The following is a 56,046-nucleotide window of genomic DNA, read 5'->3' on the forward strand; positions in this document are numbered from 1 at the left end:
GCGGCGCAAAATCAAGCGCGCCGGCTGGGACAATGCCTTCCTCATGGCAGCCCTCAGCCATATGCGATAGCCCTGCCCTGGAGGGGGAGGGTCGACTCACATTGAGCGCAGCGAGATGTGAGGCGGGGTGGGGTGAAAGTCTCTCCACGGAAACGGTGCCCGAGCGGAGAGATCACCCTACCCCGCTTCGCATTCCGCGTTGCTCCATGCGAAGCGACCCTCCCCCTCCAGGGGAGGGTGTGCAGCCGAGCTTGCGGCGAAGCCGTTGTGCAAGATCATTGCGCCCCTTCGCGCAGCTTGAAGCGCTGGATCTTTCCGGTCGCGGTTTTCGGCAGCGAGTCCACGACGTCGATCCAGCGCGGGTATTTCCAGGGGCCGATCTTCTGCTTGACGTGCTCCTTCAGCATCTCCTGAAGGTCGTTGGTCTTCACATCCGGGCGCAGCACGACAAAGGCCTTCGGCTTCAACAACCCTTCCGGATCGGCTTCCGGCACGACGGCGGCTTCCAGCACGGCGGGATGGGTGATCAGCGCGCTCTCGACCTCGAAGGGCGAGACCCAGATGCCGGAGACCTTGAACATGTCGTCGGAGCGGCCGCAGAAGGTGTAGCGCCCTTCGGCGTCGCGGACATATTTGTCGCCGGTGCGCGTCCAGCTTCCCTCGAAGGTGCGGCGGGTCTTGCTGCGCTGATTCCAGTAGCCTTCGCCGGCCGACGGTGCGTCGACCACCATTTCGCCGACCTCGCCGTCGGGCACGTCCTCGCCCGCTTCATTCACCAGCCGCACCGCATAGCCCGGCACCGGCTTGCCGGAGGAGCCGTATTTGATGTCGCCCGGCGCATTCGACAGGAAGATGTGCAAGAGCTCGGTCGAACCGACGCCGTCGAGGATGTCGACGCCGAAGCGCTCCTTCCAGTGATTACCGACAGATTCCGGCAGCGCCTCGCCGGCCGAGGTGCAGATGCGCAAGGCGCCGCCGCCGCGCTCGCTCTTTGTGGCTTCGTCGTTGAGCATCGCCGCGAACAGCGTCGGCACGCCGTAGAAGATCGTCGGCTTGTATCTGTTCATGAGGTCGAACATGCGCGCCGGCGTCGGGCGCTCGCTGTTCAAGATCGTGGTGGCGCCGACCGACATCGGGAAGGTCAGGGCATTGCCGAGGCCATAGGCGAAGAACAGTTTTGCCGCGGACAGACAGACGTCGTTCTCGCGGATGCCGAGCACCTGCTTTGCGTAGGTGTCCGCGGTCGCCTGCAAGTTTGAATGCAGATGACGCACGCCCTTGGGCATGCCGGTCGAGCCGGACGAGTAGAGCCAGAAAGCCGGTTCATCCGGATGGGTCGCAGCGGTCGCAAAACTGTCGCTCTCGCCCGCGAGCTCTTCCCGAAGTTGCTTGTGACCGTTCTGCTTGGCGCCGGAGACCACGACATGCTCGAGATCGGGCATGCGGCCGACGACGTCCTTGATGACGGGATAGAGCGCTTCGGAGACGAACAGCACGCGCGCGCGGCAGTCGGCGAGGATGTAGGCGTATTGCTCCGCCGTCAGCAGCGTGTTCAGCGGCACGGGCACGATGCCGGCGCGGATCGCGCCCAGGAACACGACCGGGAAATCGACCGTGTCGAGCATGATCATGGCGACGCGCTCTTCGCGGCGGACGCCGAGACGGCGCAGCATGTTGGCGGCGCGGCAGCTCTGTTGCTGCAGCTCGCCATAGGTGAGCCGTGCGACGGTGTCGTCGAAGACGAGCTTGTTACCCCTGCCCTCCTCGACGTTACGGTCGAGCAGCCAGGTCACCGCGTTGTAGGATCCCTCGCTCACGGACTTCTCCCCTGAATTTTGAATTATAATTCATAGAAAGACACTCCGCTGGCTTGCTGTCAATGCTGTCAGGCATTATGTTTCATTAAAATGCGCCGCCGGACATCCGCTAAAGAAGACATATGACCGAAAGTCCCGACGCCGAGTCCCATTTCCTCGAACAGCTTGGCCAGCGTGTGCGCACCATGCGCGCGCTGCGCGGCATGTCGCGCAAAGTACTCGCCAAGGTATCGGGCATTTCCGAGCGCTACATCGCCCAGCTCGAAAGCGGCAAGGGCAATGTCTCGATCGTGTTGCTCCGTCGCGTGTCGGACGCGATGGGCGCGCATCTGGAAGATCTCCTCCCGACGATCGAGCCCGTGCCGGACTGGCAGATGTTTCGCGATCTCCTGCGCAAGGCGACGCCTGCCCAGATCGCGCAGGCCAAGGACGTGCTCGCAGGCGGCAGCGCCACCGCGCCGCGCCGCGCGCCGTTCTGCGGCATCGCGCTGATCGGCCTGCGCGGCGCCGGCAAATCGACGCTCGGCAGGATGCTGGCGAAGAAGATCGGCTGGAGCTTTGTCGAGCTCAACAAGGAGATCGAGGAGCAGAACGGGCTCTCGGTCGCCGAGATCATCGCGCTCTACGGCCAGGAGGGCTTTCGCCGCATGGAGCAGGCAGCGCTGCAGCAGCTCCTGGCGCGCAACGAACTGATGGTGCTCGCCACCGGCGGCGGCATCGTGTCGGAGCCTTTGACGTTCGACCAGATCCTGTCGTCGTTCTACACGATCTGGCTGAAGGCCGAGCCCGAGGAGCACATGGCGCGCGTGCGGCGCCAGGGCGATCTGCGGCCGATGGCGGACGACCGCTCGGCGATGGCCGAGCTGCGCAACATCCTCTTGAGCCGCGAGCCGCTCTATTCGCGCGCCGCGGCGGTGGTCGATACCGCGGGCCTGAGTGTCGATGCAGCGGCGGCGCGCCTGATCGATGCGGTGCGCCCGGTGCTTCAGAACGAGGCGCGCAGCTTCGGGCTGCGCAGCGTGGCGCTGTAGTTCGCTAGCCACGAGGCGTTTGCTTGCCCCGTCATCCTGAGGTGTACGACCAGCGGCGCGCCGCTGGTCGTGCCTCGAAGGATGAACGGCCGGGACGCAGCCGGGCCGTCGCCCTTCGAGGCCTCCGCTTCGCTCCGGCACCTCAGGGTGACGGTGAGAGATTGACACTCTCTGCCATAGCCCACCGTGTGCAAAACCGAGCAAAGCAGCATGCATCAGGACGAGACATGACCGACAGCGACGTCACGGTTTCCATCTTCGAGCGGATCGGCGGCCGGGCCACGATCGACCGGCTGGTCGATCGCTTTTACGAGCGAATGGATACGCTGCCCGAGGCGCGGACGATTCGCGCCATGCATGCGGCCGATCTCGGCGAGATCAAGGATGTACTGAAACGCTATCTCACCGAATGGACCGGTGGACCAAGACTGTATTCCGTCGAGAAGGGCCATCCGCGGCTGCGGCAGCGGCATATGCACGTCGCGATCGGCGACGCCGAGCGCGACTCGTGGCTATTGTGCATGCGCGGCGCGCTCGGCGAGACCGTGGCTGACACGACCGCGCGGCAGGAACTCGATCAGGCGTTGTCGCGGCTCGCCGACTGGATGCGGAACCGCTAGAACACTTCGGAAGAAGTCCCATTGGTGGGACGCCATCGTAACGCTATGCTGCGCTCGCAACGAGTGAGACGCGCGATGGATGCAAGCGTAGCCCCCGATGTCATCAGCCGGCCGGTCTCGCCGCGCCTTGCGCATCTCGTCTCCAGCATCTCCTTCTACCGCGAGCGCGGGCTTGGCCTGACTGCCTTCCGACATGCCGCGCCATTGGCGCTGCCGCTGCTGGTCAATCTGGGATCGCCGTTCCGCATCGCGCTTGGCCGCCGGCCGGACGATGCGGACGCGCAGCCGAGCTTTGTCGCCGGGCTGTTTCCCGGACCGGTGCTCATCGAATCCGACGGCCGCGCCGCCTGCGTGCAGGTCGATTTCACCCCGCTCGGCGCCTATCGCTTCTACGGCGGCGCCGTGCCCGACCTGACGGCACGGATGGTGGGTCTCGGCGACGTGCTGGGGCAGGACGGCCGGTGCCTCAGCGAGATGGTCGCCGAGGCCGAAGGGTGGCAGCGACGCTTCGAGATCGTGGAGAATTTTGTGCTTCGCCGCGCCGTGCACGAGCCGTCGCCGGCGATCGCCGCGGCGCTCGACAGGCTCTGGCGCAGCGCGGGCACGGTCAGGATCGGCGAGATCGCCGCTGACATCGGCTGGAGCCGCAAGCATCTCGCCCGCCGCTTCCACTACGAGATCGGTGTCGCACCGAAAACATTGGCGCAGATGCTGCGCTTTCATCGCGCCTGCGCGCTCGCGCGCACCAGCGCGGCGGGCGGCTGGGCGGCCATCGCCGTTGAGGCGGGCTATGCCGATCAGGCACATCTCGTCCGCGACTTTCGTGTCTTCAGCGGCGAAACGCCGACTGCATGGGCGGCGCGGCTGGAAGGCACCGATCCGCGTCTGACGCGGGAGGCCGGGGGATAGGGCAAAGTCCCATTTGTTCAAGCCGGCGCGCGCGGGCTGACCTAGGCTCGGTCCAGCAATCGAGCTGGAGAGTTTTATGACCCAACCGAACGGCAACGAGGCGCCGCGCCTCTATCACACCATGCGCTGCAAGGATGCAGACGCAATGATCGCCTGGCTGAAGGACGTGCTCGGCTTCAGCGAGCGCGTGGTCTATCGCCGCGAAGGCACCATCGTCCATGCCGAGCTGGCGTTCGGCTGCTCCATCCTCATGCTCGGCGCGCAGCGGGACGACGGTTACGCCAAGCAGGTCGGCGACCTCGCGGGCCGCCGGACGGATGCGGTCTATCTCGCGGTGGACGATCCCGATGCGCTGTATGCGAAAGTGAAGGCATCAGGCGCTCGAATCGAGATGGAACTCACCAACACCGACTATGGCAGCCGCGATTTCGCGGCGCGTGATCCCGAGGGCGGGCTGTGGAGCTTTGGCACCTACTGGCCCAAGGTCGGCGAAAAACCGCTGCCGGGTTGAGTGCAGGCGAGCGGATTGCGCAGGGCCTGTCATCAGCCCGCGCATGGCGCGGGCCGTTGCCAATCCGCTCCTCTCCACTAAGCTTAGCCGCATGACCGATCATCTGCCCGACACCATCCGCCGGCTCTACACCGATCCCGGCGAGTATATCGACAGCGATCATCCCATCGTGGAGGTCTTCGCAAAGAGCGCGGTGCTCGCTGACGCGAGCGACCGCGAAAAGGCGGGCGTGCTCTACAAGGCGGTGCGCGACGGCATCCGCTACAATCCCTATGTCAGCATGCGCGTGCCCGAGACGTTTCGTGCCTCAAGCGTGCTCGCCGCGGGCCAGGGCTATTGCGTCGGCAAGGCCGCGCTCTATGCCGCCGCCTGCCGCGTCCACGGCATCCCGGCGCGCGTCGGCTTTGCCGACGTGAAGAACCATCTCACCACCGAAAAACTGCGCCAGAGCATGGGCACCGACATCTTCACCTGGCACGGGTTCACGGAAGTGTATGTCGACGGCGCCTGGCGCAAGGCGACGCCGACCTTCAACGACACGCTCTGTGCCAAGGTCGGCGTGGCGCCGCTCGATTTCGACGGCCACAACGACGCGCTGCTGCATCCGTTCGACGGCGCGGGCCGCGCCTACATGCAATACGTCAACGACCGCGGCAGCTATCACGACGTGCCGGCAAAGTTCCTGATGCGCGAGATGGCGCGCGACTACGCCAACATGCAGGGCGAGGACCTTTCCGGCCGCGACATGGAGCGCGAGGCCGCGGAGGGGTGAGCGCGACGCGCCGTCAGATCGACCAATAGTTCGGATGCGCGTAGGGCTGCGAACGATCGCCCCAATCGAATTCGTCGCCGTCGAACTCGCACGGGCCGCTGGCAAGCTCATCCAGCGTCACCTCGACCCGGAACGCCTGTCGCGCGGGATCGTATTTCAGCGCGCTCCACTCAACCGGATAATGGTGGCGGGTACCGAGCAGTCCGCCGGTCTTGATCACGGCATAGGCGACCGTGCCGCTCACCTTGTCGAGCATCAGCCGCTCGATCGTGCCGAGCTTGGTGCCGTCGCGCCCGTAGACGCCGACATGCTCCACGCGATCACTGGGAACCATGGTGTGTTGCATGGCGTCCTCCCTAGGTTCTTGCGTTGCGCTTATTATAGCACAAGCGACGAGAATGTAGGGTGGGTTAGCGGTAGCGTAACCCACCACTTCTGCCGCCGCGGAAACCAAAAGGTGGGTTACGCCAAGCGGACTGCGCTTCGCGCAGCCGCGAGGCTAACCCACCCTACAACAGTTGCGACCGCACCGACTCCGCGCCGTCGCGCAGCAGCGGCAGGAAACGCTCGATCAGCTCCTTCACCGGCACGCGATCGACATGGGCGCCCATGTTGATGGCGGCGACGATGGTGTCGTCGTAGCGGCGGACGGGGACCGACATCGAGCGGAAATGCGGCTCGGCTTCGCGATCGACCAGCGAATAGCCTTGGGCGCGGTCGACGGCGATGGTCTTGAGCAGCGCCTTGGGATCGGTGACGGTCTGCGGCGTCAGTGGGGCGCGCTTCATCGCCTTCAGGCGCAGGCCAAGCGCCGCATCGTCGAACTGGCCGAGCATGGCGCGGCCGACCGAGGTGCAGAAGGCCGGCAGCCGGTAGCCGATCTCGAGGCCGGCCGAAAACACCCGCATCGGACTGCCGCGCGCGATGAACACGACGTCGTCGCCGTCGAGCACCGCGAGCGAGGAGATTTCCTGCGCCGCGGTGGCGATGCGGTCGAGCACCGGCTGGAGGACGGCGACGAGCTGGTTGGAACGCAGGAAGGAGGCCGCCAGCGTCAGCACATGCGGCGTCAGCGAGAACAATTTGCCGTCGCTTGCAACGAAGCCGCCATGCTGGAGCGTGAACAGGATGCGCCGCGCGGTGGCGCGCGGCAGGTCGGCGGCGCGCGCGAGATCGCTGAGCGTCATGGGACCTGAGGTCGTGCCAAAGACCTGCAGCAGGCGCAGGCCGCGGTCGAGGCTCTCGACGAAATCCGTCGCGCGGTCCTCGGTGTCGCTGCGCTTGAGCTTGGGCATGGCGGTAGGGAACTTCCTGCAAAATACTGCTTGCTGCCGGATCAAGGCATGTCATAATTCGCCCATCCGTTCAATAGGCGAACACAAGCCACTCCGAAAAAGGGACGCGACCGCCATGATGAGCCAGGAGCAGAACGACCTGATCACCCGCACCGGGCCGAAGGATCCTTGCGGCAGGCTGATGCGGAGCTACTGGCAGCCGGCGGCGCTGGTGGATGAGCTGGAGGACGCGCGGCCGATCCGTCCTGTGAAACTGCTCGGCGAGAACCTGGTGCTGTTCCGCGACGAACAGGGACGCTACGGCCTGATGGATCGCCAATGCGCCCATCGCGGCGCCGACCTCGCCTTCGGCCGGCTCGAGAACGGCGGACTGCGCTGCGCTTTCCACGGCTGGCTGTTCGACGCATCAGGGCAATGCATCGAGACGCCGGCGGAGCCCAAGGACTCAAAGCTCTGCCAGAACATCAGGCAGCGCTCCTATCCGGTGGTCGAGAAGAGCGGCATCCTCTGGGCCTACCTCGGCGAAGGCGTGCCGCCCGCATTTCCCGAGCTCGACTGTTTTGTGGCGCCCGGCAGCCACACCTTTGCATTCAAGGGCCACATGGCCTGCAACTGGCTGCAGGCGCTCGAGGTCGGCATCGATCCCGCCCACGCCTCCTATTTGCATCGCTTCTTCGAGGACGAAGACACGTCCACGGCCTATGGCAAGCAGTTCCGCGGCGCATCGGCCGGAAGCGACCTGCCGATGACGAAAATCCTGCGCGAATACGACCGGCCGATCATCAATGTCGAGCACACCGAATACGGCCTGCGGCTGATTGCGCTGCGCGAGATCGACGAGGAGCGCACCCATGTGCGCGTCACCAACCAGCTCTTCCCGCACGGTTTCGTCATCCCCATGAGCACGGAGATGACGATCACACAGTGGCACGTGCCTGTCGATGACGAGAACTGCTACTGGTACGCGATCTTCACGAGCTACACGACACCGGTCGACAAGACCAAGATGCGCGATCAGCGCCTCGAGCTTTACACGCTGCCGGACTACAAGTCGCGCAAGAACAGCAGCAACGATTACGGCTTTGATCCGCACGAGCAGCAGACAGCGACCTACACCGGCATGGGCAACGACATCAACGTGCACGACCAGTGGGCGGTGGAATCGATGGGCGCGATCCAGGACCGCACCAAGGAGCATCTCGGCCAATCCGACAAGGCGATCGTGCAGTATCGCCGCCTGCTGCGGCAGGAGATCGAAAAGGTCGCTGGCGGCGAGAAGCCGATGCTGTTCCTCGACGAGAGCAATGCACGCTCGATCCAGGGGCCGTCCACCATGGACGGCATCGGGCCGACCCAGGGCTGGGAGACCTACTGGATGGAGGTCGACGTCAAGCGCCGCCGCGGCGCGCCGTGGATGGCGCCGGTGCCGAAGGAGATCGCGGGCAAGGTGCACCGGCTGACGGCGGCGGAGTGACGCCCGTGGTCTACTGCCGTAGGGTGGGCAAAGGCGCGAAGCGCCGTGCCCACCATCTCTCCACGAATGCGACCAAAGTGGTGGGCACGCTTCACTTTGCCCACCCTACGAGAGCCGCGCATGCGGTGAGTGAAGGAGCAACCGAGTGAGTTTCGTCGCGCGTCACGCGCTGTGGTCGGATGAGCAGAAGGACGCCGCGACGCGGCTCGCCCGGATCGTCGAAGAGAGGAACCTCGAAGTCATCCGCCTCGCCTTCCCGGACCAGCACGGCATCTTGCGCGGCAAGACGATCATCGCATCGGAAGCGGTCGCCTCACTGGAAAGCGGTTGCTCCATCACCACGACGTTGCTCGCCAAGGACACCTCGCACCGCACGGTGTTTCCGGTGTTCACATCAGGCGGCGGCTTTGGCATGAAGGAGATGGAGGGCGCGGCCGACGTGCTGATGGTTGCCGATCCCACGACCTTCCGCGTGCTGCCCTGGGCGCCGACGACCGGCTGGGTGCTGTGCGATCTCTACTTCAACGACGGCCGCCCGGTGCCGTTCGCGACACGTTCCCTCTATCGCAAGGTGCTCGATGAACTCGGAAGCCGCGGCCATGAATTCGTCGCGGGCCTCGAGGTCGAATTCCACATCTTCAAGCTCGATGATGCGCAGATGCGCCCCGAGGACGCCGGCCAGCCTGGCACGCCGCCCGCGGTCAGCCTGTTGTCGCACGGCTATCAATATCTGACCGAGCAGCGCTTCGATCAGATGGAGCCGGTGCTGGAGATCCTTCGCCGCGACATTCTCGCACTCGGTTTGCCGTTGCGTTCGGTCGAGGTCGAGTTCGGACCAAGCCAGTGCGAATTCACCTTCCAGCCGAAGAAGGGCATCGAGCCCGCCGACAACATGGTACTGTTCCGCTCTGCGGTGAAGCAGATCGCGCGGCGCCACGGCTATCACGCCACCTTCATGTGCCGGCCGAAGCTGCCGAACGTGTTCGCCAGCGGCTGGCATCTGCATCAGTCCATCGTCTCGCGTGCTACGGCAGAGAACCTGTTCATGGCGAAGACGGGCAGCGAGCCGCTCAGCGAATTCGGCCGCGCCTGGCTCGCGGGCCTGCTTGATCACGCCCGCGCCTCAACCGTGTTCACGACGCCGACCATCAACGGCTACAAGCGCTACCGCTCCTATTCGCTGGCGCCCGACCGCGCGATCTGGGGCCGCGACAATCGCGGTGTGATGATCCGCGTGCTCGGCGGCGCGGGCGACGCCGCGACCCGGCTGGAGAACCGCATCGGCGAGCCCGCCGCAAACCCCTATCTCTACATGGCCTCGCAGATCCTCTCGGGCCTCGACGGCGTCGATCGCAAGCTCGATCCCGGCCCGTCCGCCGACACGCCCTACGAGACCAAGGCGCCGCTGTTGCCCAAATCCCTGCGCGATGCGGTCGCGGCGCTGAAGGACGATCCGTTCTTCCGCGAAAAACTCGGCGCCGAGTTCGTCGACTACTACACCCACATCAAGAACGCCGAGATCGACCGCTTCCAGGCCGAGGTCAGCGACTGGGAGCATCGCGAATATTTCGAGATGTTTTGAGCCCCCTAGCGGGCAGACAAAGGCAGCGACGTACCTTTCACGGCATCGCCGCCTCACACCCCTGTGAGGCGACTTCGTGCGGCCTGTTCCGACGAAACCCCTGTCTCGCGCGACGAAGCCATTTTCCTGTCCTTACGAAAACCGCCGGAAAGATCGCGGGTCTAGGATGCCGCCATGTGATCAACAGTGGAGTTCGATCATGTGGGTTTATCTGTTCAGCCTGATTTATCGCCTGTCCTGCCGGACCACCCTGATCGAGATCGGCACGCACCGCGTTGCGCGCTGACTGAAGTGGAAGCGATTTAGGTAAGATGAACTGACCGAATAGCGGGGATTTTCCATGCGCAAGCTGATCCTGATCGCCGCAATCTCTGTTCTGGCCACCCATGCCTATGCCGGACAACCGCGCAGCTTGAGTCTCGCGACCGCAAATGCAAGCGAGCCGGCGGCCGAACAGCCCAAGACCCAGACCACGACCATGCCGGCTCCGGCGACCACAACCGCGACGACGACACAGACACCGACCACACCGGCGCTGGCCTCGACCACGCCCACCCAGACCACGGTCGCGCCGACCACAACTGTAGCGCCGCAGACGACCACGGCCGCAACGACATCAGCACCGGTCACGACGCCGGCCGTCACTACGACCACGGCACCGGCCGCAACGACGACCGTGCCGGCCAAGACCGCGGTCTCGACCAAACCGAAGCGCCAGCCGTCCGTCGAAGCCCGCGTCATCCGCGAACTTCATCGCCACGGGATTTATTGGTGATTGGCTAGCGCCGCTGAACCCCCGATGTCGTCCTGGCGAAACAGGCCGTAAAAAAACTCAGCGCGCTCGTTTCGACGTAGAATCTGATTCTCTTGCGCGACAGAAGAGAGAACCAAGTAGTCAGTAAAGAGCTTGAAAGCAGGGGCGTGGAGCATCCTGTTCTATCGAGCTCTCCGAATCTTGAGTTTTTGCACAGCCTGTTTCGCCAGGACGACATTGAATGAGTGGCGCGAACTCGCGCCACATTCTCCGCCCGTTAAATCCCGAGATAGCGGTGCTGCAGATCCGGCTCGGCCGTCAGTTCGCTCGAGGTGCCGCTCCACACCGTCTTGCCGCGTTCGATGATGTAGTGGCGGTCGCAGATGCGAGCGAGGTGGTCGACGTTCTTGTCGACGACCAGGATGGACTGACCGCGCTTCTTCAGCAGCGACAGGCAATTCCAGATCTCTTCGCGGATCAGCGGCGCCAATCCTTCGGTTGCCTCGTCGAGGATCAGGAGCTTTGGATTGGTCATCAGCGCGCGGCCGATCGCGAGCATCTGCTGCTCGCCGCCAGAGAGCTGGTTGCCCATGTTGCCGGCGCGCTCGGCAAGGCGGGGGAACAGGACGTAGATCGTCGCGAGCGTCCACGGGTTTTCGCTGCCGAAACGATCGGCGGCGGCTGCGACGAGGTTTTCGCGCACCGTGAGGTTCGGGAATATCTGGCGTCCCTCAGGGACCAGGCCGACGCCGAGCTTTGCGATCCGGTACGAGGGCTGCGTCCGCACCTCCGCGCCCGCAAAGCGGATCGCGCCCGCGCGGGCCGGCGTCAGGCCCATGATGGAGCGGATGGTCGTGGTCTTGCCCATGCCGTTGCGGCCCATCAGCGAGACCATCTCGCCGGCCTTGATCGACAGCGACAGGCCGAACAGAACCTGGCTGAGCCCGTAGCAGGTCTCGATTCCCTCGACGTCCAGCAGCGCAGTTTCAGCCATGGCGCGTCACCACATGCTGGTCGCCGAGATAGGCGCGTTTGACCTCGTCGTTCTGGCGGATCGCGGCCGGATCGCCCGAGGCGATGACGCGGCCATAGACCAACACCGAGATGCGGTCGGCGAGCGCGAACACCGCCTCCATGTCGTGCTCGACCAGCACGATCGAGACTTCCTTCCGCAACTCCTGAAGCAGTTTCACCATGCGCTGGGACTCGGTGACGCCGAGGCCCGCCATCGGCTCGTCGAGCAGCAGGATTTTTGGCTTGCTCGCGAGCGCCACCGCGAGCTCCAGCTCGCGCCGCTCGCCATGGCTGATCTTGGACACCTCGACGTCGGCGCGATGCAACAGCCCGACCCGATCGAGCGCGGCACGCGCGGCATCGCGCAGGCCCGTCTCCTTGCGCGCATTGGCAAAGAAGCGGAACGAGGTGCCGGCATGCGCCTGGGCCGCGAGCGCGACATTGTCGGCCGCGGTGAAGTCCAGCAGCAGCGAGGTGATCTGGAACGAGCGCGCCAGGCCCAGCGCGCAGCGGCGATAGGCCGGCAGATAGGTGATGTCGAGCCCGCCGAGGGAGACAGAGCCCGCGTGCGGCGAAAGATGCCCGGTGAGCTGGCTGATCAGCGTGGTCTTGCCAGCGCCGTTGGGACCGATGATGGCGTGCAGTTCGCCCGCCGCAACGTCGAGCGAGACGTGATCGGTCGCGGTGATGCCGCCGAAGCGGCGCACCAGTTTTTCGACGCGGAGCAGCGGCTCAGCCACGGTCGAACCTCCCGAGCAGACCCATGATGCCGCCGCGCCCGAACAGCACGATCAGCAGCAGCAGCGGGCCCATGATCAGTGCCCAATATTCGGTGATCTGCGACAGCAGCTCTTCCAGCACCAGGAACACGACCGCGCCCATCACAGGGCCGAACAGCGTGCCCATGCCGCCCAGGATCACCATCACCATGAGATCGCCGGAGCGGGTCCAGTACATCACGGCGGGACTGACGAAGTCGGTGTTGTTGGCGAGCAGTGCGCCGGCAAGGCCGCACATGGTGCCCGAAATGACGAAGCAGACGAGCTGGTAGCGTTTTGCGGGAAAGCCGATCGCCTGCATGCGCTGCTCGTTGGAGCGCAGGCCCTGCACCACGAGGCCGAAGCGCGAATTGCCGATGCGCCAGATCAGCAGGACGACGCCGAACAGGCAGGCGAGGCAGAGATAGTAGAACTGTGTCCGGTTCGACAGGTTGATCAGGCCGGAGAAGTCGCTGCGCTTGTAGACGGTAAGACCGTCGTCGCCGCCGTAGCGCGCCAGGCCCGAGGCGACGTAATAGGCCATCTGCGCGAAGGCGAGCGTGATCATGATGAAATAGACGCCGCGGGTGCGCAACGACAGCGCGCCGATGACGAGCGCGTAGATCGCGGACGCCGCGAGCGCGACCGGAAACTGGATGAAGCCGCTTCCGACACCTTCCTGCGCCAGAATGCCGACGGCATAGCCGCCGACGCCGAGATAGGCGGCGTGACCAAAGCTCATCATGCCGCCATAGCCCATGATGAGATTGAGGCTCGCGGCGGCGAGCGCCAGGATGACGATGCGGGTGAACAGCGTCAGGATGAAGATGTTGCCCGACAGGGACGAATAGAGCGGCAGCAGCACGAGGCCTGCCAGCACCAGGGCCGTGAAGGCCTTGCTCACGCTGAACGTTTTCATCGACGGTTGGCCGGGAACAGCCCCTCCGGCCGGACAACCAGCACGATCGCCATCAGGAGGTAGATCAGCATCGACGACAGCGCCGGCGCGGCGGTGGAGGCCGCGGTCGAGCTCAGCACCTGTCGCAGCAGGTTCGGCAGGAAGGCGCGGCCGAGCGTGTCGATCATGCCGACGAAGATCGCCGCCAGGAAGGCGCCGCGGATCGAGCCGATGCCGCCGATGACAATGATCACGAAGGCCAGGATCAGGATGTTTTCGCCCATGCCGATCTGCACCGTGAGGATCGGCGCCTGCATCAGGCCGGCGAGACCGGCAAGCGCCGCGCCCAGGCCGAACACCAGCGTGTAGAGCAGCTTGATGTTGATGCCGAGCGCGCCGATCATCTCGCGGTTGGAGGCGCCGGCCCGGATCAGCATGCCGATGCGGGTACGCATCACGCCGAGATAGAGCAAGAGCGCCACCAAGAGCGCGACGATGATGATGGCGAGGCGATAGGCCGGATAGTGAATGCCGGGCAGGATCGGCACCGGCACGGTGAGCCAGCCCGGCAGCGGCAGCGCGAGGCCCGCCGGGCCCCAGATCAGCCGCACGGCTTCATTGAAGAACAGGATCAGGCCGAAGGTCGCGAGCACATGGTCGAGATGATCGCGGCCATAGAGATGTCTGAGCGCGGTGACCTCGAGCACGATGCCGAGCAGCAGCGTGGCGCCGAGCGCGAGCATCGCGCCCAGGACGAAATTGCCGGTCCAGGCCACGAAGGTCGCGGCGAAATAGGCGCCCATCATATAGAGCGAGCCGTGCGCCAGGTTGACGAGATCCATGATCCCGAACACCAGCGTCAGGCCGGCCGCGAGCAGGAACAGGAGCAGCCCGAACTGCAATCCGTTCAGAAATTGTTCGACGACGAGCAGCATGAACGCTCTTTCAGCCACACCAAACGTTGCGCTGATGTTCGGTCGCTGACGAGATCAATGAAAGAGCTCCCCTGCCTCTTCAAGGCAAAATCGGTACCGGCAGTATCGTTCCGACGCAAGAGCGATTCTGCGTCACGGCTGCACTTTGTTGCATCTTACCGATTGCGCGATGCGCCTTGGCAAGGGATTGCCGTGCCGGCTGGGTCAACCCGCCGCACCCAGTCCTGCGAAGAACGCACTGCATCGCGGCTGCCGAGCCGCGGATCTCCTCTCCCCATCCCTCGCGGAGGGCGGGAGAGGGAAAACGAGAGCTCCGGTCGACCCTAGTGCGACGTCATATGGTGCGGAATCGCATCGCACCCGGCGACCCTGCCTGCGGTTGCGGCTTCGAGTGCCGCCATCCGGAACAGGTAGGCCAAGGTCGCGAGCCCGGAGACTTCAGCCATCTGTGCAAGTTCGATCGCCATGTCGGACATGTAGCCGAGCTTCGCTTCATTCATGGTGAGCTGGGTATCCTGCATCATGTTCGTCATCTCAGGCGATCTTTTCGTTTGCGCGGGTGCGAGGCTGTCGGTGTTGGAGGGGCGATGGCGTCGAGCCGTGGGCCGTCCTGACGCGCGCAGAGCCTCCGTGAAAAGACGCGGTTTCGATATTGGGAAATTTCCCAGTGCGAGGCTTACGGATTGATGATCTTGCTGCGAATCGCGATCGCGACTGCATGCGTACGGTTGACGGCGCCGAGCTTGCGCGCAGCAGTTGCAAGATGCTCTTCCGCAGTCCGCTGAGTGATGTGCAATATCTCGCCGATCTCCCAGGCCGACTTGCCTTGTGCGGCCCAGTTGATCACCTCGCGTTCGCGCGGCGTGAGATGAGTCGACCGCCCCGCCACCGGCGCGAGCAGACGGCGAATGCGATCAAAGCCGTACATCGCCATCAGATGCAGCGCAGGCTTGCTGCGCGGATTGAGATCGAGATGGACACCGCCGAGCGAAACGGCCGCCTCATAGCCGGTCAGCCCGTGGATCGGCACGATGAAGCCGCGCGACATGCGGAAGTCGCCGGCGCGGTTCATCACCTCGGTTGCGCCCGGCTCGAGCTCGACGTCATAGGGGGCTTCCGACCACTCGAATGGATTGATCGACTGCCGGCACATTCGTACCACGGGGTCGACGCGATCGTAGTTGTTCTCGGTGTAGAGCTTGAACCATTCCGCGGGCCAGCGCTTGGCGAGCACCATCTGGGCGAACTGCTGGTCAGGATTCGGCAGCCCCGTGACGATGATGGTCTCGAAGCCGAAGCGTCCGAACGCCGCCTCGAGCGCATCCATGGCGTCCGGGACCCGCCGATAGGCTTCCAGGCTTTCGATGAAATCGAGCGCTTCGCGGCCGTAATCCACGGCGGACATCGGTTCGTCTTGCCCCTTGCCTGCTCTCGCAGGCTACCAATGACCACGGCCCTCGAACGTTGCTCTTGAACGTTGCCTTTGAACGTCGCTCTTGAGCGTTGCCGTTGAATGTTGCCTTTGGCCGCTGCCGCATTTCGTCGCTCTCCGTAGTTTTCCGGTGCAACGAAAATCCCGAGGATTAATCTACTTGTGGAGGAAGGGGCGTCAAGTTACACCTTCGATATCGGCAGCGGGAAACCCCACGATGGAAGATGAGAACATCGCCCTCAACAGCGTGCTCGGCCTGGAACTGAACCGCGTGTTTTTCGCCGTGCGTGAAACGGCCAACAAGCAGAAGATCATCGAGTTTGCGCGCGACGTGCTCGAGACCGAGCGTGCGGATCTTCGCAACAGCGCCACGCCGGAAGGCCCGGCAGGCTAGAACGCATTTGCAGCATGGAGGCGGACGACGCCAGAGGCGCCGGCATCCATCTGTGCGCGCGGAATTCAGCTCAGCAATCCTGCCGTGAGTCCATCCGTCCCTTCAGCATCATCGGCCCTGCCGCGCATATTCACGTTGACAAGCATTTGCGGCTGGATGACATCGCGTCTCTCGTGAGATGATCGCCAAAGAGATCGTCGTTCGGGGGTTCGTTCATGATGACGCTGCGCCAGGTCGAGGTGATCCGTGCCGTGATGGTGACGGGCACGATTGGCGGCGCCGCAAAACTGTTGAACGTGTCGGCGCCCGGCATCAGCCGTCTGGTGAAATACACCGAGCGCTCGCTTGGCATCCGTTTCTTCCAGCGCCAAAACGGACGCTACTTCCCGACACCGGAAGCCGAGAACATTTTTGAGCAGATCAACGGCGTCTACAAGAAAGTGGACGATCTCTCCGAGATCATCTCCAAGATTGGACGCGGCGGCCTGTCCGAGTTGCGCATCGGCTCGGTGCCGAGCATCTCCCAGGTGATGGTGCCGCGCGCGATCGAGCGCGTCCGGCGCCGCTATCCCGACCTCGGCATCGACATCAACATCCTCAAGATCGAGGAAGCCATCGACTATCTCTTGCTCGGCCGTGGCGAGTGCGTGGCGATGAGCTACCGGCTCGAACATTCCGGCCTCGACTTCCTGCCGCTCGCCTCGGGCGAGCTCTATTGCATCGTCCCGCCCGGCCATGAGCTGGCCGGCCGCAAGCAGGTGACGGCCGCCGAGATCACCCGCTATCCGCTGATCGGCATCGACCCGAACGATCCCTACGGACGGATCATGGCCGAGATTTTCGCGCGCCACCGGCTCGACTACAACATCACCATCCGCGCACGCTTCGGCACCACGGTCTGCGCGCTGGTGAAGGCGGGGCTCGGCATCGCCATCATCGACCAGTTCACGGTGGCCCATGGCGGCTATCCCGGCATCGAGCTGTTGAAGATCGTCGAGCCGACCCGCTTCGACACCTACATCGCGGTGAAGCGCGGCGCGCCGCTGTCGCTGCATGTCGAGTACTTCATCGAACAGCTGCGCGCCGAGATGCGCGCGGTCGGGCCGTCGCGCCAAAGTCTGAGGGAAGGGCAAAAGGCCCGGGTCCGACGAAAATAACATTATGTTAGGTTTGCAGGATAAATGAGTAATTGTGTTAGGCGGGGGAAACGCTATCGTTTCGCTTGAACGCCGCGAATTTCCGCGCAAAACGACGTGGAGAAATTCGCCCCGCGAGACGATAGTGGATCATGTCACAGCGCCGACCTGCCGCTCCCAAGAAGCTCCTCACCGGCCTGATCGGCGCGCCGATTGCGCATTCCGCGTCTCCTGCCATGCACGAGCGGGCCGCTGAAGCCCTCGGGCTGCGCGGCCACTATCAGCTCATCGAAGTGGCCGGCGCCGACGCGGCCGGCCTGCGCATGATGCTCGAGGGGGTGCGACGTCTTGGCTTTGCCGGCGTCAACGTCACCTTTCCCTACAAGGAGGCGGTCGTCCCGCTGCTCGACGAGCTCGCGCCGGCCGCAGCCGCGATGGGTGCGGTCAATACCGTCGTCGTCCGAGACGGCCGGCTGATCGGCCACAACACCGACACCACGGGCTTTGCCCGCGCGGTGGCGCCGCTGCTCAGGCCTTCCGGAAACGCCGTGGCGGTGATCGGCGCCGGCGGCGTCGGCAAGGCGATCGCGTTCGCGCTCGCCAATTCCGGCGTCACCGATATCCGCATCTTCGACAGCGAGCCGGCACGCGCCGCGAACCTCGCTTCGCTCCTGCAAAAAAGTACCGGCGTCGTCGCGACGGCCGACCTCGACGCAGCCCTGCGCGGGGCGACCGGCTTCGTCAATGCCACGCCGGTCGGCATGCTGCCGGACCGGGGCATGCCCGTTCCGCCTGCTATGCTGCACGATCGCATATGGGTCGCCGACGCTGTCTATTCGCCGCTGATCACCCCGCTGCTGTCAGCCGCGCAAGCCACGGGCGCGCGGATCATGACCGGGCGGGAGCTCGCGATCTACCAGGCAGCCGACGCATTCGAACTGTTCACCGGCCTTGCTCCCTCGACAGACGTCATGGGAGATGCTTTTGACGGCGTGATGGCGGCGCGAAGCGCTGCCTACCACGCCGCCTAAGCCAAGCGGCCGGGACAAGGCCGTTCACAGAACCGAAGATCAGAAAGGGAGGAGAGATCCATGAAATCGACACTGCTGGTGGGCGCCCTGCTCGCCGTCGCGACGACCACGTCAGCCTTTGCGCAATCCATCAAGCTTGCCGACGTCGCCGAGCTTTCGGGCGGCGGCGCGACCGTCGGCACCAATTGGAAGAACGGCATCGACCTCGCGATAGAGGAGATCAACGCCAAGGGCGGGGTGCTCGGCCGCAAGCTGGAAGTCACCCATGCCGACTCGCAGTCCAATCCGGGCGTGGCGCGCGCGCAGGTGCAGAAGGCACTCGACGCCGAGCCCTACGTGCTGCTCGGGCCCGGCTATTCCGGCTCGGTCAAGGTGACGGCGCCGCTCGCAGCGGAAGCCGGCATCGCACAGATCATGGGCGGCGAAGCCGCCGAGCTGACGCAGGCCGGCAACAAGTTCCTGTTCCGCACCTCTTTCGGCCAGCAATCCTCGATGCCGAAGGTCGCAAGGTACATCAACGGCGAGCTGAAGGCGAAGACGGTCGCCGTCGTCTGGGTCAACAATGATTTCGGCCGCGGCGGACGCGACGTCGTCAGCAAGGAGCTGGAGCGTCTCGGCTCCAAGGTGGTCGCCGATCTCTCCACCGAAGCAGGCCAGGCCGATTTCGCCGCCGACGTCGGCAAGATCAAGGCTGCCAACCCCGACGCCGTGTTCATCTATCTCAACGAGGAAGAGAGCGCGCGCATCCTGAAAGAGCTGAAGCGCCAGGGCGTCACCGCTCCGCTGATGGGCGAGACCACGCTGATCGGCCAGAAGGTGATCGAGCTCGCCGGCGACGCCGCCAACGGCGCGCGCGGCCATGTCGGCCTCACCACCGACGCGCCGGTCGACCTGATCAAGGCGTTCCGCGAGAAGTTCTCGAAGAAGTACAACTACGTGCCCGATCACAACGGGCTGAAGGGCTATCTTGCCGTCTACATGGTGAAGGCCACCACCGAGAAGATGGGCAAGGTCGATCCGAAGAAGTTCGCCGACACGCTGCACGGCCTGACCATCAAGGCTTCCGAAGAGCCCGGCATCCTGATGGACGTCACCGTCAGCGACACCGGCGACCTCGATCGCCAGAGCTTCCTGGTCGAGGTCGTGGAAGGCAAGCAGGTCGTGAAGCAGGTGCTTCCGAAGCTGAACTAAGACGGCTTCTTACCTCGCCCTGCTTGCCGAAATTCTTCTCCCTCGCCCCGCTCTTTGCGGGGAGAGGGAGAAGAGAGAACGGGGCGAGGGAGAGCAAGACCTGAATTTGCGTTGATCCGGTTCACTCGGGCTCTAACGATAAGAGAACCCATGTCCAATCTGTTCGATCTTCTGGTTGCGGGACTGGCCACCGGCGCGATCTACGCACTGGTCGCGGTCGGCTTCACGCTGTTGTGGCAGACCTCACAGACCATCAATTTCGCACAAGGCGAATTCGTGATGCTGCCGGCGTTCCTGATGCTGGCGGCGATGCATGTCGGTGCGCCGTTCTGGCTCGCCATCATCCTCGGCATCCTGCTGTCGATGATCCTGCTCGGCCTCGCCTTCAAGATGCTGCTGGTCGACCCCATGATGCGCCACGGCGTGCTGCCGCTGGCGATCGCGACCATGGCGCTGGCGATCGGCATCAAGGAGGCGGTGAAGCAGTTCTTCAGCGCCGAGGCCTCGCCCTTCCCCTCGATCGTGCCGACCGGCGACATCTCGATCCTCGGATACGCCGTGTCACTGCAGAGCATCGGCGTTCTCGTCGTCGCCATTCTCGCGGTGGTCGGCCTGACCACGCTTCTGAGCCGTACCTCGCTCGGACATCAGATGCAGGCGGCGGCGCAAAATCCGACGGTGGCGCGCATCATCGGCGTGCCGGTCGAACGCATGATCCTTCTGACCTTCGTGATCAACGCATTCCTGGTGGCGCTGGCCTCGCTCCTGATCACGCCGATCTACCTGGCAAAGTTTTCTTCCGGTGAGGTGCTGGGACAAGCCGCCTTCATCGCGGCCATCGTCGGCGGCTTCAACCAGGTGCGCGGCGCGATCGCCGGCGGCCTCCTGATCGGGGTGCTCGACAATCTCGCGGCCGCTTACGTCTCCACGCAGTATCGCGCGGCCGTACCGATGATCTTCCTCATCGTCGTCATCCTGTTCCGGCCGCAGGGCCTGCTTGGCCGCGCAGAGGAGCGCACGGTATGAGCAATTTCGGCAAGACCCTGAAGATCGTGCTCGGCCTCGCCGTGGTCGCAGCGCTGATCCTCGTCCCCATGAACTTCAACCGCTACGGCCTGTTCATCCTGAGCCAGTGGGCGGTGATGACCATCGCGGCGATGGGGCTCAACCTCACGCTCGGCTATGCCGGCCAGGTGTCGCTGGCGCAAGGCGCGTTCGTCGGCATCGGCGCTTATACGGCGGCGATCATGACGACCCATGGCTGGCCGCTGCCGGCGGCGCTCGTCGTCGCGATCGGCCTGAGCTTCGCGGTCGGCTGGGTGCTCGGCTATCCGGCGCTGCGCGTGCAGCACCACTACCTCGCCTTCGTCACGCTCGCCTTCTCGACACTGGCCTTCCTGGTGTTCCGCAACGAGAGCTGGCTCACCGGCGGCATCTACGGCATCTCCAACATCCCGCGGCCGAACATCCTTGGCTTTGCCACCAACCGCCCCTTGCCGTTCTATTATGTCTGCCTCGGCTCGCTTGCGATCGTGTCGCTGGCGGTATGGTGGCTGATCCGCTCGCCCTGGGGCCGCGCCTTCATGGCGCTGCGCGAAAATCCGCTGCGGGCGCAGTCGCTCGGCGTCGACACGCGGCGCTACACGCTGATGGCCTTTGCGATCGGCTCGGCGCTCGGCGGTGTCGCCGGCGCGCTCTATGCGCCGCTGACGCAATATATTGATCCCGTGCCGTTCAACCTGTCGCTCTCGCTCGATCTGTTGATGATGGTGATCGTCGGCGGCGCCGGCTTCTTCTTCGGCCCGTTCCTCGGCGCGATGATCGCGGTGCTGCTGCCCGAATGGCTGCGCTTCACCGAGGGCTATTACCTCATGCTCTATGCAGTCGCGGTGATGCTGCTGCTGATCTGGTCGCCGACCGGCATATTGGGGATCCTCGACCGCTACATGGCCGCGCGCCGCACCAAGGCGGCATCGGCACTGCGGGCGGTCGCCAAATCACGTTTGGAGACGGCGCAATGAGTGCGGTCCTCGAAGTCACCAACATCAAGAAGAGCTTTGGCGGCATCCATGCCGTTAACGGCGTCAGCTTCGATGTGCGCGAGGGCGAGATCCTCGGCCTGATCGGGCCGAACGGCTGCGGCAAGTCCACGCTGTTCAACTGCATCCTCGGCCAGCTCACGCCGACCGGCGGCGATGTGAAGCTCGACGGCAAGACCGTGACCGGCTTGCGCCCGTCCGAGCTGAACAAGCTCGGCGTCAGCCGCACCTTCCAGCTGCTGCAGGTGTTTCCAAAACTCTCCGTGCGCGAGAACCTGATTCTCGCGGGCCAGGAGCACCAGGGCAACATGGGCTCGCGCCTGTTCGGCCGTTCCGATGCCGGGCTGACGGACGCCGCCAACCAGATGATCGGCTTTTTCAAGCTCGATCACCTCGCGGCCGAGCAGGCCGGCGGCCTCTCCTACGGCCAGCAGAAGCTGCTCGACGCGGCCATGGCCTTCATGGGCGGCCCGCGACTGGTGCTGCTCGACGAGCCCGCGGGCGGCGTGAACCCGTCGATGCTGTCAGACCTGAAGGATCGCCTGGTCGCGATCAACCGCGAGAAGAACGCGACCTTCGTCGTCATCGAGCACAACATGGAGTTCGTGATGTCGCTGTGCTCGCGCGTGATGGTGATGGCGGAGGGCAAGGTGCTTGCGATGGGACGGCCGGACGAGGTCCGGAAAAACCCCGCCGTGATCGAAGCCTATCTCGGACATTGATTTTTGAGCATGATCTTTTCGGAAAACCGCTGCGCACTTTTCCGGATCATGCTGTGGAGGCAACCATGAGCGACGCGATCCTCTCGGTCAGCAATCTGGTCGGCGGCTACGGCAAGATGACCATCCTGAACGGCACGACCTTCTCCGTGCCGAAGGCGACCATCACGACCATCATCGGCCCGAACGGCGCCGGCAAGTCGACGGTGTTCAAGGCGATTTTCGGCCTGTTGAAGCTGCGCGAGGGCAAGATCACCTTCGCCGACCGCGACGTCACCAATCTGAGCCAGCGCGCGCTGCTCAATGCCGGCATCTGCTACGTGCCGCAGGGCCGAAACATCTTTGCCGAACTGTCGGTGCGCCATAATATCGAGCTCGGCGGTGTCGCCGCTGAGCGCGGCATCGACCTGCCGGCGCGCATCGAAGCGGCGCTCGACCTGTTTCCCGCGCTGCGGCGCAAGTCGACGCAGCAGGCGTCGACATTGTCCGGCGGCGAGCAAAAACAGCTCGAGATCGCGCGTTCGTTGCTGCTCGACCCGCAGCTCGTACTGATCGACGAGCCCTCGATCGGACTGTCGCCGCTGATGGTGCAGCAGACCTTCAACATCCTGAAGGATCTGCGTGACCGCGGCGTCACCATTTTGATGATCGAGCAGAACGCACGCTCGGCGCTGGAGATCTCCGATTTCGGCATCGTGCTCGAGCTCGGCCAGACCCGCATGGTCGACAAGGCCGAGCGCATCCTAAACGACCCCCGCATCGGGCAGCTGTTCCTCGGCGGCGCCATGGAGGAGAGCGCGGCATGAGCGCGAAGTTGCGGATCGGCGTCGCCGGCGCCGGTCTGATCGGCCGCCGCCATATCGAGCTGATCGAGGCCTCGCCGGATTGCGTGCTCGCCGGCATTGCCGACCCCTCGCCCGCCGCGCAGGAACTTGCCGGGACACTCAACACGACCTGCTACCCGGATCATCGCGCCCTCCTGGAGCGCGAAAAGCCCGACGGCCTGGTCATCGCCTCGCCGAATGCGCTGCACTTCCAGATGGCGCTCGACTGCGCCGAGGCCGGCGTGCCTGCTTTGATCGAGAAGCCTGTCACCGACACGGTCGCCGCAGCGCAACGGCTGTGTGCCGCCGTGAAGCGGACCGGCGTGCCGATGCTGGTCGGCCATCACCGCCGCCACAATCCGATCATCAAGGCCGCGCGTGAGGCGGTCGCGAACGGCAAGCTCGGCCGGCTCACCGCTGTGGTCGGGCTCTGGCTCCTGAAGAAGCCGGATGATTATTTCGAGGTCGCCTGGCGGCGCGAACAGGGCGGCGGGCCACTGCTGATCAATCTCATCCACGACATCGACAATCTGCGTTTCATCTGCGGCGAGGTCGCTGAGGTGCAGGCGCTGACCTCCAACCAGGTCCGCGGCTTCGCGGTCGAGGACACCGCCGCGCTCTCGCTGCGCTTCGCCAACGGCGCGCTGGGGACCGTCACCGTCTCAGACGCGACGCCCGCGCCCTGGAGCTGGGAATTGTCGTCCGGCGAGAACGCGGTTTATCCCAGGCAGGATCAGCCTTGCTACCTCTTCGCCGGAACCAACGGCTCGCTGTCGGTGCCGAACCTCGAGCTGTGGTCCTATCCGAAGGCGCCCGGCTGGCATGCGCCGATGTCGCGCGATCGCGTCGCGGCCGCTACGTTCGATCCGCTCGCGGAGCAGCTGCGGCATTTCCTCGCCGTCATCGCCGGCCGCGAACAATCGCTGATCAGCGTCGAGGACGCGATGGGAACGCTCGCGGTCGTCGAAGCCGTCAGCGAAGCCGCGCGCACCGGCCATAGCGTCTCGCCGGGGCGGATCATGGAGCAGCCAGTATGAACAAGCGCTCGATCGCAACCGTTTCCCTCTCCGGCGCTCTCGACGAAAAGCTCCGCGCCATATCGGCGGCGGGCTTCGAAGCCGTCGAGATTTTTGAGAACGACCTGCTCTCGTTCGGTGCGAGCCCGCGCGACGTGGCGCAGCTATGCGGCGAACTCAACCTCGAGATCTGCGCCTTCCAGCCGTTTCGCGACTTCGAGGGCATGCCGGAGCCGCAGCGCGCGCGCAACTTTGCCCGCGCCGAGCGCAAGCTCGACCTGATGCAGGAGCTCGGCACCGACCTCCTGCTGATCTGCAGCAACGTCTCCCCCGCTTCGCTCGGCGGGATCGATCGCGCGGCCGACGATTTCCGTGAGCTCGGCGAGCGCGCCGCGCAGCGCGGTCTGCGCGTCGGCTACGAGGCGCTCGCCTGGGGACGCCATGTCAACGACCACCGCGATTCCTGGGAGATCGTGCGGCGGGCCGATCATCCCGCGATCGGTGTAATCCTCGACAGCTTCCATTCGCTGGCGCCTGGCTTTCCGACCCGCGCCATCCGCTCCATCCCCGGCGACAAGATCTTCCTCGTCCAGCTCGCCGACGCGCCAAAGCTCGAGCTCGACATCCTGTCGTGGAGCCGGCACTTCCGCTCCTTCCCCGGGCAGGGCGACCTGCCCGTGCTCGACTTCATGGAGGCGATCGCGGCGACCGGCTATGCGGGCCCGCTGTCGCTGGAGATCTTCAACGACCAGTTCCGCGCCGGCTCGGCGGCGCAGACCGCGACCGACGGCATGCGCTCGCTGATCCTGTTGCAGGACCAGCTCGCCGCGACATGGCCGAAGCTTGCCGACAAGCGGCTCGCGCCGAAGGCCAAGAGCCGCGGCACCGGCTTTGTCGAATTCGCCGTCAACGAGACCAAGGCGGGCGAGCTCGCCGCGCTGTTCGCGCAGCTCGGCTTCCGCAAGACCGGCAAGCATCGCAGCAAGGCGGTCGAACGCTGGTCGCAGGGCAAGGTCGAGCTCGTGATCAATTGCGAGACCGACGGCTTTGCCCATTCGCACTATGTCACGCACGGACCCGGCGTCTGCGCCATTGCCCTCGACGTCGACGATTCCGGCCGCGCCATGGCGCGCGCCGAGGCGTTGAAGGCGCGCACCTTCTATTCTCCGGTCGGCCCCGGCGAGCTCGAAATTCCCGCGATCCATGGCGTCGGCGGCAGCCTGCTCTACTTCCTGGATCAGGCCGGCAAGAACTGGGACACCGACTTTGAGCGCATCGCGAGCGATGCCGGCGCCGACAGCCTGCTCGCGGTCGACCACATTGCGCAGTCGATGCCTTACGACGAGATGCTGTCCTGGCTTCTGTTCTACACCGGCATCCTCGATCTCACCCGCTTGCCGCAGATGGAGATCGCCGACCCTCGGGGGCTCGTCCAGAGCCAGGCGATCATCAACGGCGACCAGAGCCTGCGCTTCGTGCTGAACGGGTCATCGGCGAACCGCACCCTGCCCGCCCGCTTCATCTCGGAGTTTTTCGGCTCCGGTGTACAGCACGTCGCGTTCTCGTGCCGGGACATCTTTGCGACGGTGGCCGCGATGCGCGCCCGCGGCGCGGGTTTCCTGGATATCCCGGACAATTATTACGACGATATCGAAGCCAAATACGACCTGGCGCCTGACATCATGGCGCAGCTGCGCGCCAATCACATTCTCTACGATCGCGAGGGCGACAGCGAGTTCTTCCAGGTCTACACCCACATTTTTGACGACCGCTTCTTCTTCGAGATCGTCGAGCGTCGCGACTATCAGGGATTTGGCGCGGCCAATGCGGGGATCCGTCTCGCAGCCCAGGCGCGCGAAGTGCGCCCGGCGAGCATGCCGCGGATCTGAGGCCGCCAGTTCGCCTGTCGCGGTCGTGTGGGCGCGAAGACCAAGAATACCAAGAACACAGGGGAGGCGAAAATCGTGAAGCAACATACTTTCAGCCGCATCGGGCTGGCTGCCCTGCTCTGCGTGGCACTGCCGATTTCGGTCGCACAGGCCGCGGGTCCGGAGCTGACGCCGGAAATCGAAGTTTCAGGAGGGACCGTGATCGGCGTCCGCGACGCCGGGCTCGCCGTGTTCAAGGGCATTCCATTTGCCGCGCCGCCGGTCCGCGAGCTGCGCTGGAAGCCGCCGGCTCCGGTGGCATCCTGGAAGACCGCGCTGCTCGCCGATCGTTACGCCCCGATGTGCGTGCAGCCGCTGCGGGCCAAAAACTCGGTGTTCTACCAGGGCGAGGAACCGACCAGCGAGGACTGCCTTTATCTGAACGTGTGGTCGCCCGACACGCGCAGCGAGGCCAAGCTGCCCGTGATGGTCTTCATCTATGGCGGCGGCTGGGTGGTCGGCTCCGGATCGATGCCGCTCTATTCCGGCGAACATCTCGCACGAAAAGGCGTCGTCGCCGTGACGTTCAACTATCGGCTCGGCGCTCTTGGCTTCCTGGCACACCCCGAGTTGACGACCGAGTCCGACCGCAAGGCGTCTGGCAATTACGGGCTGATGGACATGGTGGCCGCGTTGACCTGGGTCAGGGACAACATTGCGCGCTTCGGCGGCGATCCAGCGAGCGTCACAGTGTATGGCCAGTCGGCCGGTGCGGCCGCAATCTCGCTGCTCGAGGCATCGCCGCTCGCCAAGGGTCTGTTTCAGCGCGCGATCGGCCAGAGCGGCGGCTTTGCGCTGGACGGGCCGCCGCCTCCACTTGCTGCCGCCGAAAAGAACGGCCTCGCGCTGGCGGAGAAGTTGAACGCCAAATCGCTCCAGGAATTGCGTGACAAGGGCCCCGATGCCGTGATCGCGGCCGGCGTTCCGGTGCGGCCGATTCTGGACGGCTATGTGCTGCCGAAGCCGCCGGCCGAAGTCTATCGCGCGGGTGAAGAGATGCGTATCCCGGTGCTGGTCGGATCCAATTCGGACGAAGGCACGCCCTATCCGGTGGCGATGTCGGCGGCGGCCTTTGCCGAGGACGCACGCAAGCGCTACGGCGAGCGCGCCGACGCATTGCTCAAGCTCTATGCGACGTCAACCGAAGCCGAGGCGCGGGCGTCGAGCTACGAATTGCACCGCGATCGATTGTTCGCTTCGGCCGTCCGCACTTGGGCGCGCGAGCAGTCCCGCGTCGCGCCCACCTTCTCCTATTACTTCAGCCATCGTCCGCCTTATGTCGAAGGGCTCGCCTATCAGCAGCAGACGCCGGCCTCGGCGCTCGGAGCTTATCACGGTGCGGAGATGGCCTATGCCTACGGCACGCTCGACTCGTTGAACTGGACCCGGCCGGTCCGCACCTGGACTGAGGCGGACCGCAAGCTTTCCGACCTGATGTCGAGCTACTGGGTGAACTTTGCCAAGACCGGAAATCCCAATGGCAGCGGGTTGCCGGTGTGGCCGGCTTACGATGAGGGCAAAGAGCAGGTCATCCTGCTCGGCGACAGCGTCGTTGCCGGCGACTTGCCGAACAAGACGAAGCTCGATTTTTTCGTAACACCTTAGAAACCGGCGCTGCTCTCTCCCCGCCTGCCGCGGGGAGAGAGATGAGCTGGATGCGTCAGCCGTCGGTCATTCCGTCACCGGCTTGTCGGAGATCTCCCAATCCTTGCCGCTGAAGGTGGAGATGAAGAGCGTCTTCATCGGCGTGTAGTTGTCGGGCGTGTAGCTGTAGTTGACGCCGTCCAGGAAGTAGGGCGAGTGGAAGCCGTTGAGGTTGGAGGCCTGCGCCAGCACGTTGGCGCGGGTGAGGTCGTCGCCGCAGCGGCGCAAGATCTCCGCCATCGACGCGGCCTGGCCGTAGCCCGCGAACGCGATGGTGTTGTCCTGGTCGATATTGGGCAAATATTTTTTGCGCAGCTCCTCGAACGCCATCACGTCGGCATCCTTGTCCCACTTCCCGACGCCGACCTCCTTGTTGTAGCGGATCGCGACGATGCCGGCGGCGTTCTCGAGACCCGCGGCGTTGAGGATCGAGCGGCCGGTCGAGCCTGCGGACAAGAGCTGCAGCGGCTTCCAGCCGAGCTCGGCCACCTTGCGGATCGACTGCGACGAGGCCTTGCCGGTGGAGATGTTGTAGAAGACATCAGCACCCGATTTCGAGAGATTGATGAGCTGGGAATCGATGGTCGGGTCGGTCAGATCGTAGGTCTGCTCCAGAATCACCTTGGCGGTGCCGCCGGCATCTTCCAGCACCTTCTTGAAGGGACCGAGAAAGTCGCGGCCGAAATCGTCGTTCTGATAGAGAATGCCGACCTTGGCGTTCGGCTTCACGCTCACGACGTGGCGCGCGAGAATGCGCGCTTCGGTCGGATAGAGCGGCAGGCCCGCCATCGTCCACTTGAATTCCTTGGGGTTGTTCCACTTGGACGCGCCGGTGTTGAGCAGGAGCTGCGGCACGCCCTTGGAATTGAGATATTTGTGCACGGCGGTCTGCGGCGCGGTGCCGAGCGAGCCATAGAGCGCGAGCACTTCTTCCTGCTCGACCAGACGCCGCGTCGCCTCGACGCATTTCGGCGCGCTGTAGGCGTCGTCCATGGTGAGGAATTTGACCTTGCGGCCGTTGATGCCGCCCTTCTCGTTCAGCGACTGGAAATAGGCCTCACCGACACGGCCGAGCACGCCATAGAGCGAGCCGGGTCCGGAATGCGGCACGGTCTGGCCAATCTTGATTTCAGTGTCGCTCGCACCGGCATCATATTTCTTCTCGGCGGCCCACACGTAAGGGGCCGGCAATGTCGACGCAGCGATGGTGGCAAGTGCGGCGGCGCTGAAATCGCGCCGTGAAGGATTTTTGGTCATTGTTATTGATCTCCCTGGATAGCGCGCATTTTTCTGGCATCGCGCCATGCACCGCAAGTGGGGAGTCGTCGCTTTGCGACGCAATGCCGCTCAAATCCCGTCGCGCGTAGCGCCTAGACTCAAGTTTTCTCGGCGATGACGACGAGACCGCGCACGGGCTCGTTGTTCTCGTTGCGCGGCGAGGCCGGGTCACACGTCAGAAGTTTCAGTCCGGCCTTCGCGATCGCCTCGCGCACATATTCCGTGGAGTGGGCATAACGCAATCCCTCGCCGAGGATCACGCCTTTACCGTCATGCGTTTCCAGCGTGAAGGCGAGCGTGCCGTTCGGCGCAAGCACGCGCTTCGCTTCGCTCAGCACTTGCGTAAGATCGGACAGATAGACCATCGCGTCCGCCGCCACGATCAGATTGGCGCTCGCGTCAGCCTTGTTCCGCAGTCCGTCGATCATGTCGGCGACTTCAAGCCCGGCATAGAGGCCGGTGGCGCGCGCCTCCTTGATCATGGCGGGCGACAGGTCGATGCCGATGAACTGATCGACCTGCTTTGCGAAGGCGCTGGCCGCGAGACCCGTGCCGCAGCCCAGGTCGATCGCGCGCTTGAAGAACGCCGGCTTCTTCGCCGCGACGCGCGCCGCGAGCACCGCCTTGAAGATCAGGCTGGGCGCGCGATAGCCGAGATCGTTGATCAGCGCATGCTCGAAGCGCGGCGCATATTGGTCGAACAGCGCCTGCACATAAGCCTTGGGCATCTCCGATATCTGCTCATCACCGAGCCGCATCAGGTGCAGGCTTGCACCATGCTGATCGCTCGCGTCGGATCGCCGCGCTTCGCGAAAGGCCGCGATCGCCTTGTCGCGCTCCTTGAGCTGCTCGCGAATTTCGCCGAGCGTGAACCAGGCGGAGGTGAAATTCGGCGCCAGCTCGATCGCCTGCTCCAGGAGATTGGCCGCGGCGGGGAGATCGCCCTTGAGCTGGAGGTCGCGCGCGAACTCGAAACGGCGGTCGGCCATGAGATCGCCGGAGGACTGGAACAGGCGTAGCGGCATGCAGGAACCCAGTTCATCATTGCCGGGCTTGACCAGGCAATCCATCGAAAAAAGGGGACTGTTAAGAAGATGGATGCGCGGGTCCCGCCTCCGCCAATTGGCTTCGGCGGGCTTTTACATCACTGGGCCGGCGAAGCCTAGCGGAGACGGCAAGCCCGCGTATGCCGGGTGAAATTCGGGGTTCGGCCTCCCTATATGACCAGCATGCGCCCGCAAGACATCCTGCTGCCAACTGCCGCCGGCCTGTGCTGCAAGCCAGGCGGTTTCCACATCGACCCCGTCCGCCCGGTCGAGCGCGCCGTGATTACCCATGGCCATTCCGACCATGCCCGCGCGGGCCATGGCGCGGTGCTGGCGACGCAGGAGACGCTGGACATGATGCGGCTACGCTACGGCGAGACTTTTGCCGGCACGACACAGGCGATCCGCTATGGCGAGGAGATCCGGCTCGGCGACGTCACGGTCAAGCTTCATCCCGCCGGCCATGTGCTCGGCTCGGCGCAGATCGCGGTGGCCTGCAAGGACACCTGCATCGTCGCCTCCGGCGACTACAAGGATGCGTCCGATCCGACCTGCACGCCGTTCGAACTCGTGCCCTGCGATGTCTTCATCACCGAGGCCACCTTCGGCCTGCCGGTGTTTCGCCACGGCGATGCCGCGGACGAGGTGAAGAAGCTGCTTGCCTCCGTCGCACTGTTTCCGGAACGCGCGCATCTCGTCGGGGCCTATTCGCTCGGCAAGGCGCAGCGCGTGATCGCGCTATTGCGCGCGGCCGGCCATGATGCGCCGATCTATCTGCACGGCGCGATGGAGACGATCACGCATTATTATCGGAGCCGCGGGATCGAGCTCGGCGAACTGCGGCCGGTGAAGGGCGTGAAGAAGGCTGATCTCGCCGGCACCATCACGCTGGCGCCGCCCTCGGCGACCTCGGATCTTTGGACACGGCGTTTCCCGGACCCTGTGACGGCATTCGCCTCGGGCTGGATGCGGGTACGCGCGCGGGCCCGCCAGCGCGGTGTCGAGTTGCCGCTGGTGATTTCGGATCATGCCGATTGGGACGGCCTGACCACCACCATCACTGCTACCGGCGCGGGCGAGATCTGGGTTACGCACGGCCAGGAAGACGCGCTGGTGCACTGGTGCAAAGCTAAGGGCCTGCGCGCGCAGCCGCTCGATCTCGTCGGCTATGGCGACGAGGAGGAGAGCGAGACACAGCCGGCCGGCGAGGCCGAGGCATGAACCGCTTCGCCGAATTCCTTGACCGTCTCGCCTATGAGCCCGGCCGCAACAACAAGCTGCGGCTGATCACCGGCTATTTTCGCGAGGTCGGCGATCCCGACCGCGGCTATGCGCTGGCCGCGCTGACCGGCGCGCTCAGCTTCAAGCACGCAAAGCCCTCGCTGATCCGCGATCTGATCGCCGCGCGCACCGATCCCGTGCTGTTCGGCCTCTCCTATGACTATGTCGGCGATCTCTCGGAGACTGTTGCGCTGATGTGGCCGAAGACTCGTCCTGACAACAAAGAGTCTTTTCCGGGCCACCCCTCTCCCCAGCCCTCCCCCGCAAGGGGGGAGGGAGCGCAGCGGAGCGTGCGGCAATCGGCGAAGAAACTCGCTGACATAGCTTCAGAAAGTAATGGAGGCACGACCGTCTCCGTTCCCTCCCCCCTTGCGGGGGAGGGTCAGGGAGAGGGGTACCCCGGGCGAGATGCTGATGCAGCGCCTCGCAATCACAACAACCCGCCCCCTCCAACCCTCACCGAGGTCGTCACCACGCTGCGCACGCTCGGCAAGACCGAGCTGCCAAAGCAGCTCGAACGCTGGCTGGACGAGCTCGACGAGACTGGCCGCTGGGCGCTGCTCAAGCTCGTCACCGGTGCGCTCCGCATCGGCATCTCTGCGCGGCTCGCCAAGACGGCCGCGGCTGCGCTCGGCGACAAAGACGCGCACGAGGTCGAGCTGATCTGGCCGGGCCTTGCCCCGCCCTACACCGATCTCTTCGCCTGGCTGGAGGGCTGCGCGGAAAAGCCGCTCAATCGCGATCCGGCGCCGTTCCGCCCGGTGATGCTGGCGCATGCGATTGAGGATACCGACTTCCAAAACCTCGATCCCGCCGACTACATCGCCGAATGGAAGTGGGACGGCATCCGCGTGCAGGCCGTCGCCGGGCATGATGCACGCGGGTACGTGACGGCGCGGCTCTATTCGCGCACCGGCGAGGACATCACGGGGAGCTTTCCGGATCTCGTGCCGGCGCTGCGCCTGCCGGGCGCCATCGACGGCGAGCTCTTGATCGTGCGCGACGGTCGGGTGCAGAGTTTTAACGTCCTGCAGCAGCGGCTCAATCGCAAACTGGTCTCGCCAAAGCTGATCAAGGAGTATCCGATCCGTTTGCGCGCCTATGATCTGCTCGGCGACGACGAGAACGATCTGCGCGAGCTGCCCTTCGCGGAGCGCCGCGCGCATCTCGAAACTTTTGTCAAAAAGCTCGGCGATGTCAGGATCGACTTGTCGCCGACCGTCCCCTTCGACAGCTGGGACGCGCTCACGGCCGCGCGTGCCGATCCGGCGAGCGCGGGTGCAGGCGAGGATGCGGATGCCGTCGAAGGCGTCATGCTGAAGCGGCGCGATGCGCCTTATTTGCCGGGGCGGCCCAAGGGACAGTGGTGGAAGTGGAAGCGCGACCCGCATCTTATTGACGCCGTGCTGATGTATGCGCAGCGCGGCCACGGCAAGCGCTCGTCCTTTTATTCCGACTATACGTTTGGTGTCTGGACCCAAGGCGAAAATGGCGACGAGCTGGTGCCGGTCGGCAAAGCCTATTTCGGCTTCACGGATGAGGAGCTCTTGCAGATCGACCGATTCGTCCGCCGCAACACCACTGAAAAGTTCGGCCCCGTCCGCCATGTCGTGCACGAGCCGGACAAGGGGCTGGTGCTTGAAGTTGCCTTCGAAGGCCTGCAGCGCTCGCCGCGGCACAAATCCGGCGTCGCGATGCGCTTTCCCCGCATCAGCCGGCTGCGCTGGGACAAGCCGCCGCGCGAGGCGGACCGGCTGGAGACGCTGGAGCGGATGCTGAAGGCGGAAGCGGCGTGAAAGTTGGGTCCGCCACCGGCCGGCGCAAAGCCAGCGAGCGTATGCGCAGAGAACCAGCAATCGGTCCCGGCGGCGGACGCGCCTGTGTCTTAGCCGAGCTTCGCGTGATGAGAATTGACAGCCATTCACATGCGCAAAGTAGAGCGCGCTTTGCGCCGAAGCTGTTGCTTTCCTGCGACATTTCCTCGAACCATGGTTAGCGATGTTTCAGTCTGGAAACGTTGTCGCGAGAGGCGCGCGATTGCGGCTCGCCAGGCTGGACCGGTTAACCATGGCGCCCCCTTGATATTAAAATGCGGTAAGCTGATTGACGGACGCACGCGGGTTCCCCATGTGCCTCGCCGTGACCTATAATGCGGGCCGATCCCGCGAGGAGTTTTCAGCGATGACCAACGACGTCAGAGATTTGCCGGCAAGCCGCGACGGCCTGTACCGCTTTCTCGGCGGCTCGCCCCTGTCGGTCGCGTTTCGGCTGATCCTGCTCTCCATCCTGGTCGGCGTCGTGCTGGCCGCGATCGGCTTCGATCCCTGGAATATCATTCACAGCATCCGCCTGCTGTTCCAGCGTCTCTGGGATCTCGGCTTCGACGCGGTCAACTGGCTGTGGCGCTACTTCCTGCTCGGCGCGGTCATCGTGATCCCGATCTGGTTCTTGTCGCGCCTGTTTGGCACGCCGCGGGGCCGGTAGGTCGTTTTGAGCATGATCTTTTCGGAAAACCGCTTCACACTTTTCCGGATCATGCCTGGGAGTCCGCAGCCGGTGCAATTGGGCTATGTCGGCTGCGGAGATGCATTCGGACCACGCGGCAGGTAGATCTGCCTGACCATGCACGCTCCCGTCCATCCCAAGGTCACGACACGCCAGATGTTCGCCATCGCAGGTCCTGCGATGGTGGCGAACCTCACCACGCCGCTGATCGGTGTCGTCTCGACCACCGCGATCGGACGCCTGGACGATGCCGCGCTGCTCGGCGGCGTCGCGATGGCGTCGGTCATCTTCGACTGCCTGTTCTGGCTGTTCGCTTTCCTGCGCATCTCGACGCTCGCTTTCACCGCACAGGCGATGGGCGCGGGCGAAACGCACGAGTTTGGCGCGATCCTGATGCGTGGCCTCGCCGTCGCCGGCCTGATCGGCGTAGCCCTGATCGCGCTGCAACTGCCGCTCGCCGCAATCCTGTTCAGCCTGATGGGCGGCAGCGAGGGCGTGACGCGCGCGGCAAAAACCTACTTCATGGTCCGGATCTGGTCGGCGCCGCTCGCGCTCGCCAACTACGTCATCCTCGGCTGGCTGGTCGGACAGGCCCGCGCCAACCAGGCGCTTCTGCTCCAGATCGCGATCAACCTCATCAATATGGCCGCAACCGTGCTGCTGGTGCTTGTCTATCACCAGGGCATCGCCGGCGCGGCGATCGCGGCCGTCTTCGCCGAGGCAGTCGGCGTCGGCCTCGGAGTCATCGTCTGCCGGCAACTGGCGAAGGACGGCTTTGCCGTCTCGCGTGCGCGCCTGTTCGACCGCGACGCGCTGATGCGGATGCTGTCGGTCAACCGCGACATCATGGTGCGCACCGCGGCGCTGATCACCGTGTTCCTGTTTTTTACCGCCAAGGGCGCGCGCGCCGGCGACGTGACGCTGGCGGCCAACGCCGTGCTCAACAACTTCCTGCTGGTCAGCGCCTTCTTCCTCGACGGGTTTGCCAATGCGGCACAGCAGCTCTGCGGACGGGCCTATGGCGCGCGCGACGCCCGTGGCTTTGCCGATGCGACGCGGCTGGTCCTGTCGTGGGGTATCGGCTTTGCGCTGGTCGTCGCGGCCCTGTTCGCGCTGTTCGGCCCGGTGCTGATCGACCTGATGACCGCGAGCGCCGAGGTGCGGCGCGTGGCGCGCGACTTCCTCGTGTTCATCATCCTGGCGCCGCTGCCCGGCGCCTTCGCTTTCGGATTCGACGGCATCTATGGCGGCGCCACCTGGGCGCGCGAGATGCGCGATCTGATGCTGGCCTCGCTTGCGATCTTCCTCATTGCCTGGTGGGCGCTGAGCAGCTTCGGCAATGCCGGGCTGTGGAGCGCAATGATCGCCTTCTATGTCGGGCGCAGCGGCCTGCAGGGCGCGCGCTACCGGGCGCTGTACAAGGCGTCGTTCTTGTCTTCTCCTTCTCCCCGCTTGCGGGGAGAAGGTCGGGATGAGGGGGAGTCTCCGCAGGGACGGTGAGAGTTGGACTCGCGGAGAGTCCCCCTCACCCGGATTGCTTCGCAATCCGACCTCTCCCCGCAAGCGGGGCGAGGTGAAGAGCAGCTACAGCGTCGGCCAGTCCTCGGCCGTGAGCGTCGCTGCATCCGCGCCGACGATCTCCGAGAGCGAGTCGCGCCCCGTCCGCAAGAGCGTCGAGGCGAGGTCGCGCTTGATGTCCTCGACGAGGCCAAGGCCCTTGTAGACCAGCGAGGAATAGAGCTGGATCAGGCTCGCGCCGGCGCGGATCTTCGTCAGCGCCGCGCCTCCGGAATCGATGCCGCCGACGCCGATCAGCGGGAACGCGCCTTCGACGCGCACATAGGTTTCCGCGACCATGCGCGTGGATAGGCGGAACAACGGCCGGCCCGACAGGCCGCCCTGCTCCGTGGCGCGCATCCGCTCGCGCAGCGTCGCGGGCCGCGCGATCGTGGTGTTCGACACGATCATGCCGTCGACCTTGCGCGAGCGCGCGATATGCACAACGTCGTCGAGCTGCGCGAGGCTCAGGTCAGGCGCGATCTTGAGCAGCACCGGCGTGTCGCCGGCCTTCTGCCGGACTCGCTCGCGCGCGTCGATCACTTTTGCGAGGAGGTCGTCAAGCAACGCGCCTTCCTGGAGGTTGCGCAGGCCCGGCGTGTTCGGCGAGGAGATGTTGACGGTGAAATAGCTCGCGACCGGTGCAAAGGTCTCGATCAGCTTGACGTAATCGGCGACGCGATCGGGCGAATCCTTGTTGGCACCGACATTGACGCCGACGATGCCGCCGTTCTGCGCGCGTGCCGCGAGCCGCCGCAACGCGGCCTCGGCGCCGTCATTGTTAAAACCCATGCGGTTGATGACGGCCTCGTCGCGCTCGAGGCGAAACAGACGTGGCCGCGGATTGCCGGCTTGAGGCTTGGGCGTCACCGAGCCGATCTCGACGAAGCCGAAGCCGAGCCGTAAGAGCGCATCCGGCACTTCCGCGCTCTTGTCGAAGCCCGCGGCAAGGCCGACCGGATTGGGGAAGTTGAGCCCGAAGGCGCGCACCGCGAGTTTTGGATCGTCGGCCCGCGGCTTGACCGGCGGCAGGAAGCGCAAGCCCTGGATCGCGAGCCGATGCGCATCCTCGGGATCGAGCCAGCGCAGCACCGGCAGCGAGAGAGCGTCGAAGGCACGGATCAAGGCGCAAGCTCCGGAATGTCGTGATAGCCGTCGGAGCGCGTGTTGAGGTTGGTCACCGAGATGACGGCGCCGAGATCGAGCTCGCCATAAAGATGCGGGAACAGCTCGTCGTTGCGCGAGCGCTCCCAGCGCAAAGCAGTGCCCAGGGCGTCGGCGTCGACCTGGACCAGGAACAGCGCGCGCTGGCCGAAAAAGTGTTTTCGCGCGGTCTCGGGAACCTGCGCCGCGGTAGACAAATGAATGTAGCCGTCGCGCACGTCATCCGCGCTGCCGGTATAGACACCCTGCCGCTCCGCCTCCCGCCAGGCCGAAGCCGGGCAGATTTTGTAGATATTGACCAATTGCTCCGAAGCCCTGTCAGCTTCTCTTTGACTCGATTGGGTTTTTTGGGCCGCGGCAGCAAAGCCGCGGTCCGGGAAAGCCGGCCGCGACCGTAAAGGGGGGCCCTCCCGAACTCAAGACTTGGCTGCCTCCTCTTGCACGGAAAACGGAAAACCGGTTGATTTGAGGCAGATATTCCTAACTCGCGACAGGCTGGACCTTAAGATGGTCAAACAGGCCAAAGCGCAGAGGATGCTAACCCACGATCAGATCTGGGGCGCGCTGGATCGGCTGGCGGAGCGCGCCGGTCTGTCACCCTCCGGACTCGCCAAGCGCGCCGGCCTCGATCCCACCACCTTCAACAAGAGCAAGCGCGTCACGCCTGACGGTCGCGAGCGCTGGCCCTCGACCGAGTCGATCGCGAAGGCGCTGGCGGCTGCGGGCTCCTCGATCGAGACCTTTGTGAAGCTGATCGGCGACGGCGCGGGTGACGGCCGCTCGGTGCCGCTGATCAGCTTCGCGCAGGCCGGCAATACCGGCTATTTCGACGAGCTCGGCCTGCCCTCGGGCAAGGGCTGGGATCAGGTCGCCCTGCCGTCGGCCGAAGACGATCACACCTTTGCGCTCGAGATCTCAGGCGATGCGCTGGCCCCCGCCTATCGCGACGGCGATATCATCGTTGTGTCGCCGGCCACGCCGGTCCGGCGCGGCGACCGCGTCGTGGTCAAGACCAAGGCGGGCGAGCTGATGGTCAAGGCCTTGAAGCGCCGTACCGCGAAGGTGCTGGAGCTCGCCGCGCTCGATCCCGCACAAGCCGAACGCACGCTGGGTGTGAGCGACGTCGCATGGATCGCGCGGATCGTGTGGGCGAGCCAATAGACCTTCCGGGCCATTGAGCGACCCGTCTTGACCGTCAAGCCTTGCGACTCACGGTTCCCTTCACATAGGTTGCGCCGGCATCACGAATCAACTTCATGCCAGGGGGACATCCAGTGAATCGTCGCGACGCGCTCAAGGCCTTTGCGGCCCTTGCCCTTTGCCCGCTGTGCAAGCCGGCTTTCGCCGCGGAAGGCGCGCATTGGAGCTATGAGGGTGGAAACGGCCCGGCGAAATGGGGCGATCTCGATGCGGCCAACAAGGCCTGCTCGATCGGCGCGCAGCAGTCGCCGATCGACATCGATCATCCGATCAAGTCGCAACTGCCCACGCTGAAGCTGAGCTGGCCGAAATCCGCCGAGACCATCGTCAACAACGGCCATACGATCCAGCTCAATTTCGCCGAAGGCGGCACGCTGACGCTCGGCGACGTCAAATACAAGCTGTTGCAGGTGCACTTTCATCGGCCGAGCGAGCACACCATCGCGGGCAAGAATTTTCCGATGGAGGCACATTTCGTCCATCGCGCCGACGGTGGCGGGCTCGCCGTCGTCGGCGTGCTGATGGCTGAGGGCAAGCCGAACGCCGCGTTCAGCAAAATCGTCAAGACCATGCCGGCGAGCGAAGGCCCCGCGATCAAGGCGGACGCCGGATTCAATCCGGGCGCGCTGCTGCCGCAAAAACTCGGCTACTACCGCTATACGGGCTCGCTCACGACACCGCCCTGCTCGGAAATCGTCGAGTGGCTGGTGCTGGCCGACCCGGTTTCGGTCGCGGCGACGGACGTGGCCGCGTTCGCAAAGCTCTATCCGATGAACGCCCGCCCCGTGCAGAAGGACAACCGCCGCTTCGTGCTGCGCTCGAGCTGAGGTCCGATCAGCGCTGGAGCTCGTCGACGACGATTTCGTAATTGAAGGCCGTCTCATCAAATGTCGACAGCATGGCCTGCGCGTCGGCATCGACGATGGCCCGCTCTGGATCGGATCCGGTGAAGGCTCTCACGCTATCGAGGCTCTGCCAGAGCGTCATCGCAAGCAGCTCAATGCCGTCACTTGTATTCCGGCGCAGGAGCTTTGCGCCGGAAAAGCCGTCGATGGCTTTGAGATGCGGCAGGACCCGGCTTGCGAAATGGTGCTGGTAGCTTGCGGCCTTCTCGCGTGTGGCGGTGGCACACCAGATGCGGGCGATCATCTCATTCTCCAATGCTAGAGTAGTTCGGCTCGGACATCAGCCGCCGATTGATCACCAGGCGCTGGATCTCGGATGTGCCTTCATAGATCTTGCAGACGCGCACGTCGCGATAGATCCGCTCGACCGGGAAGTCCTCGAGATAGCCGTAGCCGCCATGGATCTGGATCGCGGCGTTGCAGATCTCCTCGGCGGCCTCGGTGGCGAACAATTTCGCCATCGCGATCTCCTGCTGCGCTGGGCGGCCTTCGTCGCGCAGCCGCGCCGCGTGCAGGACCATCAACTCGGCGGCCTTGAGCGAGGTTGCCATGTCGGCGAGACGGAAGCCGATCGCCTGATGCTCGATGATCGGACGACCGAAGGTGTGACGGCGCTTTGCGAAGCCAAGCGCGGCGTCCAACGCCGCGCGCGCCATCCCGACGGACTGGGCGGCAATGCCGAGCCGACCGAGCTCGAGGCTGGCAAACGCAATTTCCAGGCCCTGCCCCTCGCTGCCCAGGAGCTGATCGGCAGGGACCTCGCAATTCTCGAACCGGATCTCGCAATGATCGCCCGAGCGCTGGCCCATGGTGTGCTGGACCTGCGAGACGACGTAGCCGGGCGTTGCGGTCGGCACGACGAAGGCTGCGACGCGATGCTTCGGCGCATCCGGCGCGGTCACCGCAAAGGCGATCACCAGATCGGCCGTGCCGCCGGAGGTGATGAAATGCTTGGTGCCGTTCAGGACGAATTTGCCGCCTTCACGCCGTGCCTGCGTCTTGAGTGCCGCCGCATCCGACCCGGCATCAGGCTCGGTGAGACAGAAGGCGCCGAGCAGCCGGCCTTCGGCCAGCGGCCGGAGAAACCTCTGCTGCTGGTCCTCCGTCCCGAAACGGCAGAGGGATCCGCACACCAGACCATTGTGCACCTGCAGCGCGGTCGATGCTGCGCCGTCGGCGGCAGCGACCTCAATGATGGCGAGTACATAGGCGACGTGATCGGCTTCCATGCCGCCGAGTTGCGCAGGTACCAGCATGCCCATCAGTCCGAGCTCGGCCAGTCCGGCAAAGGCCTGTCTTGGAAATCTTCGCTCACGGTCCCGTTGCGCGGCGCCGGGCAGGAGTTCCCGTTCGGCAAACCGACGCGCGAGGCTGCGAAGGTCTCGTTGCTGCTCTTTCAGCACGTCCAGAATCCTCCCCCGCCTCACTGAAGCGGCGGCGATGGGGCCGTTTCGTTTCCTTGCGCAGGATGGCGGACCGGCATCGGGACGTATTGGCTGAAATTGTAGCAGGTCTCCCATCTCGATTTTGCGTATCGGTGCGGCGGTGAGCGCGTCACAATGCGGAGAAGAGGAGCGTGGCGATATGGCGCGCCGAGACACCGGAAACTACACGACCTATTGGCAGAGCCGGCTCATCCCCGGCCTGAGCCTGCTGCACGCCGACTTCAGCCATCACGACTATGCGCCCCATACCCACGACGCCTTCGTCATCGCCGTCACGGAGAGCGGGAGCGCCGAAATCGCCAACCGCGACGTCACGGCGAAGATCGACGCCTCCACCTTGTTCGTCTCCAATCCGGAGGAGCGCCAGTCGGCGAGAATGGGCGACAGCGTGCGCTGGCGGTACCGTGCCTTCTATCTCACGCAGCGCGCGATCTGCGACATCGCCCGCCGGTTCAGCGTCCACGACATGCCCTATTTCATGGAGAACATGATCGGCGATGCCGACCTGATTGCGCGGTTCCGCCGGCTGCATCGCGCGTTGGCGAGCGATGATGACGACCTGCTTGCCGACGAGCTCGCCATCGAGGCTTTCAGCAGACTGGTCGGCCGCTATGGCAGCGGCGGCGGACGGCCCGAACCCGCACCGCGCGACCTCGCGGTCGCCAAACGCCTTCTCGCATTGATGCGGGAGCGCTATGCCGAGAATTTGAGCCTCGACGACCTTGCCCGCACGGCCGACCTCACCAGCTTCCAGGTGATCGGACTGTTCAAGCGCACCGTCGGCCTGACGCCGCACGCCTATCTCCTCCACATCAGAATGAATGCCGCCTGCCGTCACTTGAAGCGCGGCCATTCGCTGGCCGAGAGCGCGCAGGCGGCGGGATTCTGCGACCAGGCCGCCATGAACAAGCACTTCAAGCGCAGCTACGGCATCACACCCCTGCAATTTGCCCAGGCAACACGCGACGGACCGACCGGCGGCGGACCGCGGGCAATTTCAGCCAATACTACGCGACGCCAGCCGCTCTAGGCGAGCCGCGTTAGGCCTTGCTCTCGGCCTGTCCCGGCCTTACGCCACCGCGCGCTGGCCAATGATGGCGAAGCGGAGTTTTCCGGAGATCCAGTCGATGGCGGCGACCGCGACCAAAATCATCAAGATCAGGAACGAGACTTTTTGCCATTCCAGCACGCGGATCTGCTCGGCAAGCTGCAGGCCGATGCCGCCGGCGCCGACGATGCCGATGATGGTGGCCGAGCGCGTGTTCGATTCGATGAAATAAAGCACCTGGCCGGCGATGACCGGCAGCACCTGCGGCAGCAGGCCGAACCGGATCTCGTGCAGCGCGCTGCCGCCGCAGGCACGGATGCCTTCGACCTGCTTCTGGTCGGCGGCCTCGATCGCCTCGGAGAACAATTTGCCGAAGGCGCCGAAATCCGAGACCGCAATGGCCAGCACGCCGGCGAACGGGCCGAGGCCGACGACATTGATCCAGACCAGCGCCCAGATCAGCGTATCGACGCCGCGGATGGAATCGAGGAAGCGCCGCACGGGAAAACGGAAGATGCCTGACGGCACGACATTGCGCGCGGCAAGCAGGCTGACCGGCAGCGCGAAGGTTGCGGCGAGCGCGGTGCCGAGCAGCGCAATCGAGAGCGTCTCGCCGAGCGCCTTGAGGTAGATCGGCAGCTGCCGGGATCGGGCGGGATCATCATCAGCGTGATCCAGCCGAGCTGGTTGAAACCGCCGATCAGGCGCGACGGCGAGAAGTCGAGATCCACCAGTCCGAACACCAGGATCGCAAGCGCGAGCGCAATCATCGCCGGCGTGGCGAGGCGCGAGGACGCGGGCCGATTGAACACGTTCGGGTAACGTGCCCGCAATTCGTCCGCATTCACCTCCGGCGGCCGGCTCATGTCCGCGCCTCCCCACCGAACAGACGGGCACGGAACCAGCCGGTCGCGATGTCGATGACGAAGACGGTGACGATGATGGCGAGCAGGATCGCGCTGACGTCTGAATAGTAGAACTTTCGGATCGCGACGACGAGCTCCTGCCCGATGCCGCCGGCGCCGACAAAACCCATCACCGAGGCTTCGCGGACGTTGATCTCGAAGCGCAGCAGCGCGTAGCTGGCGTAGCCGGCGGAGACTTGCGGCAGCACGGCGAAGCGCATGCAGGACAGCCAACTCGCACCGGTCGAGCGGATACCTTCGACCGGCTTCATATCGGCATTCTCCACGATCTCGGAAAACAGCTTTCCGAGCGCACCGGCGGAGTGAATGGCGATCGCCAGCACGCCGGCCATCGGCCCAAGGCCGAAGGCAATGACAAAGATCAGCGCGAACACGATGCCGGGCACCGTGCGCGCGAATTCGAGCAGGCGACGGACGGCGAAGCGTAGCCAGGGCGACGGCCAGGTGTTTTCGGCCGCGAAGAAATTCAGCGCGAAAGCGACGACTGCGCCCATCAGCGTGCCGACATAGCTGATCAGGATGGTCTCACCGAGCATCCTGAGCCATTTGCGCCAGCCCCACAGCCACTCGCCGACATCGGTCCAGACGCGCTGGCCGCTCTCAAGGGTGAGGATACGGTCGAAATAGCTGACGAAGTTGCCGAAATAGGTGAAGAGCGTGTGAAGATTAACTTCGGCGCCGACGCCGGCGAGGACCAGCGCAGCTACGAACACCGCCGCACCCGCGAGCAGGCGCAGCCGCTTGCGCGCCACGGCCTGGCGGTAGGCCGCGCTCAGCGCTGCGAGCTGTGGCTCGGGAAGGATCGTAACCGCGAGGGTCATGGGATCGGCAATGATGGCCCGTCATCGAAAAGAGCCGGGTCGAAACGACCCGGCTCGAGTGCGTCGTCCCAAGAAACTCAGGACGCCTTCTTCTTACGCAGCGCGTCCACGAACTTGATCAGATCGATCGTGCCGTCCCAGTCCTTCGTGGTCGCGGGATGAAAACCCTTCTTCTGGCCGTCGGAGAGGCGGTCGAATGCGGCCTTGTCCTTGGCCGGCGCATCGAAGAACGCTTTTGCGATAGCGGTCTTCGCCTCTTCCGGCAGGTCGGCGTTGTAGGCATAGGGACCGTTGATGATCGGCGCCGACTTGTGGATGATGCGGAAATCGTCCTTCTTCATCGCCGAGCCGTCGGCATTCTTCAGCATGCCCTTGGTCAGCATCTGCGCCAGCGTGGAATCGTCGTCGCTGGTCCACTGGTTGGCGGCAACGTCGACCGTGCCCTGCGACAACGCCAGCATCGCGTTCTCGTGGCTGCCGGTGAAAACGACCTTGCCAAAATAGCTGTCGGCGTCCGCAATGCCGAGCTTGTCGAGCTCGAAGCGCGGCACATTGTTGCCCGAGGTCGAGTTCGGATCGACCAGGCCGAGGTTCTTGCCCTTCAGATTGTCGATGTTCTTGTAAGCGCTGCTCGCCTTGACGAAGAACACCGAATAGTAGCCGGTCGAACCGTCGGCATTGATGTCATTGGCAAAGGCGTCGGTCTTGACGCCGGTGAGACGGGCGCGCGCGAACGAGGCCGAGCCGTAGCTCGCGATATGGATGTTGCCGGCGCGCTGGCCCTCGATGACGGCCGCATAGTCGTTGGCGATGCGCAGCGTGACCTTCACGCCGAGTTCCTTGGAGAGATAGGCCACGAACGGCGTCCAGCGCTCCGTGACGCCGGAGGCATTCTCGGCCGGCACGACCGCGAAGGTCAGCTCCGGATACTTTGCCTTCCAATCCTCGGCGGAGGCGGACGCGGTGAAGGCCAGCGCAGCAGCACCGGCGAGAACGAGCCTACGAGTGATCATGATACCCCTCTTGATCGGTTGGAATCGTCTAACGCAAACTTCAACTGGCGAATCGCCGCTCAGGCGGCCGCCGCGGTCCCGAGCGCGGGAATGCCTTCGGGCACAGGCATAGGCGTGCCGCCCATGACTTCGCTGGCTTCGAGATCGTAGAGCTCGCGCGCGATATGGTCGGTGAGCGTGGACGGCGCGCCGTCGAACACCACGCGGCCCGCCGCCATGCCGATCAGGCGGTCGCAATAGGTCCGCGCCAGATCGAGCGAATGCAGATTGCAGAGCACGGTGATGCCAAAATGCTTGTTGATGCGCAAAAGCGCATCCATCACGGTCCTGGTGTTGCGCGGATCGAGCGAGGCGATCGGCTCGTCGGCAAGAATGATGTCAGGCTGCTGCACCAGTGCACGCGCGATGGCGACGCGCTGCTGCTGGCCGCCGGAAAGCTGGTCGGCGCGCTGCGCAGCCAGGCTCGCCATATCGAACTGCTCGAGCGCCGACATCGCCAGCGCGCAGTCCTGCTCGGGCCATACCTGCGTCAGCGAGCGCCAGGCCGGCATCGCGGCGAGGCGGCCCATCAGCACGTTGGTGAGCACGTCGAGGCGGCCGACGAGATTGAACTGCTGGAAGATCATGGCGGAGCGTGCGCGCCATTGCCGCAGCTCCTTGCCGCGCAGCGCGGTGACGTCGACGCCGTCGAACAGGATGCGGCCGTCGGTCGGAGTCACCAGGCGATTGATGGTTCGGAGCAGCGTCGACTTGCCGGCGCCGGAGCGGCCGATCACCCCGACGAAGCGGCCGGGCGCGATCTCGAACGAGGCGTTATCGACGGCGGCCTTGGCGCCGAAGCGACACGTCAGACCATCAACCACAAGCATGCAGGGCTCCAGATTAGCCGAGCCCCACGGCTAGCGCCGCTAGTTAACAGTCGTGTGACATGCACGCGGCGGTGCGGCGTTCGCCGCACCGTCATCCACTGTCATTGCATCGTCATGACATTGTCATCATGCTTACCGAAGACGTGCCCCTGCCCTCCTGCCTGTCGGATGTCCCATGGCCGCCAAAGCGCTTTCGGTCCTCCCCACCACCGATCCCACCGCCAAGCTGCACGAGACGACGCTTGGCGCATACGCCGAGGTCGGCGCGCGCACCATTTTGCACGAAGTGACGATGGGCGATTACTCCTACGTCGTGAACGACGCTCAGATCACCTATACGACGATTGGAAAGTTCTGCTCCATCGCCGCGATGACCCGGATCAATCCAGGCAATCATCCCATGCACCGGGCGACACAGGCGCATTTCACCTATCGTTCGAGCGCCTACTTTCCGGGCGAAAGCGACGACCACGACTTCTTCGACTGGCGGCGCCAGCATCACGTCCATATCGGCCATGACGTCTGGATCGGCCATGGCGCGATCATTTTGCCCGGCCGCAATATCGGCACGGGTGCCGTGATCGCGGCCGGCGCCATCGTCACCAAGGACGTGCCGGCCTACACCATCGTCGCCGGCAATCCGGCGCGCATCGTCCGGCGGCGGTTCTCGGAAGAGATCGCCGGCCGCCTCGCAAAGCTTGCCTGGTGGGACTGGGATCACGAAACTTTGCGTGGCGCGCTGCCCGATTTCCGCAAGCTCGGGATTGAAGATTTTCTTGCAAAGTACGAAGCCAGAGCGATCGTTAAACATTCTCCCTCAGCCAAGAAAAGCGCCGTCCCGTGACCGATATTTTCCTTAGGGGCGGCCGGGCCCTGATCGGCTCGGAGCTCGCCGAGACCTCGCTGACCATTTCCGGACAAGACATCGCGCAGATCGGCCGCGGCCGCGATCGCGCGCCGATTGCGATCGACGCCAGCGGCCTGCTGGTGCTGCCGGGCATCGTCGACATTCACGGCGATGCTTTTGAGCGGCAGATGATGCCGCGCACCGGCGTCGATTTCCCGATCGACGTCGCGCTGGTCGACAGCGACCGGCAGGCGATCAGCAACGGCATCACCACGGTGTTTCACGCCGCAACCTGGTCGTGGGAGCCGGGCCTGCGCAGCGGCGACAATGCGCGGCGCCTGCTCGAGGCGATCGAGCGGCTGCGGCCGCAATTTGCCGCCGACACACGCTTTCACCTCAGGCACGAGACCTACAATCTCGATGCGGAAGCCGAGATCTGCGAATGGCTCGCCGAGGGCCGGATCGACCTGTTCGCCTTCAACGACCACATGAACGGCACGATCGCCGACATGGCCAAGCCGCACAAGCGCAGCCGCATGGTGGAGCGCACGGGGCTATCGAGCGCAGCGTTCGACGCGCTGGTTAGGCACATCATCGCCCGCGCGGCCGACGTACCGGCCTCGATCGCGCGGCTGGCCGAAGCGGCGCGCGCGGCCGGGGTGCGGATGCTCTCGCACGACGATGAGAGCCCGGCCATGCGCGAAGCCTTCCGCGCGCAGGGCGTCGCCATCGCCGAATTCCCGATCACCGAGGAGACTGCACGGGCAGCGGCGCAAGCCGGCGATGCCATCGTCTATGGCGCACCTAATGTGGTGCGTGGCGGCAGCCATACCGGCTGGACCAAAGCTTCCGACATGATCGCCAAAGGGCTCTGCTCGGTGCTCGCCTCCGACTACTACTATCCTGCGCAACTGCTCGCGGCGTTCCGGCTCGACGCCGACGGCGTGCTGCCGCTCGCAAGGGCCTGGGCGCTGATCTCGGAAGGGCCCGCCCGCGCCGCCGGCCTCACCGACCGCGGCGTTCTCACTGAAGGCCGCCGCGCCGACATTTTGCTGGTCGACGATACAATTCCCTTGCGGCCGCGCGTGGTCGCCGTGATCTCCGCCGGTCGGCTCGTGCATCTCACCGACGCAACACGGTTGACGAGTGCGGCAGCAGCGCCGCGCGAGGCTGTTGTCGCGGCATAAAGGCGCTATGCTCACGGCGATGACAGGTTTCCCCCGCTACGCGATCTACTACGCCGCCGACGCCGGCGATGCGCTCTCCCGCTTCGGTGCCGAGCTGCTCGGCTACGACGCCCATGCCGGCAACGAGCTGCCGTTGCCCAAGGACGCGCTTCAGGTCGCTCCCGACTGGCGCGACGTCTCGGCTGATCCCCGCAAATACGGCTTTCACGCAACGCTGAAGGCGCCGATGGCGCTGGCACCGGACAGACGCGAAGCGGAGTTGTTGGCGGCCTGCGCGGCGTTTGCCGGAAAGACGCGGGCGATTCCGATCATCCATCCAGTCGTCGATGCCATCTCGGGCTTCATCGCCGTCATTCCCGCCGAGCCGGTCGGCGAGCTGCAACAGCTCGCCGCCGATTGTACCAGCGACTTCGACGCCTTCCGCGCGCCGCTGACGGCGGAGGATCGCGCCCGGCGCAAGCCGGACGGGCTCAGCGAGCGACAGCGCGCCTATCTCGATCGCTGGGGCTATCCTTACGTGATGGAGGAATTCCGCTTCCACATGACGCTGACCGGCCGGCTGGACGCGGCGCGGCGCGAGCCGATCATCGAGATGTTGCGAAAGCGATTTGCGAGGCTATGCCTCGACACGATCGCGGTCGACCGGATCGCGCTGTTCCGACAGGACAATGCGGCGTCGCGATTCCGCATCATCGGCGAGTGGGCGCTGACGAGGTAAAGCCGGCGACCGGTAGCCCCCCGGTTCGCCAAACCACGCCCTGTGGTTATGGGTCCTGGATCGGCGCTCCGCTCCGCTCACTTGTCCAGGACGACGTGGGAGAGACATCAGCTCGCGAAATTCAACGCCAGCGCAACAGCCCCAACCAGAATGAGGCTCGCAGCCCACACCGCGTCCAGGTTGAACCAGCTCCGCGACACGAACTTCAGTCCAAGATAGCGATACACCAGCCACGCAAGGCAGCCACCGGCTGCGACCATGGCGACGACGTGAACCATCGCCACCAGCACGGCCATTCCGAGATTGGCCTTGATGAGGCTACCCGCTGCTGCATGACCGGCGTCGAGATCAAAGGCCTGACACAGCCCGAGATAGATCGGCACAAGCATCAAGGCGGCACCGTGGGCGACGGCAACGGCAAACGACCAAAGCGCCAGTTGCGTCGGCGGGATCCGCGCCAGCGCGCGGGGATGCCGCCGATCGACAAGGCGATAGACGCCGAAGCCGATGACCAGCAGGCTCGCGCCAAGTTGGATCGGACGCTGCCATTCGGCGAGCACAAACAATAGCGCGAACGGCAGCAGCACCAGGAAGGTCGCCAGCAGATGGCCGGCGGAGAGAGCGCCGAGCGCACCGAGGAGCGCGCGCGGCGACCGTTCCATGAGTCCGGCCGACACCGCGAGCGGCCAACCCATTCCCGGATTGACGCCGTGATAGAGGCCGCTCGCAATCAGCGCGAGCCAGAGCCAGACGAGCGTCCAGCCCGCGCCGCTCGCGTCTAGACCGACGGATAGCAAAAGGAATCCGTCGAGCAGTCGCCGCCGTCGAGCCTGATCTGGTGGGCCCGATAGCCGTCCGGGAAGCTCACAAAATAATCGCTGGCGAGCTCGAGGCCGCCATTGTGGCCGACATTGGCCATGACCTCGGCACCGGGCACGCCATCCGGATAGAACTGATCGTCCCAGGTCGAATAGAGCGAGTTGGTCCAGTACACCCGCTTGCCGTCGCGGCTGATCTCGACCATCTGCGGGCCTGCGGCAAACGTCTTGCCGCTCGGATGCGGCGTGCGGCGCGCAATGCCGCCGATGTGGACGGAGCCTGCGAGCTTCGGCTGCCTTGGATCGCTGACGTCGTACTGGCGCATCTCGCCGGTGCCCCAGCACGAGACGTAGAGGAACCGGTCGTCCATCGACAGGTCGATGTCGGTGACGAGCGGCGGCACCGCGCCAAAACCTTGCAGCAGCGGCGGGAGCTGTTCCTTCGCTGCGGGCTCGGGCGGAATGGTCGCCGTCTTCTCGGCATGGAATTGTCCCCCTTTCCGCCACCAGGTCCAGATCGAGGCTTCCAGATTGGTGGTATCGACGACGACGCCGACAAAGCCGTATTCGCGCACCGGGTCATGCGCGGGCCGCACTTCGAGCGCCATCTGATGGTTGGCACCGAGGTCGATGGTCTGCACGTTGCGGCGCGCCCGCAGGTCCCAGAAATGCAGCCGGTGGCCGTATTTGTTGGACAAGAGGTCCTCGGGCACGATGCCGTTCTCGAACTGCGGCGGCAGCGCCCATTCGCTCGACACCATGTAGTCGCGTGGCAAATTCCACCAGAAATCATAATGCAGAGTCTGCGGACCGCGATCGATCTCCCATCGGCCCAACACCTCAAAGGTCTCGCAATCCATGACGAAGATGCCGGGCGGCCCGCTGGTGCCGTCCTTGCCGCCACCACCGAGCGTACTCACATAGATCCCGTCAGGCCCGCAATGGATGGTATGCGGCCGCGAGTAGCCGGTCTTCTTGAACACTTCCTCCGGCTCGATGATCTTGTGAATTCTCGCCTTGGTCGGATCGGGCTTGGTATCGATGATGTAGATGCGTGAGGAGCGTAAGCCCGGGATGATGAGATAGCGCCGCTCGATGAAGGCGTGACCGGCGAGCGGGGACAAGGCCGATGAGCAGGCGTTCCAGCCGAAATGATGAAACTCGTCGCCCTTGTTGGGCATCGTCACGGTATGGACGATCCGGCTATAGGTCGGCGACCCCGGCTTGGCGTCGATCACCGCGAGCGCATCAGGCTTCGCGAAATCCGGGCTGAGCAGCAGCGTGTAGGCGAAATCTTCGGGCGGCGCCTCCATCGCAAGCTTGGGCGATGCGTGGAAGGTCGGATCTGGCCTCATTGTCATGGCATTGCCTCCGAGTTTGCGTCGGCAAGCGCCAACCTGGTTCGGGATAACCGGCGCAATGAATAGCTGATGACTTGATGTTTTGAGGTGCTCCACAGGCGTGGCTGGCGCGCACACAATACGTCATCGCGCGAACGCGCGATACCGGCCAATGCGCCGCATCGCCCCCGGTATCGCCTTGGCGAAGGCCGGCGGAGACACACGACGTGGGGAGATTGACGCTACACTGTCACAATCTACCTGTCGTCCTGGCGAAACCAGGACCCATTACCCCAGGGAGCAGTTGCGGCGTAAAGCCACTAACAGCGAGTCTTCGCCAAACTCCTCCCTGTGGTTATCGCGACGAGCGCAAGCGCTCGCGCGGGGGTCCCGGATCGGCGCGCTGCTCCGCGCGCTTGTCCGGGACGACGGCTCCGTCGTTATTTCCCCCACCGCAACGCCATCGCGTCGCGCTCTTTCGCGAGTTCGAGCAAGCCGGCACGCGTCGCCGGATGCAGCGGCTGAAGGGGGTGGCGCACGGCGTCCGACTTGATCACGCCGCCGGCCTGCATCAGCACCTTGCAGGCGATCAGCCCGCATTGCCGGTTCTCGTAGTTGATCAGCGGCAGCCAGCGCTCATAGGCAGCCTTGGCTTCCTCGCGCTTGCCGGCGAAATAGGGATCGATGATCTGGCGGATGCCGTCGGGATAGCCGCCCCCGGTCATCGCACCCGTGGCACCGGCGTCGAGATCGGCCATCAGCGTGATCGCCTCCTCGCCGTCCCAGGGACCTTCGATGTCCTTGCCGCCGGCCTCGATCAGGCTCCGGAGTTTTGCGGCGGCGCCGGGAACCTCGATCTTGAAATAGCGGACGTTCGATAACTCCCGCGACAGCCGCGCGAGCAGGTCGACCGACAGCGGCGTGCCGGCGACGGGCGCATCCTGGATCATGATCGGGATATTGATCGCGTCCGACAGCACCTTGAAGAATTCGACGATGCCCTTCTCGGGCACGCGGAAAGTCGCGCCGTGATAGGGCGGCATCACCATCACCATGGCGGCGCCGGCGGCCTCGGCCTGCCTGCTGCGCGCGGCGCAGACGGCCGATGAGAAATGCGTGGTGGTGACAATGACGGGAACGCGGCCGGCAACGTGCTCGAGCACGGCATGCATCACGGCTTCGCGCTCGGCATCGGTGAGCACGAATTGCTCGGAGAAGTTTGCGAGAATGCAGATGCCGTGCGAGCCGGCATCGATCATGAAATCGATGCAGCGGCGCTGGCCGTCGAGGTCGAGCTCGCCTTGCGCATTGAAAATCGTGGGGGCGACGGGGAACACACCCCGGTACGGACGTTGGGCCTTGGCTTGCGACATCGAACTCTCCGGAACGGCACTAAAGTGCGAATGCAGTAGCACCGTCACGGGCACAGCGGCAATGCCGACCGCACCGCGGCAAAATTTGAGGTGTCTGAGGTGATCGATTAAGCCGCGCGGACCGTTCCCAAAAAGCCTTCGACGGCGACGCGCAGGCGGTCGGCGTCGTCGGACATCTTCTTCACGGATTCGAACAGCACGGTGCCGGCATTGCCGGTCTCGCGGTTGAGGCTCGCGACGCTGCCGATGGTGTCGGTCACCTCGCGGGTGCCCTGGGCCGCCTGCTGGAAGTTGCGCGAGATCTCGGTGGTGGCCGCGCGCTGCTCTTCCACAGCGGCGGCGATCGCCGTCATCTTCTCGTCGATGCCGCCGATGGAACCGCCGATCGAGCGGATGGCGGCGACCGCCTGCCCCGTGGCGGCCTGGATTTCGGCAACCTGGCGCGTGATGTCCTCGGTCGCGTTCGCGGTCTGCGCGGCGAGGTTCTTGACCTCGCCCGCGACCACGGCAAATCCGCGGCCGGCCTCGCCGGCACGCGCCGCCTCGATGGTGGCGTTCAGCGCCAACAGGTTGGTCTGCCCCGCGATGGCATTGATCATCTTCACGACCTCGCTGATACGCGCCGCAGTGTGGTCGAGGATCTCGACCGTTGCGTTGGTCTGTTCGGCCTGGGCGACCGCCTCGCGCGCCTCGCGGGCGCTGGCCTGCACCTGGGCCGAGATTTCGCCGACGGAGGCCGAGAGCTCTTCGGTGGCAGCCGCGATGGTCTCGAGATTGTTGGTGGCGTGTTCGGCCGCGGCGGACACTGCCGCGGTCTGGCTGCTCGATTCCGACACCAGCGAGCGGACCCCGGTTGCGGTGGCATCGAGCTCCCTGGCGGAGGCGGCGACGCTCTGGATCACCGCCTTCACGGTGTCGTCGAACTCGCGGCAGGCGGTGTCGACCGAGCCTGACCGCGCAAGCTGGAGCGCCTGCTGCGATTCGCGCTCCCGTCCCAGCCGCTCCGCCGTCGCCGCACTGTCGCGCAGGCCTTCGAGCGCCGCGGCCATCGTGCCGAACTCGTCGGGATACCTTGTTTGTGGGACCGGCGTCACATAATCGCGCGCGCCGATGCGCGCGATCGCGCCCATGAGCGACTGGACCGGCTTCATCAGGCGGTTGCGCACCACGAACACGCCGGCCAGCGTCACCGCCAAAGCGAGGAGAAAGCCGAGCGACTGCACGATGAGATTGGTCAGTGCCTTCTCCTGCACCGCCTCGGCGCGCGAGATCGACTGGTCCAGCGCTGTGGTGGCGACGGCCACGATCTGCGCGAAGGGCGACTGGCACAGCGCGTTCCATTCCGAGGCCGGCATCGCGGGACGGCCGCTACCATCAAGGTCCTTCGTCACCTGACCGATCTGCTTGAGCACGCCGTCCGTCTTGGCGCGCGCCTCCTTGGCCCTGGAGGCGAGGTCCGCGGCGACGTCGGGCGCCGCCAGAAGCTCGTCCATGCCGGTCCAGCCGGCGGTGACGATGCCGTTCCAGTTCGCGAGTGCCTGCTTCTGGGTCTCGTCGAGCGGCTTGCTGGTATTGACGTTCGGGCGCAGCGCCGAGCACTGGATGCCGTAACGGTCGCGCACCTGCCAGGCCAGGCGGCGGACCTGGATCATCCGGGCAATGAAGGGATCGTTCATCCAGGCGCGATTGGAGACGGCGGTCGACGCCAGGTTCGCTGTCTCAATCACCTTGGTGACGGCGTCGTACCAGGCGCCGGTGCGGTCAATCTTGCGCTCGGCGCGGGGACGCTTGGCCTCGTCGTAGAACAGGGTGAACTGCGGCGCGGCCTCGCTCCAGCGCTGCTTCAGCGCGGTCGCAAGCTCATCGCGGCGCGCGAATTCGACCGTGCCCATCGCAGCCGCAATGGCCTCAAACCCGGCCTGCTCGGCCTTTTCGGCGGCGCTGAGCTTGGCGTGTGGATCGTCCTCGCCGAGCAGCGCGCTCTGCGCATCGCCGCGATTGGTGCGCAGCGACAGCACCCCCTGGAAGATCGCCTTGTCGGCGGCTGCCAGCCGTCCGGTCTCCAGACTGTCATGGTAGCGGCCAAAAGCCCCGACCATCTGGACCGCGGTGCTGATGAGCGCGCCCGCGGCCAGAAGGGCCATCAGCACCAGCAGGAGATTGCTTACTGATTTCTTAAACATCGACATCGGCAGAAGACCCATTTTCGAGGGGCTACTGTGCCGGGCACCTGCCAATGTTCCGTTAAGGTTTAATCAAATTTGCCGCGACCCGGCGTATCCGGGCTGCAGCCTAGTGTCGACTTGGCTCGAGCTTCTTCGCCGCGGCGATATCGGCGTCACCGCCGGCCACATCACCCTTCTCCCGCTTGGCCATGCCGCGCCAATGGAGTGCGAGCGCATAGGTCGGCAACAACTGGAGCGCCTTGTCATAATCCGCAATGGCGCGATCGAGATCGTGCTTGTCCTGGAGGACGCGACCACGGCCGTAATAGGCCTTGACGAATTCCGGCTCGCGTCGGATCGCCTCGTCGAAGTCGGCAATCGCACGATCAAGATCGCCCTTGTCGCGATACGCGAGGCCGCGGTTGTTCAGCGCGTGGACCTGATCGGGATCAAGACGGAGCGCTTCGCTGTAGTCCGCAATGCTGCGATCGAGATTCCCCTTGATCTGGTAGGCGAGGCCACGGTTGGTCAGGCTGACCACGTCGCCGGGACTAAACCGGATAGCCTCGTCGAAGTCGGGGATTGCACGGTCCGGCTCACGCTTCATCATGAAGGCGCTGCCGCGATTGTAGAAGGCGTGGGACGATCTTGGATTGATGCGAATGGCCTCGTTGTAGTCGGCAATGGCACGGTCTTGATCGCCCCTGGCGCCGTAGACGCTGCCGCGGCTCTCATAGGCACTGCCATAGGCCGGATCGATCCGAATGGCTTCGTCATAGTCGGCAAGCGCGTGATCGAGATCGCCCTTCGCTTGATAGGCCTTGCCGCGGTTGGCGATCGCCATGGCGTATTTGGGATTGAGCCGGATCGCCGTCTCGTAGTCGGCGAGCGCCTGATCGGGATCGCCATGCATCAGGTGGATCGTGCCGCGATTGTTGACCGCTTCGGCATCCGTGGGATCGAGGCGAACGGCCTGCTTGAAGTCCGCCAGCGCATGATCGAGGTCGCCCTTCAGCCGAAAGAGATTGCCGCGGCCGTTGAAGGCCGAGCCGAAGGTGGGATCGGTGAGAATCGACTGGTCGAAATCCCCGCGTGCACGATCGAGGTCGCCGCTCATCGAACGGGCGACGCCGCGGTTGAACAGAGCAACCGCGAGATCCCTGCCTGTGAAGGCGCCGGCATCGATCGCCTTGGTGCAGGTGGAAATCTGCTCGCCGAGCGGGCGGTCGGTTTCGCCGAGGCATTTCACCTCGCGCGCGCCAGCCTGGTTCACCGTGGCCGCCAGTGCGGCCACCACGATCAAACCCGTCATCCGGAACAGCGACATTGGCCTACCCAAACTGGATGCCAATTTGTCGCATGCGAAGATGACCGCGTTCAAGCGGCCGGGACGAACGAATATCCCGACCGGCCTGTCGCCGCTCCGAACAGCCGGTCAGGCGACCTTGGTGAAATCCGGCGCCCGTCGCTCGGCGAAGGCCATGAACGCCTCGCGCGCCTCGGCGGTGCGCAGGCGCTGGGCGAACTGCTCGCCCTCGGCGGTCATCTGCGCGACCAGCGCCTCGCCATTGCGCATCAGGCGCTTTGTGGCGACCAGCGCGCCGGCGGGTTGCCTGGCAAGGCGGGTCGCGAGCGCGGTCGCTTCCGCATCGAGCTTGTCCAGCGGTACGACCCGGTTGGCGAGGCCCCATTCGAGGGCCGTCTTGGCCGGCACGGTTTCGCCGAGCGCGAACATCTCGTAGGCGCGGGCGTGTCCGATCCGCGTCGGCATAAGGAGACTCGAGGCGGCCTCCGGCACCAGCGCGAGACTGACGAACGGCGTCGAGAGCTGCGCATTATCGGCGAGCACGACGAGGTCGCAGTGCAGGAGCATGGTGGTGCCGACGCCGACCGCGCGGCCCTGCACGGCCGCGACCAGCGGCCGCGTGCAGCGCGCCAGCGACTGGATGAAGCGGATGACGTTGCGGCTGCCTTCAGACTTGCCGGTCGCCACGGCCGCGAACTCACCGACGTCGTTGCCAGCGGTGAACATGTCGCCCTCGCCCCGGATCAACAGCACGCGCACCGACGGATCGAACTCGGTGGATTCGATCGTGTCGGCGAGCTTGCCGTACATCGCGTCCGTCAACGCGTTCTTCTTGTCGGGACGCGCGAGCGTCAGGGTCAGGATTCCGGCGGTGTTCTCGATCCGGACATGGTCGGTCATTGCAAAACTCCTCTTCAATCGTCGTCTCTTGAAAATTCTCTTGGAAACTTGGTTTGAATGCTCGTCAGCCAGCGCGCGACGATGTCGATCTCATCAGCCGTAAATCCGTCTGTCAGCGCCGCATTGACCTCCGCCGCGGCCGTCTTTGCCTGCGTCAACGCCGCACGGCCCTTGGCCGTGAGCCAGATGCGGAAGGCGCGGCCGTCCTCGCGATCGGCGCGCCGATCGACGAGACGCGCGGCGGTCATCCGGTCGACAAGGCCGGAAATGCCTGCAGGCCCGAGATCGAGCGCAGCGCCCGCCTCGCCCATCAGGATGCCGTCCTGCCTGCCGAGGATGAACAGCAAACCCGCCTGCGCCGGCGTCACCTCGCTCGTCGGCTGGGCCGCCATCCAGCGCTGCAGCCGCCGCTGCGCGACGCTGAGCAGATAGATCAACCGATGGTGTTTTGCCGCGCTCACGCCGCGGTCGATTTATTTCGCATGCGAAATAGATAGCCTGACAGGACGGGCTTGTCCACCCCCGATGACGTTCACGCAGGCGTGACGCGGCAGCCGTCGAGAAACAGCGCCGCCACCGTTCGGACGCGCCGCTCGATCTCCCTGCGTGA

General features: G+C 64.8%; 55 protein-coding genes and 1 pseudogene (1 of these 56 only partly in view). 29 read left to right on the forward strand and 27 right to left on the reverse strand.

The window, feature by feature from the left end; all coding sequences use genetic code 11:
* Positions 1–275: 275 nt before the first annotated feature.
* Positions 276–1,817 (reverse strand): benzoate-CoA ligase family protein, encoded by a 1,542-nt coding sequence (locus JQ632_RS21835; protein WP_212404635.1) that lies wholly within the window; start codon positions 1,815–1,817, stop codon positions 276–278.
* A gap of 122 nt (positions 1,818–1,939) precedes the next feature.
* Between JQ632_RS21835 and JQ632_RS21840 the strand changes: the two genes are divergently transcribed.
* From JQ632_RS21840 to JQ632_RS21860, 5 genes are all read left to right on the forward strand, one after another.
* Positions 1,940–2,848, forward strand: coding sequence for a helix-turn-helix transcriptional regulator (locus JQ632_RS21840; protein ID WP_212404636.1), 909 nt, complete (start codon positions 1,940–1,942; stop codon positions 2,846–2,848).
* Between the two features lie 227 nt (positions 2,849–3,075).
* Entirely contained in the window at positions 3,076–3,468 is a 393-nt protein-coding gene (locus tag JQ632_RS21845; RefSeq protein WP_212404637.1) for a group II truncated hemoglobin, read from the forward strand.
* 75 nt (positions 3,469–3,543) lie between these two features.
* Entirely contained in the window at positions 3,544–4,377 is an 834-nt protein-coding gene (locus tag JQ632_RS21850) for an AraC family transcriptional regulator (protein ID WP_212404638.1), read from the forward strand.
* A 76-nt stretch (positions 4,378–4,453) separates the two neighbouring features.
* A complete protein-coding gene (locus tag JQ632_RS21855) occupies positions 4,454–4,888 on the forward strand; it encodes a VOC family protein (protein ID WP_212404639.1) in 435 nt (144 codons plus the stop codon).
* Between the two features lie 91 nt (positions 4,889–4,979).
* The gene (locus JQ632_RS21860; RefSeq protein ID WP_212404640.1) at positions 4,980–5,660 is read left to right on the forward strand and encodes a transglutaminase family protein; all 681 of its coding nucleotides are present in this window, start codon (positions 4,980–4,982) and stop codon (positions 5,658–5,660) included.
* 13 nt (positions 5,661–5,673) lie between these two features.
* Here JQ632_RS21860 and JQ632_RS21865 read toward each other — a convergent pair whose 3' ends face one another.
* Entirely contained in the window at positions 5,674–6,006 is a 333-nt protein-coding gene (locus tag JQ632_RS21865; protein WP_212404641.1) for a PRC-barrel domain-containing protein, read from the reverse strand.
* A 163-nt stretch (positions 6,007–6,169) separates the two neighbouring features.
* Positions 6,170–6,955, reverse strand: coding sequence for an IclR family transcriptional regulator C-terminal domain-containing protein (locus tag JQ632_RS21870; RefSeq protein ID WP_212404642.1), 786 nt, complete (start codon positions 6,953–6,955; stop codon positions 6,170–6,172).
* A gap of 115 nt (positions 6,956–7,070) precedes the next feature.
* Here JQ632_RS21870 and JQ632_RS21875 point away from each other — a divergent pair, with 115 nt between their 5' ends.
* The 3 genes from JQ632_RS21875 (at position 7,071) to JQ632_RS21885 (ending at position 10,786) form a co-directional block, all read left to right on the forward strand.
* Positions 7,071–8,429: an aromatic ring-hydroxylating dioxygenase subunit alpha gene (locus tag JQ632_RS21875; RefSeq protein ID WP_212404643.1), complete on the forward strand. Its 1,359-nt coding sequence runs from the start codon at positions 7,071–7,073 to the stop codon at positions 8,427–8,429.
* Positions 8,430–8,574: 145 nt separating this feature from the next.
* Positions 8,575–10,011 (forward strand): glutamine synthetase family protein, encoded by a 1,437-nt coding sequence (locus tag JQ632_RS21880; RefSeq protein WP_212404644.1) that lies wholly within the window; start codon positions 8,575–8,577, stop codon positions 10,009–10,011.
* A 340-nt stretch (positions 10,012–10,351) separates the two neighbouring features.
* Positions 10,352–10,786, forward strand: a complete 435-nt coding sequence (locus JQ632_RS21885) for a hypothetical protein (RefSeq protein ID WP_212404645.1) — start codon at positions 10,352–10,354, stop codon at positions 10,784–10,786.
* A gap of 256 nt (positions 10,787–11,042) precedes the next feature.
* Here the strand turns inward: JQ632_RS21885 and JQ632_RS21890 are convergent, their stop codons facing one another.
* The 6 genes from JQ632_RS21890 to JQ632_RS21915 all read right to left on the reverse strand — a co-directional run bounded on the left by JQ632_RS21890 (position 11,043) and on the right by JQ632_RS21915 (position 15,775).
* On the reverse strand, positions 11,043–11,759 hold the full coding sequence (locus JQ632_RS21890) for an ABC transporter ATP-binding protein (protein ID WP_212404646.1): 717 nt from the start codon (positions 11,757–11,759) through the stop codon (positions 11,043–11,045).
* Positions 11,752–12,519: an ABC transporter ATP-binding protein gene (locus tag JQ632_RS21895; protein WP_212404647.1), complete on the reverse strand. Its 768-nt coding sequence runs from the start codon at positions 12,517–12,519 to the stop codon at positions 11,752–11,754. Before JQ632_RS21895 ends, JQ632_RS21890 begins: the two co-directional genes overlap by 8 nt.
* On the reverse strand, positions 12,512–13,456 hold the full coding sequence (locus JQ632_RS21900; protein WP_212404648.1) for a branched-chain amino acid ABC transporter permease: 945 nt from the start codon (positions 13,454–13,456) through the stop codon (positions 12,512–12,514). Before JQ632_RS21900 ends, JQ632_RS21895 begins: the two co-directional genes overlap by 8 nt.
* Positions 13,453–14,370 carry a branched-chain amino acid ABC transporter permease gene (locus JQ632_RS21905; RefSeq protein WP_212404649.1) on the reverse strand — a complete coding sequence of 306 codons (918 nt, stop codon included), beginning with the start codon at positions 14,368–14,370 and terminating at the stop codon, positions 13,453–13,455. The genes JQ632_RS21900 and JQ632_RS21905 overlap by 4 nt, the downstream gene beginning before the upstream one ends.
* A gap of 323 nt (positions 14,371–14,693) precedes the next feature.
* Positions 14,694–14,903 carry a hypothetical protein gene (locus tag JQ632_RS21910; RefSeq protein WP_212404650.1) on the reverse strand — a complete coding sequence of 70 codons (210 nt, stop codon included), beginning with the start codon at positions 14,901–14,903 and terminating at the stop codon, positions 14,694–14,696.
* Between the two features lie 143 nt (positions 14,904–15,046).
* Entirely contained in the window at positions 15,047–15,775 is a 729-nt protein-coding gene (locus JQ632_RS21915) for a LuxR family transcriptional regulator (RefSeq protein WP_212404651.1), read from the reverse strand.
* A gap of 244 nt (positions 15,776–16,019) precedes the next feature.
* Between JQ632_RS21915 and JQ632_RS21920 the strand changes: the two genes are divergently transcribed.
* The 11 genes from JQ632_RS21920 (at position 16,020) to JQ632_RS21970 (ending at position 27,685) form a co-directional block, all read left to right on the forward strand.
* Entirely contained in the window at positions 16,020–16,196 is a 177-nt protein-coding gene (locus JQ632_RS21920) for a hypothetical protein (RefSeq protein ID WP_212404652.1), read from the forward strand.
* A gap of 215 nt (positions 16,197–16,411) precedes the next feature.
* A complete protein-coding gene (locus JQ632_RS21925; protein WP_212404653.1) occupies positions 16,412–17,353 on the forward strand; it encodes a LysR family transcriptional regulator in 942 nt (313 codons plus the stop codon).
* A 131-nt stretch (positions 17,354–17,484) separates the two neighbouring features.
* Positions 17,485–18,363: a shikimate dehydrogenase gene (locus tag JQ632_RS21930; RefSeq protein WP_212404654.1), complete on the forward strand. Its 879-nt coding sequence runs from the start codon at positions 17,485–17,487 to the stop codon at positions 18,361–18,363.
* Positions 18,364–18,423: 60 nt separating this feature from the next.
* Positions 18,424–19,554, forward strand: a complete 1,131-nt coding sequence (locus tag JQ632_RS21935; RefSeq protein ID WP_212404655.1) for an ABC transporter substrate-binding protein — start codon at positions 18,424–18,426, stop codon at positions 19,552–19,554.
* A gap of 150 nt (positions 19,555–19,704) precedes the next feature.
* Positions 19,705–20,580 (forward strand): branched-chain amino acid ABC transporter permease, encoded by an 876-nt coding sequence (locus JQ632_RS21940; protein WP_212404656.1) that lies wholly within the window; start codon positions 19,705–19,707, stop codon positions 20,578–20,580.
* On the forward strand, positions 20,577–21,575 hold the full coding sequence (locus JQ632_RS21945; RefSeq protein WP_212404657.1) for a branched-chain amino acid ABC transporter permease: 999 nt from the start codon (positions 20,577–20,579) through the stop codon (positions 21,573–21,575). The genes JQ632_RS21940 and JQ632_RS21945 overlap by 4 nt, the downstream gene beginning before the upstream one ends.
* Positions 21,572–22,315 carry an ABC transporter ATP-binding protein gene (locus JQ632_RS21950; RefSeq protein WP_212404658.1) on the forward strand — a complete coding sequence of 248 codons (744 nt, stop codon included), beginning with the start codon at positions 21,572–21,574 and terminating at the stop codon, positions 22,313–22,315. The genes JQ632_RS21945 and JQ632_RS21950 overlap by 4 nt, the downstream gene beginning before the upstream one ends.
* A gap of 65 nt (positions 22,316–22,380) precedes the next feature.
* Complete coding sequence (locus tag JQ632_RS21955) at positions 22,381–23,118, forward strand: ABC transporter ATP-binding protein (RefSeq protein ID WP_212404659.1); 738 nt, start codon at positions 22,381–22,383, stop codon at positions 23,116–23,118.
* Complete coding sequence (locus tag JQ632_RS21960; RefSeq protein ID WP_212404660.1) at positions 23,115–24,173, forward strand: Gfo/Idh/MocA family protein; 1,059 nt, start codon at positions 23,115–23,117, stop codon at positions 24,171–24,173. Before JQ632_RS21955 ends, JQ632_RS21960 begins: the two co-directional genes overlap by 4 nt.
* Positions 24,170–26,041: a bifunctional sugar phosphate isomerase/epimerase/4-hydroxyphenylpyruvate dioxygenase family protein gene (locus JQ632_RS21965; RefSeq protein WP_212404661.1), complete on the forward strand. Its 1,872-nt coding sequence runs from the start codon at positions 24,170–24,172 to the stop codon at positions 26,039–26,041. Before JQ632_RS21960 ends, JQ632_RS21965 begins: the two co-directional genes overlap by 4 nt.
* A gap of 75 nt (positions 26,042–26,116) precedes the next feature.
* On the forward strand, positions 26,117–27,685 hold the full coding sequence (locus tag JQ632_RS21970; RefSeq protein ID WP_212404662.1) for a carboxylesterase/lipase family protein: 1,569 nt from the start codon (positions 26,117–26,119) through the stop codon (positions 27,683–27,685).
* 66 nt (positions 27,686–27,751) lie between these two features.
* Here the strand turns inward: JQ632_RS21970 and JQ632_RS21975 are convergent, their stop codons facing one another.
* Positions 27,752–28,981 carry an ABC transporter substrate-binding protein gene (locus JQ632_RS21975; RefSeq protein WP_212404663.1) on the reverse strand — a complete coding sequence of 410 codons (1,230 nt, stop codon included), beginning with the start codon at positions 28,979–28,981 and terminating at the stop codon, positions 27,752–27,754.
* A gap of 119 nt (positions 28,982–29,100) precedes the next feature.
* Entirely contained in the window at positions 29,101–30,027 is a 927-nt protein-coding gene (locus tag JQ632_RS21980; RefSeq protein ID WP_212404664.1) for a class I SAM-dependent methyltransferase, read from the reverse strand.
* Between the two features lie 204 nt (positions 30,028–30,231).
* Between JQ632_RS21980 and JQ632_RS21985 the strand changes: the two genes are divergently transcribed.
* From JQ632_RS21985 to JQ632_RS22000, 4 genes are all read left to right on the forward strand, one after another.
* A complete protein-coding gene (locus JQ632_RS21985; protein ID WP_212404722.1) occupies positions 30,232–31,269 on the forward strand; it encodes a ligase-associated DNA damage response exonuclease in 1,038 nt (345 codons plus the stop codon).
* Positions 31,266–33,125, forward strand: a complete 1,860-nt coding sequence (locus JQ632_RS21990; protein WP_212404665.1) for a cisplatin damage response ATP-dependent DNA ligase — start codon at positions 31,266–31,268, stop codon at positions 33,123–33,125. The genes JQ632_RS21985 and JQ632_RS21990 overlap by 4 nt, the downstream gene beginning before the upstream one ends.
* A gap of 385 nt (positions 33,126–33,510) precedes the next feature.
* Complete coding sequence (locus JQ632_RS21995) at positions 33,511–33,813, forward strand: DUF6460 domain-containing protein (RefSeq protein WP_212404666.1); 303 nt, start codon at positions 33,511–33,513, stop codon at positions 33,811–33,813.
* A gap of 138 nt (positions 33,814–33,951) precedes the next feature.
* Positions 33,952–35,334 (forward strand): MATE family efflux transporter, encoded by a 1,383-nt coding sequence (locus JQ632_RS22000; RefSeq protein ID WP_212404667.1) that lies wholly within the window; start codon positions 33,952–33,954, stop codon positions 35,332–35,334.
* An 84-nt stretch (positions 35,335–35,418) separates the two neighbouring features.
* Here the strand turns inward: JQ632_RS22000 and JQ632_RS22005 are convergent, their stop codons facing one another.
* Positions 35,419–36,516 (reverse strand): quinone-dependent dihydroorotate dehydrogenase, encoded by a 1,098-nt coding sequence (locus JQ632_RS22005; RefSeq protein ID WP_212404668.1) that lies wholly within the window; start codon positions 36,514–36,516, stop codon positions 35,419–35,421.
* Positions 36,513–36,857, reverse strand: a complete 345-nt coding sequence (locus tag JQ632_RS22010) for a DUF952 domain-containing protein (RefSeq protein WP_212404669.1) — start codon at positions 36,855–36,857, stop codon at positions 36,513–36,515. The genes JQ632_RS22005 and JQ632_RS22010 overlap by 4 nt, the downstream gene beginning before the upstream one ends.
* A 205-nt stretch (positions 36,858–37,062) precedes the next feature.
* On the opposite strand from JQ632_RS22010, the gene JQ632_RS22015 reads away from it, so the two are divergent.
* Entirely contained in the window at positions 37,063–37,716 is a 654-nt protein-coding gene (locus tag JQ632_RS22015) for a helix-turn-helix transcriptional regulator (RefSeq protein ID WP_212404670.1), read from the forward strand.
* 113 nt (positions 37,717–37,829) lie between these two features.
* Positions 37,830–38,582 (forward strand): carbonic anhydrase, encoded by a 753-nt coding sequence (locus JQ632_RS22020; RefSeq protein WP_212404671.1) that lies wholly within the window; start codon positions 37,830–37,832, stop codon positions 38,580–38,582.
* 7 nt (positions 38,583–38,589) lie between these two features.
* Here the strand turns inward: JQ632_RS22020 and JQ632_RS22025 are convergent, their stop codons facing one another.
* Positions 38,590–38,904, reverse strand: a complete 315-nt coding sequence (locus JQ632_RS22025) for an antibiotic biosynthesis monooxygenase (RefSeq protein ID WP_212404672.1) — start codon at positions 38,902–38,904, stop codon at positions 38,590–38,592.
* Position 38,905: 1 nt separating this feature from the next.
* Complete coding sequence (locus JQ632_RS22030; protein WP_312015649.1) at positions 38,906–40,063, reverse strand: acyl-CoA dehydrogenase family protein; 1,158 nt, start codon at positions 40,061–40,063, stop codon at positions 38,906–38,908.
* A 181-nt stretch (positions 40,064–40,244) separates the two neighbouring features.
* Between JQ632_RS22030 and JQ632_RS22035 the strand changes: the two genes are divergently transcribed.
* The gene (locus JQ632_RS22035; RefSeq protein WP_212404674.1) at positions 40,245–41,135 is read left to right on the forward strand and encodes an AraC family transcriptional regulator; all 891 of its coding nucleotides are present in this window, start codon (positions 40,245–40,247) and stop codon (positions 41,133–41,135) included.
* Positions 41,136–41,174: 39 nt separating this feature from the next.
* Here JQ632_RS22035 and phnE (JQ632_RS22040) read toward each other — a convergent pair.
* From phnE (JQ632_RS22040) to phnC, 4 genes and pseudogenes are all read right to left on the reverse strand, one after another.
* A pseudogene (gene phnE / locus JQ632_RS22040) lies at positions 41,175–42,019 on the reverse strand (phosphonate ABC transporter, permease protein PhnE).
* Positions 42,016–42,900, reverse strand: coding sequence for a phosphonate ABC transporter, permease protein PhnE (gene phnE / locus JQ632_RS22045; protein ID WP_212404675.1), 885 nt, complete (start codon positions 42,898–42,900; stop codon positions 42,016–42,018). The pseudogene phnE (JQ632_RS22040) and the gene phnE (JQ632_RS22045) overlap by 4 nt, the downstream one beginning before the upstream one ends.
* Before the next feature lie 77 nt (positions 42,901–42,977).
* Positions 42,978–43,913: a phosphonate ABC transporter substrate-binding protein gene (gene phnD, locus JQ632_RS22050; RefSeq protein ID WP_212404676.1), complete on the reverse strand. Its 936-nt coding sequence runs from the start codon at positions 43,911–43,913 to the stop codon at positions 42,978–42,980.
* Positions 43,914–43,972: 59 nt separating this feature from the next.
* Positions 43,973–44,782 (reverse strand): phosphonate ABC transporter ATP-binding protein, encoded by an 810-nt coding sequence (phnC, locus tag JQ632_RS22055; RefSeq protein WP_212404677.1) that lies wholly within the window; start codon positions 44,780–44,782, stop codon positions 43,973–43,975.
* Between the two features lie 175 nt (positions 44,783–44,957).
* Between phnC and JQ632_RS22060 the strand changes: the two genes are divergently transcribed.
* The 3 genes from JQ632_RS22060 to JQ632_RS22070 are packed head-to-tail and all read left to right on the forward strand — an operon-like array spanning position 44,958 to position 47,534.
* Positions 44,958–45,626, forward strand: coding sequence for a chloramphenicol acetyltransferase (locus JQ632_RS22060; protein ID WP_212404678.1), 669 nt, complete (start codon positions 44,958–44,960; stop codon positions 45,624–45,626).
* Complete coding sequence (locus tag JQ632_RS22065) at positions 45,623–46,816, forward strand: alpha-D-ribose 1-methylphosphonate 5-triphosphate diphosphatase (RefSeq protein ID WP_212404679.1); 1,194 nt, start codon at positions 45,623–45,625, stop codon at positions 46,814–46,816. The genes JQ632_RS22060 and JQ632_RS22065 overlap by 4 nt, the downstream gene beginning before the upstream one ends.
* A 19-nt stretch (positions 46,817–46,835) precedes the next feature.
* Positions 46,836–47,534 carry a DUF1045 domain-containing protein gene (locus JQ632_RS22070; RefSeq protein WP_212404680.1) on the forward strand — a complete coding sequence of 233 codons (699 nt, stop codon included), beginning with the start codon at positions 46,836–46,838 and terminating at the stop codon, positions 47,532–47,534.
* A 107-nt stretch (positions 47,535–47,641) separates the two neighbouring features.
* Here JQ632_RS22070 and JQ632_RS22075 read toward each other — a convergent pair whose 3' ends face one another.
* From JQ632_RS22075 to JQ632_RS22110, 8 genes are all read right to left on the reverse strand, one after another.
* Positions 47,642–48,229, reverse strand: coding sequence for a hypothetical protein (locus JQ632_RS22075; RefSeq protein WP_249152436.1), 588 nt, complete (start codon positions 48,227–48,229; stop codon positions 47,642–47,644).
* 83 nt (positions 48,230–48,312) lie between these two features.
* On the reverse strand, positions 48,313–49,713 hold the full coding sequence (locus tag JQ632_RS22080; RefSeq protein ID WP_212404682.1) for a selenium-binding protein SBP56-related protein: 1,401 nt from the start codon (positions 49,711–49,713) through the stop codon (positions 48,313–48,315).
* 419 nt (positions 49,714–50,132) lie between these two features.
* Positions 50,133–51,065 carry a dihydrodipicolinate synthase family protein gene (locus JQ632_RS22085; RefSeq protein ID WP_212404683.1) on the reverse strand — a complete coding sequence of 311 codons (933 nt, stop codon included), beginning with the start codon at positions 51,063–51,065 and terminating at the stop codon, positions 50,133–50,135.
* A 107-nt stretch (positions 51,066–51,172) separates the two neighbouring features.
* Positions 51,173–53,254, reverse strand: a complete 2,082-nt coding sequence (locus JQ632_RS22090) for a methyl-accepting chemotaxis protein (protein WP_212404684.1) — start codon at positions 53,252–53,254, stop codon at positions 51,173–51,175.
* Positions 53,255–53,357: 103 nt separating this feature from the next.
* Positions 53,358–54,557, reverse strand: coding sequence for a tetratricopeptide repeat protein (locus JQ632_RS22095; protein ID WP_212404685.1), 1,200 nt, complete (start codon positions 54,555–54,557; stop codon positions 53,358–53,360).
* A gap of 108 nt (positions 54,558–54,665) precedes the next feature.
* A complete protein-coding gene (locus JQ632_RS22100; protein ID WP_212404686.1) occupies positions 54,666–55,436 on the reverse strand; it encodes an enoyl-CoA hydratase in 771 nt (256 codons plus the stop codon).
* Positions 55,437–55,450: 14 nt separating this feature from the next.
* Positions 55,451–55,897 (reverse strand): MarR family winged helix-turn-helix transcriptional regulator, encoded by a 447-nt coding sequence (locus JQ632_RS22105; protein ID WP_409363505.1) that lies wholly within the window; start codon positions 55,895–55,897, stop codon positions 55,451–55,453.
* Positions 55,898–55,968: 71 nt separating this feature from the next.
* Positions 55,969–56,046, reverse strand: the end of a protein-coding gene (locus JQ632_RS22110) for a TetR/AcrR family transcriptional regulator (RefSeq protein ID WP_212404687.1). The gene runs 582 nt beyond the window's last position; only the last 78 of its 660 coding nucleotides appear in the window; its start codon lies beyond the right edge, outside the window; it ends in the stop codon at positions 55,969–55,971.

This window comes from Bradyrhizobium liaoningense, assembly GCF_018130955.1.
In the GTDB taxonomy this organism is placed as follows: domain Bacteria; phylum Pseudomonadota; class Alphaproteobacteria; order Rhizobiales; family Xanthobacteraceae; genus Bradyrhizobium; species Bradyrhizobium liaoningense_C.

Bases quoted from the DNA above. Each gene is read 5' to 3' on its own strand.
- JQ632_RS21990 (WP_212404665.1), top strand. From the start codon at position 31,266: ATGAACCGCTTCGCCGAATTCCTTGACCGTCTCGCCTATGAGCCCGGC.
- JQ632_RS21885 (WP_212404645.1), top strand. From the start codon at position 10,352: ATGCGCAAGCTGATCCTGATCGCCGCAATCTCTGTTCTGGCCACCCAT.
- JQ632_RS21910 (WP_212404650.1), bottom strand. From the start codon at position 14,903: ATGACGAACATGATGCAGGATACCCAGCTCACCATGAATGAAGCGAAG.
- JQ632_RS21920 (WP_212404652.1), top strand. From the start codon at position 16,020: ATGGAAGATGAGAACATCGCCCTCAACAGCGTGCTCGGCCTGGAACTG.
- JQ632_RS21845 (WP_212404637.1), top strand. From the start codon at position 3,076: ATGACCGACAGCGACGTCACGGTTTCCATCTTCGAGCGGATCGGCGGC.
- JQ632_RS21865 (WP_212404641.1), bottom strand. From the start codon at position 6,006: ATGCAACACACCATGGTTCCCAGTGATCGCGTGGAGCATGTCGGCGTC.
- JQ632_RS21945 (WP_212404657.1), top strand. From the start codon at position 20,577: ATGAGCAATTTCGGCAAGACCCTGAAGATCGTGCTCGGCCTCGCCGTG.
- JQ632_RS21900 (WP_212404648.1), bottom strand. From the start codon at position 13,456: ATGAAAACGTTCAGCGTGAGCAAGGCCTTCACGGCCCTGGTGCTGGCA.
- phnE (WP_212404675.1), bottom strand. From the start codon at position 42,900: ATGACCCTCGCGGTTACGATCCTTCCCGAGCCACAGCTCGCAGCGCTG.
- JQ632_RS22070 (WP_212404680.1), top strand. From the start codon at position 46,836: ATGACAGGTTTCCCCCGCTACGCGATCTACTACGCCGCCGACGCCGGC.
- JQ632_RS21955 (WP_212404659.1), top strand. From the start codon at position 22,381: ATGAGCGACGCGATCCTCTCGGTCAGCAATCTGGTCGGCGGCTACGGC.
- JQ632_RS21935 (WP_212404655.1), top strand. From the start codon at position 18,424: ATGAAATCGACACTGCTGGTGGGCGCCCTGCTCGCCGTCGCGACGACC.
- JQ632_RS22015 (WP_212404670.1), top strand. From the start codon at position 37,063: ATGGTCAAACAGGCCAAAGCGCAGAGGATGCTAACCCACGATCAGATC.
- JQ632_RS21855 (WP_212404639.1), top strand. From the start codon at position 4,454: ATGACCCAACCGAACGGCAACGAGGCGCCGCGCCTCTATCACACCATG.
- JQ632_RS21905 (WP_212404649.1), bottom strand. From the start codon at position 14,370: ATGCTGCTCGTCGTCGAACAATTTCTGAACGGATTGCAGTTCGGGCTG.
- JQ632_RS21930 (WP_212404654.1), top strand. From the start codon at position 17,485: ATGTCACAGCGCCGACCTGCCGCTCCCAAGAAGCTCCTCACCGGCCTG.
- JQ632_RS21890 (WP_212404646.1), bottom strand. From the start codon at position 11,759: ATGGCTGAAACTGCGCTGCTGGACGTCGAGGGAATCGAGACCTGCTAC.
- JQ632_RS22000 (WP_212404667.1), top strand. From the start codon at position 33,952: ATGCACGCTCCCGTCCATCCCAAGGTCACGACACGCCAGATGTTCGCC.
- JQ632_RS21950 (WP_212404658.1), top strand. From the start codon at position 21,572: ATGAGTGCGGTCCTCGAAGTCACCAACATCAAGAAGAGCTTTGGCGGC.
- JQ632_RS22060 (WP_212404678.1), top strand. From the start codon at position 44,958: ATGGCCGCCAAAGCGCTTTCGGTCCTCCCCACCACCGATCCCACCGCC.
- JQ632_RS21915 (WP_212404651.1), bottom strand. From the start codon at position 15,775: ATGTCCGCCGTGGATTACGGCCGCGAAGCGCTCGATTTCATCGAAAGC.
- JQ632_RS21860 (WP_212404640.1), top strand. From the start codon at position 4,980: ATGACCGATCATCTGCCCGACACCATCCGCCGGCTCTACACCGATCCC.
- JQ632_RS21925 (WP_212404653.1), top strand. From the start codon at position 16,412: ATGATGACGCTGCGCCAGGTCGAGGTGATCCGTGCCGTGATGGTGACG.
- JQ632_RS21840 (WP_212404636.1), top strand. From the start codon at position 1,940: ATGACCGAAAGTCCCGACGCCGAGTCCCATTTCCTCGAACAGCTTGGC.
- JQ632_RS22095 (WP_212404685.1), bottom strand. From the start codon at position 54,557: ATGTCGCTGTTCCGGATGACGGGTTTGATCGTGGTGGCCGCACTGGCG.
- JQ632_RS22035 (WP_212404674.1), top strand. From the start codon at position 40,245: ATGGCGCGCCGAGACACCGGAAACTACACGACCTATTGGCAGAGCCGG.
- JQ632_RS21995 (WP_212404666.1), top strand. From the start codon at position 33,511: ATGACCAACGACGTCAGAGATTTGCCGGCAAGCCGCGACGGCCTGTAC.
- phnC (WP_212404677.1), bottom strand. From the start codon at position 44,782: ATGCTTGTGGTTGATGGTCTGACGTGTCGCTTCGGCGCCAAGGCCGCC.
- JQ632_RS21870 (WP_212404642.1), bottom strand. From the start codon at position 6,955: ATGCCCAAGCTCAAGCGCAGCGACACCGAGGACCGCGCGACGGATTTC.
- phnD (WP_212404676.1), bottom strand. From the start codon at position 43,913: ATGATCACTCGTAGGCTCGTTCTCGCCGGTGCTGCTGCGCTGGCCTTC.
- JQ632_RS21940 (WP_212404656.1), top strand. From the start codon at position 19,705: ATGTCCAATCTGTTCGATCTTCTGGTTGCGGGACTGGCCACCGGCGCG.
- JQ632_RS21975 (WP_212404663.1), bottom strand. From the start codon at position 28,981: ATGACCAAAAATCCTTCACGGCGCGATTTCAGCGCCGCCGCACTTGCC.
- JQ632_RS21875 (WP_212404643.1), top strand. From the start codon at position 7,071: ATGATGAGCCAGGAGCAGAACGACCTGATCACCCGCACCGGGCCGAAG.
- JQ632_RS22080 (WP_212404682.1), bottom strand. From the start codon at position 49,713: ATGACAATGAGGCCAGATCCGACCTTCCACGCATCGCCCAAGCTTGCG.
- JQ632_RS21965 (WP_212404661.1), top strand. From the start codon at position 24,170: ATGAACAAGCGCTCGATCGCAACCGTTTCCCTCTCCGGCGCTCTCGAC.
- JQ632_RS22090 (WP_212404684.1), bottom strand. From the start codon at position 53,254: ATGTCGATGTTTAAGAAATCAGTAAGCAATCTCCTGCTGGTGCTGATG.
- JQ632_RS21960 (WP_212404660.1), top strand. From the start codon at position 23,115: ATGAGCGCGAAGTTGCGGATCGGCGTCGCCGGCGCCGGTCTGATCGGC.
- JQ632_RS22085 (WP_212404683.1), bottom strand. From the start codon at position 51,065: ATGTCGCAAGCCAAGGCCCAACGTCCGTACCGGGGTGTGTTCCCCGTC.
- JQ632_RS22100 (WP_212404686.1), bottom strand. From the start codon at position 55,436: ATGACCGACCATGTCCGGATCGAGAACACCGCCGGAATCCTGACCCTG.
- JQ632_RS22025 (WP_212404672.1), bottom strand. From the start codon at position 38,904: ATGATCGCCCGCATCTGGTGTGCCACCGCCACACGCGAGAAGGCCGCA.
- JQ632_RS21850 (WP_212404638.1), top strand. From the start codon at position 3,544: ATGGATGCAAGCGTAGCCCCCGATGTCATCAGCCGGCCGGTCTCGCCG.
- JQ632_RS21980 (WP_212404664.1), bottom strand. From the start codon at position 30,027: ATGCCGCTACGCCTGTTCCAGTCCTCCGGCGATCTCATGGCCGACCGC.
- JQ632_RS22075 (WP_249152436.1), bottom strand. From the start codon at position 48,229: ATGGGTTGGCCGCTCGCGGTGTCGGCCGGACTCATGGAACGGTCGCCG.
- JQ632_RS21985 (WP_212404722.1), top strand. From the start codon at position 30,232: ATGCGCCCGCAAGACATCCTGCTGCCAACTGCCGCCGGCCTGTGCTGC.